The organism is Kribbella sp. DT2 (genome assembly GCF_049844575.1).
Lineage (GTDB): Bacteria > Actinomycetota > Actinomycetes > Propionibacteriales > Kribbellaceae > Kribbella.
Window position 1 is genome coordinate 277,483 of the sequence record NZ_JBNCLH010000009.1, and the last position, 56,766, is coordinate 334,248.

Genomic DNA, 56,766 nt, shown 5'->3' on the forward strand with positions numbered 1-56,766 from the left:
GTACGGGGGTGGTGGCGGTACTCATCGGGACTCCTCAGGTCCTAGGACGCTGGCGACCAGCGTCCGGGCGTACTCCGGGGTGAGCGGCTCGCCGGTGACGAGGAGCCGGTAGTAGAGCGGGCCGACCAGCTGATCGACCAGTACGGCGGGCGCGACGTGGTCGAGCACGAGCCCGGCCTGCTGCGCGTTGGCGACGACGGCGGTGACGGCTTGGTGGCGGCCGGCCCAGAGGGCGCGGACGCTGTCGCCCACCCGCGGGTCGCGGGCCGCCGCCGCGGCCAGGTCCGCGATCAGGCTGGTGGGGGTGGCGGCGAGGTTCGCGGCGATCGCAGTGACCAGGCCGGTCAGGTCGCGGCGCGGATCGTCGCTCGGCTCGAAGGGTACGTCCTCGCGCAGGGTCGTGATCAGCGCGACGACGAGCTCGGCCTTGGACGGCCAACGCCGGTACAGCGTGGTCTTGGCGACGCCGGCCCGCTCGGCGACCCGGTCGATCGACAGGCCTTCGTACCCGCCGTGCCGTAGTTCCTCGGCGGCCGCGGCGAGCACTTTGCCGTCGATCGCGGCGTTCCTGGGGCGGGCCATGGAGTTACGCTACCGCAGTATCGGAATGAAGTCGAACGGCCCGAGGTCTTGCCCCGAAGGTGAGAGTTGCTCATGCTGTTGCGAACTGTTACTGGCCGGTCACTTAACGTCGAAGGGCACCGCGATGCAGATGAGATCAGTACGGGTTCGAGTGGCCGCCGCAGTCGCCGCGGCGGGTCTGGTGGTCGCGGGTTCGGTGACGACGCCGGCGGCCGCGGCGCCACCGGTGGTCTACGTGGCCATGGGCGACTCGTTTGCCGCTGGCTCGCTGGTGCTGCCGGCCAAGGAGGTGCTGACCTGTGCTCGCTCGGCGGTCAACTACGCATCGCTCGTCGCGCAGCAGATCAAGCCCGCGAAGTTCCGCGACGTCACCTGCGGCGGCGCGACGACGACCCACTTCGCGAACCCGCAGTCCGGCATCATCGCCGGTACGGCGGCCCCGCAGTACGACGCCCTGAGTGAGGACACCACGGTCGTCTCGGTCGGGATCGGCGGCAACGACATCGGCCTGGTGGGGCTCGCGGTCTCCTGCGTGAACCTGCTGCCGCAGGGCCTCGGGACCTCGTGCAAGGCGACCAACACCGCGGGGGGCGTGGACAAGCTCGCGCAGAAGATCGACGCGTTCGCGGCGACGTACGGGACGGTGATCGAGCAGATCCGGGCGCGGGCACCGCACGCGAAGATCCTGATGGTCAGCTACCCGACCGGGATCAAGAAGAGTGGCTGCTGGCCGGTCGTCCCGGTGTGGAGCATGGACGCGGATTACCTGCAGTCTGCGCTGACCCGGCTGAACCTGCGGATGGCCGAGCAGGCGAACGCGCACGGAGCGACGTACGTCGACCTGGCGACGCCCAGCGTCGGCCACGACATGTGCAAGGCCGCCGGGACGCGGTGGATCGAGGGCCTGATTCCGAGCCTGACGACGAACGGCCTGGTGCCGCTGCACCCGAACGCGGCCGGGCTGCGCAACGCCGTACCGACGGTCCTGGCGGCGATGGGGACTCCCGCGAAGGTCTGACGGCGTGTCGGGTGGTGCTGGCAGGATCACTTCCGTGGATGGATTCGGAGCGATCGCTGCCAGCGCCGTCCCGCTGACCGGCGGGTACGGCGGGGAGACGTTCGCGGTCAGCGCGGCCGGCGAGGAGGCCGTGCTGAAGCTGTACGCGAAGCGACCTGGTCGGGCGGCGGTCGATGCGGCGTTGCTGCGGCTGGTGCGTGGGTTGCTGCCGGTGCCGCGGGTGCTGGACGCGCAGGTGGATCAGGTGGACGGCAACCCGACGTACGTGCTGACGGAGCGGCTGCCGGGGGTGAACCTGGAGACCTTTCTGGTGGGTGCGGATGATCGCCAGAGGGTTGTCGTGGGGGAGCAGCTGGGGGAGTTGCTGGTCAGGCTGAGCGGGATGCCGTTTCTGGCGTTCGGCGACTTCGTCGGGAGTGGGCTGGCGATCGAGTCGTTCGGTGTGGGTGGGCTGGAGCAGTGGCTGGAGGCGCACGTCGAGGCGCTCGGGCTTTCGCTCGAGCAGGTGGAGAGCCTGCGATCGGTGGTCGACGCGGCCGAGGACCTCGCCGACAGCGGGGTCGAGCGGTTCTGCCTGGTGCACAGCGACTTCAATCCGAAGAACCTGCTGGTCGACCCGGCGACGGCGACGATCACCGGGCTGATCGACTGGGAGTTCGCGCACAGCGGCTCGCCGTACGGGGATCTGGGGAACCTGCTGCGGTTCGGCGGTGATCCCGTGCTGGAGGGCGCCGTGCTGCGCGTCGTACGGGAGCGGGGTCCGGACCTGGGGGACCGGTTGGTCGAGCGGGGACGCGCGGCCGACCTGTGGGCGTTGATCGACCTCGCCGCGCGCTCGGGGCAGAACCCGGTGGCGGCCGCCGCGCACGCGCTGGTCACGCGGATGGCCGACACGGGAGGCCTGGCGGCGGGCCGTCGGGATCCGGGCGCCGTACATTGAGATCAGTACGGCGTCGGGTCACCTCGGCGGGCGGCCGGGTGCGACCGGGTGCCCCGGGTTGTGCTGTCCGCGCCGGTACACGTATTCTGTGAGATGCGCTATGGGCCCGCGCGACCTCGGACGGAGCAGGCTCGTGCTCGCAGCAGTCGGTGGTGAATCTGTCCTCTCAGAGCTTTCCAGCGGTTTGGTGCGATCCAACGGCCCGTGCGCAGCCGTACGACACCATCAGCCCACGGAGCAACCCACCACATGACGGCCAGCATCGAGGCACCTCTCGACCCCGCAGTGCGCACCACCCCGCAGGTAGCGGTCAATGACATCGGGTCGGAGGAAGATTTCCTCGCGGCGATCGATCTGACCATCAAGTACTTCAACGACGGCGACATCGTTGAAGGGACCATCGTCAAGGTCGACCGGGACGAGGTTCTCCTCGACATCGGTTACAAGACCGAAGGCGTCATCCCCTCGCGCGAGCTGTCGATCAAGCACGACGTCGACCCGAACGAGGTCGTCAACGTCGGCGACCACGTCGAGGCCCTGGTTCTCCAGAAGGAGGACAAAGAAGGCCGCCTGATCCTCTCGAAGAAGCGCGCCCAGTACGAGAAGGCCTGGGGCACGATCGAGAAGATCAAGGAAGAGGACGGCGTCGTCACCGGTACCGTCATCGAGGTCGTCAAGGGTGGCCTCATCCTGGACATCGGCCTGCGCGGCTTCCTGCCCGCGTCGCTGGTCGAGATGCGCCGGGTCCGCGACCTCCAGCCGTACGTCGGCCAGGAGATCGAGGCCAAGATCATCGAGCTCGACAAGAACCGCAACAACGTGGTTCTGTCGCGCCGTGCGTGGCTGGAGCAGACGCAGTCCGAGGTGCGGATGAACTTCCTCACCCAGCTGCAGAAGGGCCAGATCCGCAAGGGTGTCGTCTCCTCGATCGTCAACTTCGGTGCGTTCGTGGACCTCGGCGGCGTCGACGGTCTGGTGCACGTCTCGGAGCTGTCCTGGAAGCACATCGACCACCCGACCGAGGTCGTCGAGGTCGGCCAGGAGGTCACGGTCGAGGTGCTGGACGTCGACATGGACCGCGAGCGCGTCTCGCTGTCGCTGAAGGCGACCCAGGAAGACCCGTGGCAGCAGTTCGCCCGGACCCACCAGATGGGCCAGATCGTGCCCGGCAAGGTCACCAAGCTGGTGCCGTTCGGTGCGTTCGTCCGCGTCGAGGAGGGCATCGAGGGTCTGGTGCACATCTCCGAGCTCGCCGAGCGTCACGTCGAGATCCCGGAGCAGGTCGTCCAGGTCAACGACGACGTGATGGTCAAGATCATCGACATCGATCTCGAGCGTCGCCGGATCTCGCTGTCGCTGAAGCAGGCCAACGAGGGTGTCGACCCGGTCTCCGACGACTTCGACCCCACGCTGTACGGCATGGCGGCGACGTACGACGACCAGGGCAACTACGTCTACCCCGACGGCTTCGACCCCGAGACGGGCGAGTGGCTCGAGGGCTTCGACAAGCAGCGTGAGGAGTGGGAGCGGCAGTACGCCGAGGCCCACACGCGCTGGGAGGCCCACAAGAAGCAGATCGAGGACGCCAAGTCGGCGGACGTCGAGGCCGGCGAGGCCTCGACCTACTCCTCGGCTTCCGGTGGCGGCAGCAGCAGCACCGCCGCTCCGAAGGACGACGCTCCCGCCGAGGGCGCGCTCGCTTCCGACGAGGCGCTCCAGGCTCTCCGCGAGAAGCTGACCGGCCAGGGCTGAGCAACTCCCTAGCAGGACCCGAGACCCCCGCACCCCCGTACTGGGTGCGGGGGTCTCGCCTTTACCCTGAGCCGTGCGCGAACTCTGGCGATGGTCCAACCTCACGGTCGCTTTCCTGGTCGAGCTGGTCGCCCTCGGCGTCTTCGCCTGGTGGGGCTGGCGAACCGGCGAGGACACAGGCGGCCGCCTCATCCTCGCGATCGGCCTGCCCCTGGCGACCGCCGTCCTGTGGGGCTTGTTCGCAGCCCCCACCGCCAAGCGCGGTACGCCGGCGGTCCGCGCGGTGGTGAAGATCTCGGTCTTCGCCTCGGCCACGCTCGCCCTCTGGGACCTCGGCCACCCTCTGCTCGCCGTCCTCTTCGCCGTGATCGTCGCGGTCAACCTCCTGGCCATCCACGGGGGCAAGCTGAGCCCTGACCCGCCGCCGGGCTCGCGGGCTTGAGTCTGCGGGCGTACCGGCGTACCGACGAGACAGCGGTGCTGGAGCTGGTCAACGCGGACCGCCTCGTCGGTCAGCCATCGGCGACGCCCTCGATGCTTGCCGAGGCGTTGGCCGGGCGATCGGCGGTGGACAGCAGCTTCTGGGCCGAGCTGGATCCGCCGGTGACCGTGGTGCTCGAGGCCGATGCGCGGGTGGCCGGCGTCGTTTCGTACGCCGTGAGGCCGTCGGACCAGGCCGGCGTGATCCTGTGGCTGCACTGCCAGGAGGACCTGGCCGTGGCGACTGCGCTCGTCGCCCATGCGGTGGATCGCCTTGGCCGGCGGGCAGTTGCCGCCTTCGACTTCGCTTCCGCGTTGAGCCTGGGACTCGAGGCATTGCCTGTCCGGCACCGCCCGGCGACGTGCGAGGCGCTCGTCGCAGCGGGCTTCGTGGGCGAGGACCTTTGGTGCTACATGCATTTGCCGTTGCCCGTGCCTGGTCTGGTTGCTGCCGCTGAGGTCGAGGTCCGGTCTGGCGAGGAGCCGGGAAGGCTGGAACTGGTGCTGCTGCGGGACGGGGACGTGCTGGCGGAGGCGACGATCGGGGAGCCCATCGGTGGGATTGGCGTGCTCTGGTGGATTGCTGTGGGGGAGAGCGTCCGCGGGCAGGGGCTGGGGACGGGGTTGCTCGGAGCGCCCCTGCAGGAGCTGGCTGAGCGGGGTGCCGGTGAGGTGATCCTGTACGTCGATGACGATGCGCCCGGGGAGCGGGATCGGGCGGCGGCTCGGCGGCTCTACGAGCGGGTGGGGTTTCGCGAGGTCGACCGGTTGTGGTCGTTCAGGTGGCCAGGAGGGCCTGGAGGGATTCGGGGTTGAGCTCGGGGGAGCCGGTGAGGCTGTGGGTGGTGAGGACGGTGAGGGACTGCTGCCAGTGGTGGCGGGCCTGAGGTGAAGGGGCTGGCGCCGTTCGGCGGCCGGACGGGCAGGGGACCTGCGGTGCCCCGGCAGTCGGTAGGGTGCAGGCGTGCTGAGAGTCGGATTGACCGGGGGAATCGGATCGGGGAAGAGCTCGGTGTCGCGGCGGCTGGGGGAGCGGGGTGCCGTGGTGATCGACTCCGACGTGCTGGCGCGGGAGGTGGTCGCGCGCGGGACCGACGGGCTCGCCGAGGTGGTCGCGACGTTCGGCGACGGCGTACTGACTGCTGAGGGTGAGCTGGACCGGCCGGCCGTCGGCAAGCTCGTCTTCGGTGACGAGACGGCCCGGCGGAAGCTGGAGGCTGTCATCCATCCCCGCGTCCGGGCCCGGGCGGCCGAGATCGAGCAGACGGCACCGGCCGACGCGGTGGTGGTGCACGACATCCCGCTGCTCGTGGAGACCGGCCAGGCGGACAAGTTCGACGTGGTGCTCGTGGTCGACGTACCGGTGGAGGTGCAGGTCGAGCGACTCACCGGGCAGCGCGGGATGGCCGAGGACGAGGCCCGGTCGCGGATCGCTTCGCAGGCCTCGCGCGAACAGCGGCTGGCGGCCGCGGACGTCGTGATCGACAACGCCGGCAGTCTGGACGACCTGGACCGCCGGGTCGACGCGGTGTGGGCCGAGCTGCAAGGGCACGGTCCGGACACGAAAGTGTGACCCCTGCCCGGGAAATGATGATTCCCGGCCGGCCTGTACGAGAATCACGCCGGTCCCGCACGTCCTAGCTAGGGAGAAAGCGCGTGGAGTGTCCCCGCTGCGGCTCCGAGGTCCCCGACGTCTCGCAGTTCTGCCACCACTGTGGCACCGGACTGCGGTCGGCGGACCCGGGACGCAAGAAGGCGTACGCCGCCAGGCCGGACGAGCCGGTGGCGTCGTTCAAGCTGGTGTCGACGATCATGCCGCAGGGCTCCGGCCGGCAGCCGTACACCTACAAGGTGGCGCTCGGTGCCGCCCTGCTGATCACCGTGGTGACCGCGGCGCTCGGTGCGCTGCCGGTGGCGATCATGGTGGCCGCGTTCGCGATCCCGATCGTCTACATCCTCTACCTGTACGACGTGAACCTGTGGGAGGACGAGCCGGTCCCGGTCGTCGTCGCGGCGTTCCTGCTGACCGGCGTACTGGCGGGTGTGTTCACCTGGCTGTGGTCGGACCGGATCGGTCTGTCGCTGGACACCATCGGCAGCAACGACGCCGGGCCGGTCGGCCGTGACCTGCTGATCCTGCTGCTGCTCGTACCGGTCGTGTCGGTGCTGATCCAGCAGGTCGGACCGCTCTACCTGGCCTCCAGGCCCCGGTACGACGACCTGATGGACGGCTTCACCTTCGGTGTGGTCGCCGGTGTCGGCTTCGCCTGCTTCGAGACGCTGGTGCTGCACTGGGGCTGGATCAGCGGCGGGTTCGCCGGTCCGGGCTCCGGTGCGGGGACGTGGATCTCGATCGTGGTGCTGCAGGGGTTCGTGAAGCCGCTGATCTATGGTTCGGCGGCCGGGCTCGCTGTCGCGGAGTTCTCCGGGCTGGGCGAGAAGTACGACGGGTTCACCCCGCGCTGGGTGATCGGTGTGCTGCAGGCGATCGTGGTGAACGCGCTGTTCCAGGGCGGGGTGTACCTGCTCGGCTTCGTCGGCGGGCAGGGCTCGTGGATCGGAGCGGTCCTCGGCGTGGTCTGGGGCCTGCTGCTGCTCGGGGCGCTGATCGTCCTGGTCCGGACCGTCCTGCACAAGGGACTGCTGGAAGCGGCACTGGAGTCGGCCGCCCGCGGTGGGTCGAACCACGCGTCGGGTGAGCTGGCGTTCTGCACGCGCTGCGAGATGCCGTTGGTGCCGCAGTCGGACTTCTGCTCCGCCTGTGGCAATGCGGTGCGGTCGGTGCCCAAGTCGGAGCGAGGGGTCGTGGCATGAGCAACCAGCAACCGCCGTACCAGGGCCGGCCGCCGCAGCAGCCGCCGTACCAGGGGCCGCCGCCGCAGGGTCAGCCGCCGTATCAGGGGCCTCCGCAGGGACAGCCGCCGTACCAGGGGCAGCCCCCGCAGCAGCCGCCGTACCAGCAGGGGCCTCCGCCTCAGCAACAGCGACCGCCGTACCAGGGGCCGCCGCAGGGTCAGCCGCCTTACCAGGGCCCGCCGCAGGGGCAGCCTCCGTACCAGCAGGGGCAGCCGCCGTACGGGCCTCCGCCGCAGCAGCAGCGACCGCCGTACCAGCAAGGGCCGCCGCAGCAGCCGCCGTACCAGCAGGGACCGCCGCCGCAGTTCCAGCAGCAGCAGTACCCGCCGCAGCAGCAGTGGGGACCGCAGGGGCAGCAGCAGTTCGGCCCGCACGGTGGGCGTGGCCAGGGCAGCAAGAAGTTCCTGGTGCTCGCCGGTGGCGCGCTCGCGGTCGTCGTGGTGATCGGTGTCGTGCTGTCGCTCGTGTTCGGCCGCAACGACGACAACAACGTGCAGCCCGACCCGAACCCGCAGCCGACCGGTCAGCCCAGCGAGAACGCCGACAAGGGCATCGAGGTCGGGGAGGGTGTGTTCGTCGATCCGGCCGCGGGGTACCTTCGCAAGACGCTGGAGGGATTCAAGGGCGTCTACCTGCTCAAGCAGGGGGAGGGCTACTTCATGGTGCAGACCGTCAAGGCGGGCAGCGACACGGCCGACACCGTGCTGCCGGTCCTGATCGCGAGCGAGAAGAAGGCGCGGCCGACCGGGTTCAAGGCCCAAGCGGTGAAGAAGGACACGCCCGGCGCGGACGACAAGTCGCCGGTGAAGCAGATCTCCACCCAGGCGTTCCAGTCCACCGCGACCGGCCAGGGCGGGAGCTTCGGCGTGATCGGGTTCATCGGCGTGATCGAGCGCAACGACGGGATCATGACGGTGGTGCAGGTGTACGGCCGGCAGGACAAGGCCGCGACGCTGCAGCCGGACTCGACGGCCATGCTCAAGTCGGTGGTTGCGAGCCAGTGAGTAACAAGCGCGAGAAGGGCCCGGCCGACAACCCCTGGGTCCGCAAGACCGATCCGGACGACGAGGAGGCAGCGGCTCCCGAGGAGGAGCTGCCGCCGTCCCCGTGGTCGCTGGAGGTTCCGCCACGCCCGTCGCCGTGGACCGACCAGGCGGCACCGGCCGCACCGGCCAACGGCGGCTGGGGCCGGGCGAACCCGGATCAGTCGACCCCGCCGCCCGCCTCTGATGCCGGTACGCCGGCCGCGGGCGGCTGGGGCAAGGCCGACGACTCCGCCGCGCCTGGTGCGACCGAGACCAGCTCTGCCTGGGGCAACAAGGTCGGGTCGCCGTCGCTGCGGCGTCCGGAGCCGGTGAAGAAGAAGCCGCCGGTCCCGCCGTTGCTGCTGCCGATCGCGGGCGGCCTCGCGGTGGTCGCGCTGGTCGCCGTGGCGCTCGTCGTACTGACCGGTGGTGACGACAAGGCCAAGCCGCCGACGCCGCCGGTGACCACGCCGCCGGCCTCGACGTACACGCCGCCGGCGAACGCGATCGCCGTCGACCACGGCGTCTCGATCGTCCCGGTCAACGGCTGGAGCCTGCTCACCACGGAGCCCGAAGGCAAGCAGCTCGTCACCTACGCCCCGAACCGGGAGCCGCTCGCGTTCCTGTGGGTCCGGCAGAAGCTGAACGTGTCCGCCCAGACCTACCTGCTGGGCATCGTCGAGGGCGAGACCGAGAACGAGACCACCCAGCTGGGCGAGGTACGGAACCTGCCGTGCCCGAAGGACGTCTTGGTGGAGTGCGCGGCGATCACCTACACCTCCACGGTCGCCAAGACCGGCAAGGTCCAGGGCTCGGTCGAGGTCTACCGGCGCAAGGACGGTGTCGTGACCGCGCTGGACTTCCGCAGCAACGCGACGTACGCCGCCAAGGCCGAGTCCGAGGCGGCGCCGATGAAGCAGTCGGTCATCGACAGTCTGTGACCACCCCCGTCGACCAGACGACACAGCACCGGACGACACAGCGCGAGAGGCCCTGATGAGTCAGCAGTACGGACCTCCCCAGAACCAGAACCAGCACCAGCCGCCCGCCGGTCAGCCGGGTGGCTGGGGGCCGGGGCCTGGCTACCCGGCGCAGTACCGGCCGGGCGGGCGGAAGAACCGCCGGACCCAGTGGATCGTGATCGGCGGTGTCGTGCTGGCCGTCGTACTGATCGCGACGGGTGCGGTGCTGCTGGTCACCGCGGGCAAGAAGGACAACACGGCCGCGCCGACTACCGGGCAGTCGCTGACGCCGGCGCCGGTCGGCACGCTCTACACGCCGGAGGCGACCGCGCCGACCACCCCGCAGATCACCAAAGGCCCGTACGACAAGGGCGTCGAGATCGGTGGAGGAGTCTGGTTCACGCCGGCCAAGGGCTGGGTCAAGGACCCGGACAAGACCCGCTCCGGCCACAACTACCTCCTGCCCGAGCCGGGCCGCCCGGGCGCGATCGACGGGTACTTCTGGATCCGGCAGACCACGCTGATGGGTGCGCAGCAGTTCGCCGAGCACCTGGTCGACGTCGAGTCGAACAACCTCGAGCACGTAGTGATCGGCAAGGGCGGGTTCCGGACCTGCCCGAACAAGGCGCTCAAGCTCTGCTACGCGACCAACTACTCCGCGGTGGTCCCGGTCAAGGGCAAGAAGTCGGTCGTGTTCTCGGGCTTCGTGCAGACCTTCGAGGACTTCAACGGGCAGACCACGGCGACCGACGCGGCCCTGCAGCGCGAGGTCTGGCCGAAGCGCAGGCAGGAGATCCTGAACATGAACGGGACCCTGGTCCGCTCCTTCTGACCGGCTTTCCCGTACGCCGTACGGATCGCGCTTTCGGAAACTGTCGGCGCGGGGTCGTACGGTGGAGGGCATGAGACAGGTCACCGATCTCCAGCGTATGGTCGCGCCACTCCAGGTGGTGTCCGACTTCGACCCGGCGGGCGACCAGCCGGCCGCGATCGCCGAGCTCGAGCGGCGGATCAACGCCGGCGAGCAGGACGTCGTGCTGCTGGGTGCCACCGGTACCGGTAAGACGGCGACGATGGCGTGGCTGGCGGAGAAGATCCAGCGGCCGATGCTGATCCTGCAGCCGAACAAGACGCTCGCGGCCCAGTTCGCGACCGAGCTGCGCAGCTTCTTCCCGGAGAACGCCGTCGAGTACTTCGTCTCGTACTACGACTACTACCAGCCCGAGGCGTACGTCCCGCAGACCGACACCTACATCGAGAAGGACTCCTCGATCAACGAGGAGGTCGAGCGGCTGCGGCACTCGGCGACCTGGTCGCTGCTGACGCGGCGCGACGTGGTCGTGGTCGCGACGGTGTCGTGCATCTACGGCCTGGGATCGGCCGACGAGTACCTGAACCGGATGATCCACGTGAAGGTCGGCGACGAGATGGATCGCGACGGCCTGCTGCGCAAGCTGGTCGGCGTGCAGTACGCCCGCAACGACCTGGCCGGCACCCGGGGCACCTTCCGGGTCCGCGGCGACACGCTCGAGGTCTTCCCGGTGTACCAGGAGCTCGCGGTCCGGGTCGAGTTCTTCGGCGACGAGATCGAGCGGGTGATGACGCTGCACCCGCTGACCGGCGAGGTGCTCAGCGAGGAGAACGAGCTCTACATCGGCGCCGCGACGCACTACGTCACCGCGCCGGAGAAGATGGAGCGCGCGATCACGTCGATCGAGGCGGAGCTGGCCGAGCGGCTGGCCGAGCTCGAGCGCGGCGGTCAGCTGCTGGAGGCCCAGCGGCTGCGGATGCGCACGACGTACGACATCGAGATGATGCGCCAGATCGGGACCTGCTCCGGCATCGAGAACTACTCCCGCCACACCGACGGCCGCGAGCCCGGGACAGCGCCGCACTGCCTGCTCGACTACTTCCCCGAGGACTTCCTGCTGGTGATCGACGAGTCGCACGTCACCGTGCCGCAGATCGGCGGGATGTACGAGGGCGACATGTCCCGCAAGCGGACCCTGGTCGAGCACGGCTTCCGGCTGCCGTCGGCGATGGACAACCGGCCGCTGCGCTGGGAGGAGTTCCTGGAGCGGATCGGCCAGACTGTCTACCTGTCCGCGACCCCGGGGCAGTACGAGCAGGACAAGTCCGACGGGTTCGTCGAGCAGATCATCCGGCCGACCGGCCTGATCGACCCCGAGGTGATCGTGAAGCCGACCAAGGGCCAGATCGACGACCTGATCCACGAGATCCGGCTCCGGGTCGAGAAGAACGAACGCGTCCTGGTCACCACGCTGACCAAGAAGATGTCCGAGGACCTGACCGACTACCTGCTCGAGATGGGCATCCGGACCAGGTACCTGCACAGCGAGGTCGACACCCTGCGCCGGGTCGAGCTGCTGCGCGAGCTGCGGATGGGCGAGTACGACGTACTCGTCGGCATCAACCTGCTGCGGGAAGGCCTCGACCTGCCGGAGGTGTCGCTGGTCGCGATCCTCGACGCCGACAAGGAAGGCTTCCTGCGGTCCGGCCGGTCGCTGATCCAGACCATCGGCCGTGCGGCGCGGAACGTGTCGGGCGCGGTGTTCATGTACGCCGACAGGATCACGCCGTCGATGGAGATGGCGATCGACGAGACCAACCGGCGGCGCGCCAAGCAGGTCGCGTACAACACCGAGCACGGCGTCGACCCGCAGCCGCTGCGCAAGAAGATCGCCGACATCACCGACATGCTCGCCCGCGAGGACGCCGACACCGCCGAACTGCTCGGCAACGGCCGGACCCAGTCGCGCGGCAAGGCACCGGTGCCCGGCGGCGGCAAGAAGGCCGGCGAGAAGGCGAAGGAACTGGCCGGCGGCCTGCCGTCGTCCGACCTGGCCGACCTGATCCAGCAACTCACCGACCAGATGCACACCGCGGCCGCCGAGCTCCAGTTCGAGGTCGCCGCCCGGTACCGCGACGAGATCTCAGAACTGAAGAAGGAGCTCCGCCAGATGGTCAACGCGGGAGCGAAGTAGGCCGTCGCGGCGCCGAGCAGCAGTCTGCTGATCCCTCCGAGGGCGAAGCCGGCTGCTGCTGCGAGCGTCGGCGTCACCACTCCGGCGGTCAGGTTGGGGACGCTGGGGTTGCGGGGGTCGTCCGCCGGTGAGGACGTGCGAGGGCGGCGCCTGCGCGCGGACCTGCGAGGGCAGCGCCTGCGGCCCGCTAGGCCAACGGTGTCTCGCCCGAGCGGCAGCACATCGCCGTTCATGTACCGGGCGCCCGAAGCGGTGGCTGGTTGCCTTGTGCCTGTGGTGGTGGCTACCTGGGGTGGTTGGGTTGGGCCCGCGCCTGGGTCGTGTGAGCTCCAGGTGCGGGGAGGTCGGTGCGTCGGCCTGACGCCGCGTGCTGACCAGTGGCGACGCAACCTCCGCATCGTGCTCGATGGCCTGCGCGCGGCTTAGCGCCACTGGGTGGTGTCGGGCCAGGTGATTCTGAGGCAGTGGGGGTCTCCGGTGAGGCGGCTCGTGTCCCCTCCTGGCGGCGGGACGGGGGCCTTGCCGACCGCGGTGCCGCCGGCCGCGCTGTAGAACTGCTGGGCGGAGGTGTTCTGCTCCAGCACCCACAGGTACATCGCGTTGCTCGTGGCCTGTTCGGAGACGGCAGTGGCCGCGCGCGTCAGCAGGTCGGTGCCGATGCCGAGGCGGTGCTGGTCGTGGCGGACGTGCAGGTTGTCGACCAGGCTGCCCCACTGCGGATCGTGGTCCAGCATCACGTGGACGAAGCCGACCAGCCGTCCGTCGTACTCCGCAAGCACCGTCGCGGTACCGGCCGGCGCTCCTAGCCGAGCCGCCCAGACGGCAGTGCGTTCGATCGCGATGTCCCCGTCGAGGAACGCGTCGGAGTACGCACCGCGGTAATGCCGGCGCCAGCTGTCCGCGTGCAGCTCCGCGACCGGGGCGGCATCGTCCGGGCCGGCGGAGCGAAACAGCACCGGGCTCATCGAGACAGCTCCGTTTCATCGAAGGTGGAGAGGATTGTGCAAGAGGTCGCTCGCATCGTTCTACCGTTCCCGCTGGTCAGATTGATGGAATGGAGGAGTCGGTTTGACGGAGAGCGCCAAGCGCTCCAGTTTTGGACAAGGTGGACAACTCATGCAGGTCGCACTGGTGACAGGTGGCAGTTCAGGCATCGGACGGGGCGCGGCGCTCCGGATCGCCGCACGGGGGACGGGAGTGATTCTCACCTACGGTGGCAACGAGCGGGGCGCGCTCGACACTGTCTCAGCGATTGAGAAGAACGGCGGCACCGCGGTCGCCCTCCCGCTGGACCTCGCCCGCTCGGAGACCTTCCCGGCGTTCCGGGACGCCGTCGTCCAGGCGCTTCGGGAGACCTGGCAGGTGGAGACCCTTGCCGCGCTGGTCAACAACGCCGGGTTCGCCCAGACCGAGCCGTTCGGCGAGGCCACCGAGGAGGTCTTCGACCGCCTGTACGCCGTACTGCTGAAAGGTCCGTACTTCCTGACCCAGACCCTCCTGCCGTTGCTCGCCGACCACAGCGCCGTCGTCAACGTCAGCAGCAACTCCTCGCTGCAGACGGCCGTCGACGCCGGCTACAGCGGCTACGCGACGATGAAGGGCGGCCTCAACGTGATGACCCGCTTCCTCGCCAAGGAGCTCAGCCCGCGCGGCATCCGCGTCAACGCGATCGCCCCCGGCTCCACCCGCACCCGCCTCGGCGGCGACGCCTTCGACAAGTACCCCGAGGTGATCCCCGTCCTGGAGGCCAAGACCGCCTTCGGCCGCGTCGGCGACCCCGACGACATCGGCCAGGTCATCGCCACCCTGGTGTCCGACGAGACCAGATGGGTCACCGCCCAGATCCTGGAGGCCTCCGGCGGCTACGGCCTCTGACCGGACGATCCGACGCCGGCCAGAGCGACCGCGGCCTTCAGGTCCGACCAGAAGGCCGCGGTCGGGTCGACGCGGGGACCGAGCAGGTACGTCGTGGTGGTCCGCGGCCCACGGACCCGCAGGTGGACCTCGGTGGGACCGGCGTGAGCGACCAGCACCTCCTTGAGCCGGTCGACCGTGCTCGGCGTGACCTGCTGCTGCGTCATCTCCAGCCGGACCGGCCCCGAGCCGGTCGCCACCGTCCAGTCCGGCACGGTCAGCTCGGAGGCGATGAACCGCGGCCGGTCCTCGCGTTTGTCCAGCCGCCCGTCGACCAGGACCACCGCGTCCTCGGCCAGTTGATGCGCCACCCGCTGGTACGTCGCCGGGAAGAACAAGCATTCGATCGAGCCCGCCAGGTCCTCGACGGTAGCGATCGCCCACGGGCTGCCCTGCTTGGTCTGCCGCCGGTCGAGCGCCGAGACGATGCCGCCGATCGTCAGCGTCGCGCCGTCGTGGTGCTCGGCCCGCGTCAGCGCGTCGATGCTCGCGCTGACGCGACCGGCCAGCAGATGTTCCAGCCCGGACAGCGGATGGTCCGACACGTAGAGCCCGAGCATCTGCCGTTCCTCGGCGAGCAGCCGCGACTTGTCCCACTCGTCGGTCCCGAAGTCGACGCCGAGCCCCACCGCGGTCGGCCCACCCTGCTCCTCGGCCGAGCCGAACAGGTCGAACTGCCCCTCGGCCTCCCGCCGTTTGACCAGCACCGCCGTGTCCACCATCGGCTCGTACTGCGCGATCAAACCCTTCCGCGGATGCCCCAGCGCATCGAAGGCCCCGGCCTTGATCAGCGACTCGGTCGTCCGCTTCGTGCACGCGGCCGCTCCGACCTTGGTCAGGTAGTCCGCGAACGAGCTGTACGCGCCACGCGCCTCTCGCCCCCGAACGATCGCCTCGACCGCGCCCTCGCCCACGTTCCGCACCGCCGTCAGCCCGAACAGGATCACGTCCGCCCCCTGCGGCGCGAAGTCCGCGAGCGACCGGTTCACGTCCGGCGGCAGCACTCGGATGCCCATCCGCCGGCACTCGTTCAGGTACACCGCCGACTTGTCCTTGTCGTCGCGCACCGACGTCAGCAGCGCGGCCATGTACTCGGCCGGATGGTTCGCCTTCAGGTACGCCGTCCAGTACGACACCAGCGCGTACGCCGCCGCGTGCGCCTTGTTGAACGCGTACCCCGCGAACGGCACCAGCACGTCCCACACCGCCTGGATCGCCTCGTCGGAGTACCCCCGCTCGCGGCACCCCGCCTGGAACGGGACGAACTCCCGGTCCAGCACCTCTTTCTTCTTCTTGCCCATCGCCCGCCGCAGCAGGTCGGCCTGACCGAGGCTGTAGCCGGCCAGGATCTGCGCCGCGCGCTGCACCTGCTCCTGGTAGACGACCAGCCCGTACGTCAGCGACAGGATCTGGTCCAGCGGCTCGGCCAGCTCCGGATGGATCGGCGTGATCTCCTGCTGCCCGGTCTTGCGCAGCGCGTAGTTGATGTGGGTGTTCATCCCCATCGGCCCCGGCCGGTACAGCGCCGTGACCGCGGTGATGTCCTCGAACTGGTCCGGCTTCATCAGCCGGAACAGCGACCGCATCGCGGCCCCGTCGAACTGGAACACCCCGAGCGTGTCCCCGCGCCCGAGCAGCTCGTACGTCGGCCCGTCGTCCAGCGGCAGGTCGAGCAGTTCGATCCGCACGTCCCGGGCCCGCAGCAGCTTGACCGCGTCGTCCATGATCGTCAGGTTGCGCAGCCCGAGGAAGTCCATCTTGATCAGCCCGAGCGACTCGCAGCTCGGGTAGTCCCACTGGGTGATCGTCACCTGGTCGGAGTGCCGCACCCAGACCGGCGCGTCCTCGACGATCGGCCGGCTGGACATGATCACGCCGGCCGCGTGCACGCCCATCTGCCGGACCAGTCCCTCGACGCCCTTCGCGGTGTCGACCACCGTGCGTACGTCGGCGTCGTGCTCGTACAGCGCGCGGACCTCGCCGGCCTCGGCGTACCGCGGGTTGGCGGGATCGGTGATCCCGGCCAGGTCGATGCCGGCGCCGCCGGCGTCGGGCGGCATCGCCTTGCTGATCCGGTCGCCGGTGGCGTACGGGTACCCGAGCACCCGGGCGGCGTCCTTGATCGCGTTCTTGGCCTTGATCTTGCCGTAGGTGCCGATCATCGCGACCTTGTCGGCGCCGTACTTGTCCGTCACGTAGCGGATCACCTCGGTCCGCCGGCGTTCGTCGAAGTCGACGTCGACGTCCGGCATCGAGACCCGCTCGGGGTTCAGGAACCGCTCGAAGATCAGCCCGTGCTCGACCGGGTCGAGGTCGGTGATGCCGAGCGCGTACGAGACCAGCGAACCGGCCGCCGAGCCGCGGCCCGGGCCGACCGCGATTCCGTTGCCCTTGGCCCACATGATGAAGTCGGCGACCACCAGGAAGTACCCGGGGAAGCCCATCTGCACGATGACGTCCATCTCGTACGCCGCCTGCTGCCGCCGGTCGTCCGGGACCCCGCCGGGGTAGCGGCGGTCGAGCCCACGCCGTACCTCCTCACGGAACCAGCTGACTTCGGTGCAGCCCTCAGGTACCTCGAACCGCGGCATCAGGTCGCGCTTCGCGAACATGCCGGTGGTGTCCACCCGCTCCGCGATCAGTGCGGTGTTCCGGCAGCCATGCAACCAGGTGTCGGAGGAGTCCAGCGCGTACATCTCGGCCGCGGGCTTCAGGTGGTAGCCCGTGCCGTCGAACCGGAAGCGGTCCGGGTCAGCGAGGTTCTTGCCGGTCTGGATGCACAGCAGGGCGTCGTGCGCGCTCGCCTCGGCGGCGTGGGTGTAGTGCGAGTCGTTGGTGACCAGCGGTGGGATGCCGAGCTTGCGGCCGAGCTCGACCAGTTCGTCCCGGACCCGGCGTTCGATGGCGATGCCGTGGTCCATCAGTTCGAGGAAGTAGTTCTCGCGGCCGAAGATGTCCTGGTAGTCACCGGCCGCGCGCAGTGCTTCGTCGTACTGGCCGAGGCGGAGGCGGGTCTGGACCTCGCCGGACGGGCAGCCGGTGGAGGCGACCAGTCCGTCGGACCAGGTGGCCAAGGACTCCTTGTCCATCCGGGGCCACTTCTGCAGCCAGCCCTCGGCGTACGCGTCGGAGGACAGCCGGAAAAGGTTGTGCAGACCGGTCTTGTTCAGCGCCCACAGCGTCTTGTGGGTGTACGAGCCGGAGCCCGCGACGTCGTCCTGCCTCTGGTGCGGCTGTCCCCAGGTGACCCGCTTCTTGGTCCGGCGGGACTCCGGCGCGACGTACGCCTCGATGCCGATGATCGGGGTGACGCCGGCCGCGGTCGCTCGGTGGAAGAAGTCGAAGGCGCCGTGCAGGTTGCCGTGGTCGGTCATCGCCAGGTGGGTCATGCCGTAGCCGGTGCAGGCGTCGAAGAGGTCCTGCAGCCTGGCGGCTCCGTCGAGCAGCGAGTACTGCGTGTGCACGTGCAGGTGGGTGAACGGTTCGGGCAAGAGGACTCCAGTGCACAACGAAGGGTTGTCAGCGGGAGTCATTGAAGGCGCGCAGCCGACCTGCGATCCAACAACCGTCTCGGGAGCATTACTGCTGATGGTTGTTACGCTCTTGCGGTGAATCTGGACGCCGTACGGGCCTTTGTTGCTGTTGCCGAGGAAGGGCAGTTCCAGCACGCGGGGAGCGTGTTGGGTCTGAGTCAGCAGGCGGTGTCCAAGCGGGTGGCGGCTCTGGAGGCGTCGTTGGGGGTGACGTTGTTCCGGCGGGTAGCGGCCGGGGCCTCGTTGACGGCGGACGGACGGACGTTCCTGCCGCACGGTCGGGCGTTGCTGCTTGCGGCCAAGCAGGCGCGTGAGTCCGTGCAGCGTGAGACGCGTCCGTTGCGGGTCGACCTGCTCAACGACCGGATCGCGTCGAGCACGCTGCTGGAGGAGTTCCATCGCGTGCACCCGGGGGTCGCGCTGGAGACGGTCGCCCTCGGGAGTGGGGCGGCCTCGGTTCGGGCGTTGCTCGACGGGGAGATCGACGCGGCGTTCGGCTACCCGCGTGGGCTCGCGGCCGACAGCGGGATCGCGCGGCTGCCGGCCTGCTTGGAGGTCCAGGAGATCGCCGCGGGGGAGCGGCACCCGCTCGGGACGGCGCGCTCGGTCGGGATGAGCGAGCTGGCCGGTGTGATGATTTGGGTGCCCGGCATCGTCGAGGGCAGCGAGTGGGGTGCGTACTACGAGGAGCTGGCCGAGGCGTTCTCGCTCACGATCGACGCGACTGGGCCGAGTTTCGGGCTGGAAGCGCTGCTGGAGACGGTCAGCGACTCCAGGTCGCTCGTCACGTTCGTGGGCGACCGGACCCGGCTGGTCTGGCTCTCGCACCAGCGGCTGCGCCGGGTCCCCGTGGTTGGTCCGGCGCCGGCGTACCCGTGGTCACTGCTGTGGCATCCGGCCAGCAAGCACGAGGGTCTGGCTGCTCTGGTCGCTCACGTGCGGCGCAACCCGCCGCGGATCTCCGACGACGTCTGGCTACCGTCCGACCCGGGCTGGGCCGCATGACGCGGTCGTGGCGAGGACCGGATGACGAGATTCTCGAACCGGTCGACGCGTCGTACACGACCGTGGTCGGCAAGCTTCCCAAGAGCCGTCGGCCGCCTGGGCACAGCAAGAAGTGATCAACCTGATCACGCAGCGAGGTTATTCCCGCGTCGGAGCGTGATCATCCCGACATGTGGGTACCGGGTCGCCGATTTGGAAACTCGGACATCGACCCGCCAGAATGGTGGGAGTTGAAGGGGAGTATTCCTTCGCGGCGGTATCGTCATCACGGTCAGGGAGTTCGTTCCCCATGCCCGGTACCGCCGGCCAGGCCCGAGTTCGAGCCAGGCGGAAGAGACCTTCGGAGTCCACTTTCGCATGCGCTCCGGAGGTTGCCTGTGCACGTCCACGATTACGTCTGGTACATCACGGTCGGGGTTCTGCTGGCCCTGCTCGCGTTCGACGTCTTCATCATCGGCCGTCGGCCGCACGAACCCACCACCCGCGAGTCCGCGACCGCGATCGCGTTCTACGTCGGTCTCGCCATCGTCTTCGGCCTCGGGGTCTGGTTGTTCTCCGGCGGCCGGTACGCCGGGGAGTTCTTCGCCGGCTGGCTGACCGAGTACAGCCTCAGCGTCGACAACCTGTTCATCTTCCTGATCATCATGGCCAGGTTCCAGGTGCCCAGGAAGTACCAGCAGACAGCGCTGCTGGTCGGCATCATCCTGGCGCTGTTCTTCCGCGGCATCTTCATCGCCGTCGGCGCGGCCGCGATCAACCAGTTCTCCTGGGTCTTCTACCTGTTCGGCGCGTTCCTGGTCTACACCGCGGTGCACCTGGCCAAGCAGGGCGAGAACGATGACGACGACTACAAGGAGAACGCGGTCATCCGGTTCGCCCGCAAGCGGCTGAACGCGACCGACGAGTACAACGGCGTCAAGCTGACCGTGGTCAAGAACGGCAAGCGGCTGTTCACCCCGATGGCGATCGTCATCGTCGCGCTCGGTACGACGGACCTGCTGTTCGCGCTCGACTCGATCCCGGCGATCTACGGCCTGACCCAGGAGCCGTTCCTGGTCTTCACCGCCAACGTCTTCGCGCTGATGGGTCTGCGGCAGCTGTACTTCCTGCTCGGTGACCTGCTCAAGCGCCTGATCTACCTGTCGCTCGGCCTGTCGGTCGTGCTCGCGTTCATCGGTGTGAAGCTGGTCCTGCACGCGATGCACGAGAACGAGCTGCCGTTCATCAACGGCGGCGAGCACATCAAGTGGGCGCCGGAGATCCCGATCTCGGTGTCGCTCGGCTTCATCATCGTCACGCTCGGCATCACCACGGTCCTGAGCCTGTGGAAGTCCCGCAAGATCGCCGCCGAGAAGGCGGCCAACGGCGAGACCACCCCGGCCGAGACCGCCGGCGGCGAGCTCGACGAATCCACCCCGCAGGATGACGTCGACCCCCGCACGAAGGCCGAGATCGACAACCTGCAGGAGCCCGAGCCCCACGAAACGGACTCCAAGAAGCCGTAACAGCTATCACAAGAAGAAGCCCTCACCAGCTGGTGAGGGCTTCTTCTTGTGTCAGAGGCGGGCTGCTGCGACCAGGGTTTCTCGGCGTTCGGGGAGGAGGGGCTCGTTCTCCAGGAGTTTGCCGGTTTCCGAGGCGTGAAGCATGCCTTGGGGGGAGACGAAACCTACGTGGTGGACCTGTTTGCCAGGGCGGGCGAAGAAGTACAGGTCGCCGGGCTTGGCCTCGTCGATCGGGACCGGGTCCAGGGCGTCGGCCTGGTCGTGGGCGTCGCGGGGGATGCGCTGGCCGAGCACCCGGCTGACCGCGTGGATCAGGCCCGAGCAGTCCAGCCCGTACGCCGACGTGCCGCCCCAGAGGTACTCGAGGCCGAGGAAGAGTGAGCCCAGGCGCAGCCGGTCCTCGGAGGTGGCGGGGGTGTCGACCGTACGGAGCGCGTCGTCGGCCAGCCAGCCCGTCGAGCCGTCGGGCAGCGCGACCCGGGTGAACCCGTCGACGTGCTCGACCGAGGACAGTACCGTCCCGAAAGACAGGTCGATGATCGCGCCGACTCCTGCGGATCCGGCAGCGCCAGGCCCTGCGGATCGGGCTGCGCCAGGCCCGGCGGATCCGGCCGCGCCAAGCTCGGCGGATCCGGCCGCGGCACTCCCCGGCTCGGCGGTCAGCGTCGTGACCGGGACGGTGACGGCCACCGGAGCGGTCGCCGACTCCGGCAGCTCACCCAGGTGGGCCGACGGGACCCAGCCCGGGTAGCCGAGGTCGTCCTGGGACGACGGCTGCCACGGCGCGACGATCTCGGACCAGCCGTCGCGTTCGGAGCGGACGATCACCGGTTCGCCGTACAGGAGTTGGGTCAGCGTTCGGCCGTGCAGGCCCAATCGCGTCTCGGTGTCCATCGACCGGGCCCACGCGGCGACGTCCGGTACGGCGGCGACCGCGGGTGCGTCGATGTCACGGGGTGCTTCGGGGGAGGTCCAGACGGTGCTGACCGGGACCTTGGCGGCAACTACCTTCATGCGATCAAGCCTGTCACGCCGAGCCCAGGAGTCGAGGGCAGGTGGATGGTGGACCCTTCGTAGGTGATCCCGCCGTCGACCGGCGGCTGCTTCAGCCACCAGGCGGCGTCGAGGTCGTTGACGGCCGTCGTCGGGTACGCCGCGACGAGCGCGGCCGCCGCGCCGACGCCGACGTGGCTCTCCATCATCGACCCGACGATCGCGCCGAGCCCGTGCTCGCGCGCCAGCTCCAGCAGCGTCCGCGCCGGCCCGAGGCCGCCGCACTTGGCGAGCTTCACGTTGACGAGGTCGGCCGCGCCGTACCGGATCACGTTCACCAGGTCCCGTACGCCGTACACGCTCTCGTCGGCCAGGATCGGCGTGCTGACCCGGTCGGTGATCCAGGCCATGCCCTCCAGGTCGGCCGCGGCGACCGGCTGCTCGACCAGTTCGATCGCGCAGCCCGCGTCCTCCAGCGCGCGGATGGCGGTGACGGCGGCGCGGCGGTTCCAGCCCTGGTTCGCGTCCAGCCGGATCCGCGGCGCGGGCCCGACGGCCTCGCGCACCCGGCGGACCCGCTCGAAGTCGGCCGCCGCGTCGCCGGTCCCGACCTTCACCTTCAGTACGTCGAACCCGTCGCGCACCCGGTGCTTCGCCGCCTGGACCAGCGCCTCGGCGTCACCGGCCGACAGCGTGACGTCGGTCCGTACGGTCGTCGCCGTCGAGCCCAGGAACCCCTGCAGCGTGCGCCCGGCCCGCCGGGCCGCGAGATCGTGCAGCGCGACGTCGACCGCCGCCTTCGCGCCGAAGTTGGCCTGTGCCGCCCCCTGCAGACGCCGCAACGCCTCGGTCAGGTCGTCCGGCCCGAGCCCGTCGAGCGCCGTCGCGATCGGGCCTTCGACGCAGGCCTGCGCGCCGGCCAGCGAATCGCCGGTCACCTTCCAGACCTGCGGCGCCTCGCCCCAGCCGGTGTGCTCGCCGTCGCTGATCGAGACCAGCAACGACTCGGCGTGGGTCGCGGTCCGCAGCGCGGTCACGAACGGGGTGTGCAGCGGCGCCGACACCAGGTGCGTGGAGATCTCCATCACTTCACCGCCTCGAGGTTGTGCCGATGCTCCCAGGCCTCCGCCGCGATCGCCGCGATCAGCTGCTGCGCGTCGCGATCGGGCAGGTCGGACGTCGTGCAGACGACCAGGACGAACGGGTCCGCGTCGGCCGGGCGGACGACGCCGCCGTCGTGCCGGATCCGCAGGTCCCAGCCGTTCTTGTGCTCGACGCGAGTGCCTGCGGGCACGCCCGCGGGAATCTCGCCGTTCCACTCGTTCGCCGCGAGCAGGTCACGCAGGTACTGCCCGGACGGCGTCGCGTCGTTGCTCACAGCAACCAGTACGCCGGCCAGCCCGGCCGGGCTCATCATGTTGCTGATGCCGGCCTGCTGGGCGGGGGAGTCGTCGATCCCGCGCTTGATCACACTCTCGTCGGCCGGACGTCCACCACTCACCAACCCGCGCGGGACGGGATCCGTGGCTGTTGCTGAGCGTGGGAGCGTCTGGGCGCCGGAGGTTGATGAGTGGTGCAGGTCCGCCTCGGTCAGCACCGCGTTCGCCGCCTCGGCTCCCACCAACTCCAGCACCAGGTCCGTCGCCAGGTTGCTCGACCGCGTGATCATCTCCGTCGCGAGCCAGCTCAGCGGGACCTCCGAGCCGAGCTTCTCCCAGGTCGCCGGCGCCTCGTCCTCCGCGCGGTTCACCCCGAACCGCCCACCGGCCGCCGACGCGAAGTCGTTGTGCACGGTGACCGGCTGGTCCAGCGCGAGCTCGCCCGCGTCGACCTTGCGCAGCATCGCCATCGCGACCGGCAGTTTCATCGTGCTCGCCGAGTAGTGCGTGCGCTCCGCGGCGTGCGTGAAGACCGCGGCGCCGTCCGTCCGGCCGAGCCAGACGCCGAACGCACCCTGCCCCTCCACCCCGCGCAGCAGGTCAGCAATTCCCATGATCGTTACTTTTCCACATCGCGAACAGATCTGAGGTAGCGGGCTTGCGGATGGACCCGCCTGGCAGACTGCCTACCGTGTCCAGAGCACTCGGCCTCCTCCTCGGCTTCGCCGCCGACCGCGTTCTCGGTGACCCGCGCCGGTTCCACCCGGTCGCCGGCTTCGGCCGAGCCGCCGCCCAGCTCGAGAAGGTCACGTACGCCGACTCGAAAGCAGCCGGTACGGCGTACGCGGCCGTCCTGGTCGGATCGGTCACCGCGGCGGGCGTCGCCGCCGAGCGGCTGACCAAGAACCGGCCGATCGCCCAGACCCTGGTGACGGCCGCCGCGACCTGGGCCGTGCTCGGCGGCCGAAGCCTGGAGCGCGAGGCCGCGGTCATGTCCGGCCTGCTCGAGGCGAAGAACCTCCCGGCAGCGCGCGAACGCCTGAGCCACCTGTGCAGCCGCGACGCGACCGACCTGGACGCGGACGAGCTCGCCCGCGCGACCGTCGAGTCGATCGCGGAGAACACGAGCGACGCGACCGTCGCACCGCTCGTCTGGGGCGGCCTGCTCGGCGTACCGGGTCTGGTCGGTTACCGCGCTGCGAACACCCTCGACGCGATGGTCGGCTACCGCTCGGCCCGCTACCTCAACTTCGGCTGGGCCTCGGCGCGCTTCGACGACCTGGTCAACCTGCTGCCCGCGCGGGTCTGCGCGGCGCTGACCGGGCTGACGTCCGGCCGCCCACGCGAGACCTGGCGGATCTGGCAGCGCGACGCCGGCCGCCACCCGAGCCCGAACGCGGGCCCGGTCGAGGCGTCGTTCGCCGGCGCGCTCGACCTGCGGCTCGGCGGCACCAACACGTACGGCGAGGAGATCGAGGACCGCGGCACGCTCGGCGACGGGCTCCGGCCCGGCGTCACGGACGTTCGGCGGACCGCCGCGCTCGCGAGACGAGTTTCCTACGCCGCTGTGGCCGCCGCCGCAACCACCGCACTCCTGACCGCCCACCGCCGGCGACGGCCATTTGGTGGGTCAACCCACGAGGTGGATCGTTGGCCCACCAGAATCCGGTGGGCCAACGGTGCATTTGATGGGTTAACCCATCAAATGCGGACTGGGATGGGCGGCGGGGCACGGCGTACCGGACGGGGAGCACGATGAATCTGAGCCAGCGCCCGCTGCGGATCGCGTTGATCCGGCACGGCGAGTCGGTCGCGAACCTGGACAAGTCGATCTACGAGACCGTGCCCGACCACTCCGTGCCGCTGACGCCGCACGGGCACGAGCAGGCGGCCGAGGCGGGCAAGTACCTGCGCACGCTGTTCGAGGGCGAGCCGGTCCGCGTCTACGTTTCGCCGTACCTGCGCGCCCTGCAGACGCTCGACGCGCTGGGCATGGACGACCTGATCGGCCTGGCGCGCGAGGAACCGCGACTGCGCGAGCAGGACTGGGCGAACTTCCAGGACACCGAGGACATCGAGCGGCAGGAGGCACTGCGCGACTCGTACGGGCACTTCTTCTACCGGTTCACCCACGGCGAGTCGGGCTCGGACGTGTACGACCGGGTGTCCAGCTTCCTGGAGACGATGCACCGCGACTTCGAGCAGCCGGACGCGCCGCGCAACGTGCTGCTGGTGTCGCACGGGCTGACGATGCGGCTGTTCTGCATGCGGTGGTTCCACTGGTCGGTGAAGTTCTTCGAGACGCTGCGCAACCCGGGCAACGCCGAGGCGCGCGTGCTGCTGCGGCAGCCGAACTTCCGGTACAAGCTGGATCGGCCGTTCGAGCAATGGACGCACTACGAACCGAAGGATGGGGAGCGTTCGGCATGGTTGTAGAGCAGACCCGCAAGACCGCGCTGGAGTTGCTGGACGCGCTGACGCCGGAGCAGCGGGCGAAGGCCACGGCGCCGTTCGACACGCCTGACCATCGCGAGTGGACCTATCTGCCGGGCGACCGGCCAGGGGTGCAGCTGACTGAGCTGACTGCTGAGCAGGAGCAGCACGTGCACCGCCTGCTCGAGCTGGCCTGCAGTGAGCGCGGTGCAGCTGACGCACTGGGGCCGATGGCCGCCGAGATCGTCCTGCGTGACCTGCCGGACGTCGGAGCGACCGGTGGCTGGCAGGGCACGGTCGTGGGGGAGCGCTACTTCCTGCGCATCCTCGGTGACCCGTCCGGCAGGGACCCGTGGGCCTGGCGCCTCAACGGCCACCACCTGGCGCTGCACGTGACAGTGGTCGGTGACCAGGTCTCCTTCGTCCCCAACTTCATCGGCTCCAACCCGGCCGAGGTCCGCCAGGGCCCGTACGCCGGCCGCCGGTTCCTGGCCGCCGAGCAGGACCTGGGCTTCCAGCTGCTCCACGCCCTCGACTCCGGTCAGCGCGAGGTAGCTGTCTTCTCTACCGAGGCTCCGGATGACATCCTCACCCGCCGCGACCCGGTGGCCGACAGTTCGCTGCTGCACCGAGGCATCGCGTACGGCGACCTGCAGGACTCCCAGCGGGACCTGTTCACCCGTCTGCTCGACCAGTACGTCGGCCGAGCCTCCCAGCCGATCGCCGAGCAGGCCTGGGCCAACCTGCGCGACCAGGGCCTCGACCAGCTCACCTTCGCCTGGGCCGGAGCGCTCCAGCCGGGCGCTGGTCACTACTACTCGATCACCGGCCCGACCTTCCTGGCCGAGTACGACAACACCCAGTCCGACGCCAACCACATCCACTCCGTCTGGCGAGACGTCGACAACGACTGGGGCCAGGACCTGCTCGCAGCGCACTACGCCGCTCACCGCTGAGGGCGCAGGCCGGTCGGCTAGAGTCTCGGTGTCATCGACGGTCGTGAGCAGGAACCCGGTGTGAGTCCGGGGCGGTCCCGCCACTGTGACCACGTTCGCGTGGGAGCCAGGAACTGCTGCCGTCGAACTGCCCACCCGGGGCGTGGACACCCCGAGGAAGGACCGGACGCGCATGCCCGCGAACCTGTTGCTGCTCTCCACCGCCGACACCGACCTGCTGGCCGCCTCGCAGGCCCAGACCGGCTGGAAGGTCGCCAACCCGGCCCGTGTCGACGTCGCCGACCTGTCCGCCCTGCTGGACGGGGTGGAGATCGTCGTGGTGCGTCTGCTCGGCGGCCGTCGTGCCTGGGAGGAGGGGCTCGACGCCGTCGTCGCCTCCGGCCTGCCGGTGGTGGTGCTCAGCGGTGAGGCCGCACCGGACGCCGAGCTGATGTCGCTGTCGACCGTCCCGGCCGGCGCGGTGACCGAGGCACTGGCGTACCTGCGCGAGGGCGGCTCGGAAAACCTGGGCAACCTGGCCGGCTTCCTCCGTGACACGCTCCTGCTCACCGGCGACGCGTTCGACCCGCCGCACAGCCTCCCGGCGTACGGCGTACGAGCTGGTCGTTCCACTGAGCTGGACGGCCGCCCGGTGGTCGGCATCGTCTACTACCGCGCGCACGAGATCTCCGGCAACACCGCCTTCGTCGACGCGCTCGCTGACGCCGTGGACGCGGCCGGTGCGCAGCCGCTGCCTGTCTACTGCGGCACGCTGCGCGGTCTGGACCCGTCCAGCCCCGACAACGCCCAGCTGTTCGACCTGCTCCGCAGCTGCGACGTGCTGGTCACCACACTGCTTGCAGCCGGCGGGACGGTCGCGGCCAACGCGAGTGCAGGTGGAGACGACTCCTGGGACGCGGGTGCCCTCGCGTCGCTCGACATCCCGCTGATCCAGGGTCTCGCACTCACCTCGACCCGCGAGCAGTGGCTGGAGAGCGACGCCGCGATCAGCCCGCTGGACGCCGCGACCCAGGTCGCAATCCCGGAGTTCGACGGCCGGATCATCACGATCCCCTTCTCCTTCAAGGCGTACGACGCCGAGGGCGTCGCGAGCTACCAGCCCGATCTGGAGCGCTGCACGCGGCTGGCCGGGATCGCCGTCGCGCACGCCCGGCTGCGGCACCTCCCGGCGGCCGAGAAGAAGCTCGCGCTGGTGCTGTCGTCGTACCCGACCAAGCACGCCCGGATCGGCAACGCGGTCGGCCTGGACACCCCGGCGTCCGCGGTCGTCCTGCTCGGGCAGCTCAAGGACGCCGGCTACGACCTGGGCCCGGACCTCGACCTGGACGAGCTGCAGGGCGCCGAGGGCGCCGACGGCCTGATCCACCGGCTGATCGCGGCCGGCGGCCACGACGTCGACTGGCTGACCGACGAGCAGCTGACCGGTGCGGTCGCGAAGATCTCGCTGTCGACGTACCAGCAGTGGTTCGGCCGGGTGCCGGAGACGCTGCAGGCCGCGATGACCGAGGCGTGGGGCGAGGCGCCCGGCTCCCTGTACGTCGACACGACAGGTGCCGAGCCGGCGATCGCACTGGCCGCTCTGCGCTTCGGCAACGTCGTACTGATGATCCAGCCGCCCCGCGGGTTCGGTGAGAACCCGGTGGCGATCTACCACGACCCGGACATGGCTCCGTCGCACCACTACCTGGCGGCGTACCGCTGGCTGGAGGCGCCGGTCTCCGAGGGCGGCTTCGGAGCGCACGCCGTCGTGCACCTGGGCAAGCACGGGACGCTGGAGTGGCTGCCGGGCAAGGGGATCGGCATGGCCGCGGACTGCGCGCCGGACGCCGTACTGGGCAACCTGCCGCTGGTGTACCCGTTCATCGTCAACGACCCGGGTGAGGGCACGCAGGCCAAGCGGCGTGGGCACGCCGTCGTCGTGGACCACCTGGTGCCGCCGATGGCGCGTGCGGAGACGTACGGCGACATGGCCAAGCTGGAGTACCTGCTGGACGAGTACGCCACGGTCTCGGCGCTGGACCCGGAGAAGGTGCCGACGCTGCGCGCCCAGATCTGGACGCTGATCCAGGCCGCGCAGCTGCACCACGACCTGCACACCAGCGAGAAGCCGGAGGACGAGGAGTTCGACGAGTTCGTCCTCCACCTCGACGGCTACCTGTGCGAGATCAAGGACGTACAGATCCGCGACGGGCTGCACATCCTGGGTGGCGGGCCGGTCGGTGAGGCACGGGTCAACCTGGTGCTCGGGATCCTGCGGGCCGCGCAAATGTGGGGTGGTACGTCCGGCGCCGTACCGGGTCTGCGTGCGGCGCTCGGTGCGACGTACGACGTGGACGAGGCCGCACTGCTCGCCGACCCGGGGCGTGCGATGCCTGCTGAGCTGGCTGCGCTGTCGGAGCTGACTGACCTGCCTGCTGTGAGCGCGGCCGACGGTGTGGACCTGCTGGAGGCTGTGGCGCGCAAGCTCGTGCTGGGGCTGGAAACACTCAGCTGGGACGCCGCGAAGGTGCCGGTGGTCGTCGGTGAGGTGCTGGGTCGCCAGTCGGCTGGTGTGGAGGCTTCGCTGCGGTTTGCCTGCGAGGAGGTCGTGCCGCGGCTCGGGCGGACCGGTGACGAGCTGACGAACGTACTGCGGGCGCTCGACGGGCGCTTCGTCGAGGCCGGGCCGTCGGGCTCGCCGACGCGCGGTCTGGTCAACGTGCTGCCGACCGGGCGGAACTTCTACGCCGTCGACCCGAAGGCGATCCCGAGCCGGAACGCGTGGGACGTCGGTGTCGCGCTGGCCGACTCGCTGCTCGCCCGGCACAAGGCCGAGACCGGGGAGTGGCCGCGGTCGGTCGGACTGACCGTCTGGGGTACGTCGGCGATGCGGACCCAGGGCGACGACCTGGCCGAGGTGCTGTGGCTACTCGGCTGCCGCCCGGTCTGGGACGAGGCTTCGAGGCGGGTCTCCGGTTTTGAGGTCGTGCCGGTTGCCGAGCTCGGGCGGCCGCGGGTGGACGTGACGATCCGGATCTCCGGGTTCTTCCGGGACGCGTTCCCGCACGTGGTCGCATGGCTGGACGAGGCGGTCCGGACCGTTGCCGCGCTGGATGAAGATGCCGCCGACAACTACCTGCGGGCGCACGTACTGGATGATGTTGCTGCGGGCAACGACATGCGGTCGTCGACGGCGCGCGTCTTCGGCTCCAAGCCCGGCTCGTACGGCGCCGGCCTGCTCCCGCTGGTCGACGCGCGCAACTGGCGCACCGACGCGGAGCTGGCCGAGGTGTACGCGGTGTGGGGCGGTTACGCGTACGGCAAGGGCCTCGACGGCGCCGAGGCGCGGCCGTCGATGGAGCGCGCCTACGCGCGGATCCAGGTCGCGGCCAAGAACGCCGACACCCGCGAGCACGACATCATGGACTCCGACGACTACTTCCAGTACCACGGCGGCATGGTCGCGATGGTCCGCCACCTGACCGGGTCGAACCCGAAGGCCTACATCGGCGACTCCGCCGTACCGGCGCAGGTGAAGACGCGCACGCTCGAAGAGGAGACGAAGCGGATCTTCCGCGCCCGCGTCGTCAACCCGCGCTGGATGGCCGCGATGCAACGCCATGGCTACAAGGGCGCCTTCGAGATGGCCGCGACGGTCGACTACCTCTTCGGGTACGACGCCACCGCCGGCGTCGTCGACGACTGGATGTACGAGACGCTGACCGCCGAGTACGTCGCCAACCCCGAGGTCGCCGAGTTCTTCCGCAAGTCCAACCCGTGGGCCCGGCACGGCATCGCCGAACGGCTGCTGGAAGCCGCCCAGCGCGGCCTGTGGTCCGAGCCGACGGAGGAGGCGCTCGAGACACTGCGCACCGCCGTACTGGAAACCGAAGGAGACATCGAGGACCGCGGCTGAGGCGCGCCCGCTCGGGTTCACGCCGGCCACTCGCTCGGGTTCACGCCGGCCACTCGCTCGGGTTCACGCCGGCCACTCGGTCGGGTTGGCGCTGGCCCCGGTCGGGTTGGCGCTGGCCCCGTTCGGGTTGGCGCTGGCCCCGTTCGGGTTGGCGCCGGCCCCGTTCGGGTTGGCGCCGGCCCCGTTCGGGTTCACGCCGGCCCCGTTCGGGTTCACGCCGGCCCCGTTCGGGTTCACGCCGGCCCCGCTCGGGTTCACGCCGGCCCCGCTCGGGCTTACGCCGACCTGCCGATCGGGCTTACGCCGACCACCCGATCGGGCTAGGCCAGGACCCACAACTTCTTTCCGGCCGCAGCGGTCTCGACCATCTGCGGCCTCATCGGCCGCATGGGCACCTCCGGTCGGGGCTGTGATTGGGTAGGGGCATGCGAGTCCTGATCACCAACGACGACGGTTACCGAGCGCTGGGAATCAGGGCGCTGGGAAAGGCGATTGCCGCCGCCGGGCACGAGGTGCTGGCGGTGGCCCCGCTGGATGACCAGAGCGGCGTCGGGTCGGCGCGGGCGGGGATGGTCGACCGCCCGATCCGCACCGACGAGGAAACTGTTGACGGCGTGACGTACATCGGCGTCGACGGGACGCCGGCGCTGGCGGTGACGCTCGCGCTGGTGGGTGCGTTCGGGCCGGTGCCGGATGTCGTGGCGTCGGGGATCAACCACGGGCACAACATCGGCGTACCGATCCTGCACTCGGGGACTGTTGCGGCCGCGCTGACCGCAGCCGGGCAGGGCCTGTCGGCGATCGCGATCAGCACCGACTCCGAGGACCCGAAGCATCTCGACACGGCCGGGACGATCGCCGTACGGGCGCTCGACTGGCTGGCGTCCGAGCCCGTCGGCACGGTCGTCACGGTGAACGTCCCCGATCGCCCGCTGGACGAGCTCGAGGGTGTACGCCGGGCGCGGCTGGCGCCGATCGAGCGCTCCCGGATCGCGGGCGCGAAGGCGCCGACCGGTGAGCCGATGATCGTGCTCGAGGCCCCCGCGGCGGGTGCGGCCGAGGACACCGACGAGTACCTGCTCGCGGCCGGGTACGTGACGGTCACGCCGATCGTCGGCATCCGCGAGGTCGACTCGTCGGCGGCCGCGGACTACTTGTCGGCGCAGCTCGGTTAGGTGCGGTCGGCCTTCCAGTACGTGGCGCGCCACCAGTACAGGATCGTGCCGTCGGCGATCCAGCCCGGCGTACTGTCAGCAGGCTCCTCGAAGACGTCCTGCCCGAGGTCGATCGGTCGCCAGCCGCGTTCCAGTGGCTCGTCGTCCTGCGGAGGGCGGACGTACTTGCGCGCGTGCTCGTCGCAAGCGCCGTACGCCAGGTAGTTGCGCTGCGCCTCGACGAGCGGCACCCGGTTGGCGCCGAGCACGGTGTCCGGCGTCCGGAGCTGCACCTGGTCGTCCTCCCAGAAGCACACCGGACAGATCTGGTAGCTGCCCACGGTCTCGTCCATCGTCAGGTGCCCGCAGCAGACGCACGGATAGCGTTCCTTCACCGCTCCAGTATCCCGTGAGGTTTCTCTCCGGGCGGCAACCGCCCGGCGGGGATGTGGAATGATCGCCGCGACGGCAGGAGAGGAACACCGGTGACGGCCAGCAGGCCGGAGTCCGAGGCGGTCCCGCCACTGTGACCGGACGTGATCCGGAAGCCAGGACATCTCGCGCCGTCCGCCAGGGAGCGCTCTCCGCGTTCTCCGGTGACCGATGCCAGCGCGGGCGTGGACACCCGCAGGACGAAGGGACCCACCGCCGATGCGGCCTGCTCCGACCGGTTTTCCGTTCACCGCCGTGGTGGGGATGGACGACCTCCAGCTCGCCCTGATCCTGGCCGCGGTCTCCCCGGCGATCGGCGGCGTGCTGATCCGCGGCGAGAAGGGCACCGCCAAGTCCACCGCGGTCCGCGCGCTCACCGAGATCCTGCCCGCCGTCGAGGTCGTCCCCGGGTGCCGGTTCTCGTGCGACCCGGGTGATCCGGATCCGACCTGCCCCGATGGCCCGCACGCGGGCGCGGGGGCCACCCGGCCTGGCGCTGCCGCCGAGTTCCCCACCGGGGGCGCGGATCGGGCGAACGCCGCCGCTGTCTCCAACGGGGACAAGGGCCGGGCGAGCGCCGCCGCTGTCCCCAGCGGGGACAAGGATCGGGCGAGTGCCGCCGCTGTCCCCGGCGGGGACAAGGATCGGGCGAGCGCCGCTGCTGTCCCCGGCGGGGACAAGGATCGGGCGAGCGCCGCCGCTCATCTCCCGGCGGGGTCCGCCGCGGCGACCCCGGGTGCGCCCCTCGGCCACCTTCCCGGATCCACCTCGGGATCCGCGCCGGCCTCCGTGTCCCGCCCGGCTCGCCTCGTCGAGCTGCCGGTCGGCGCGACCGAGGACCGGGTGCTCGGCTCCCTGCACCTCGAGCGCGCGCTCTCCGAGGGTGTCACGGCGTACGAGCCTGGTCTGCTCGCGGCCGCGCATCGCGGGCTCCTGTACGTCGACGAGGTCAACCTCCTGCACGACCACCTGGTCGACGTCCTGCTGGATGCCGCCGCGATGGGCCGCGCGACCGTCGAACGCGACGGCGTCTCGGTGACCCACCCGGCGCGCTTCGTCCTGGTCGGCACGATGAACCCGGAGGAAGGCGAGCTCCGCCCCCAGCTGCTCGACCGTTTCGGACTGACCGTCGACGTCGTCGCCAGCCGCGACCCCGCCGTACGGGTGGAGGTCATGCGCGCGCGACTGACCTACGAGGCCGACCCCGCCGGATTCGTCAGCCGGTACGACGGACCGCAGCGCGAGCTCGCCGAGCGCATCGTCAAGGCGCAGAGCCTGCTCCGGGACGTGATCCTCACCGACTCCGCGCTGCGGCAGATCGCGGAGATCTGCGCCGCGTTCGACGTCGACGGGATGCGCGCCGACCTGGTGACCGCCCGTACGGCGGTCGCCCACGCGGCCTGGTCGGGGCGGACCGTCGTCGAGGTCGAGGACGTGCGCGCGGCGGCGAAGCTCGCGCTCCCGCACCGGACGCGGCGCAACCCGTTCGACGCGCCGGGGCTGGACGAGGACCGGCTGGACCAGGTGATCAACGACAGCACGCCGCCGCGGGACCCGGACGACGATCCCGACGGGGGACCGGACGGCGGTTCCGACGGACCGGACAACGGATCTGACAACGGCCCGGACAACGGTCCCGACGGTGGATCCGACCGCGGTCCGGACTCCCGGTCGTCGGCCGACGACTCGTCCGGCCCGGACGATTCCTCGGCCCCGGACGACCCGGCCCAGCGCCCCGACGGCGCCGACCGCGCCGAGGACCAGGCCCCCGGCAAGCCCAGCGAGAACACGGAGAGCGCTCTCTCCGGCGCAGCTCCGACGGGCGACGTGGCCGCCAGTTCCACGCCGTACAAGGCTCGTCTGCTCAGCGTCCAGTCGGCTGGTACCGGCGTCGCCGGGCGCCGGTCGCGCGCGATCACCGACGTCGGCCGCGTGGTCGGCGACCGCGCCCGGATCGGCCGCGAGTCCGGCCGCCCGCACCTGCTCGCGACCCTCCGCGCCGCCGCTCCGCACCAGCACGCGCGCGGCCGCTCGGGCCCAGGCCTCGCCGTCCGCGCGACCGACGTACGGCTCGGTGTGCGTGAAGGCCGCGAGGGCAACCTGGTGATGTTCTGCGTCGACGCCTCCGGCTCGATGGGCACCAAGCGCCGGATGACCGAGGTCAAGACCGCGATCGTCTCGCTGCTGCTCGACGCGTACCAGCGCCGCGACAAGGTCGGCCTGGTCACGTTCGCGCGCGCCGAGGCGACCGTCGCGCTCCCGCCGACCGGCAGCGTCGAGACAGCGGTACGTCGGCTCGAGTCGCTCCCGACCGGTGGCCGTACGCCGCTCGCCGAGGGCCTGCTCCAGACCGCCGAGGTGCTCCGGATCGCGGCGATCCGCGATCCGCGCCGCCGCCCGCTGCTGGTGCTCGTCACCGACGGCCGCGCGACCCACGGAGAGAGCGCTTTCGCCCGCGCTCAGCAGGCCGCCGGCTGGATCGCGCACCAGGGCATCCCGGCCGTGGTCGTCGACTGCGAACCGCGCCGCGGCGTCCGCCTCGGTCTGGCCGCGGAGCTGGCGACCACGCTGCGCGCCGAGTACCTCGACCTGGGGGAAGTTGCCGCAGGCAACCTCGTCCGCGCCGTCACCGACCGGAGGGCAGCCTGATGCCGCAGGGACAGCCGAGCGTCGTACCGAAGGACGGACTGACCACCCGGCAGCGCCGGAACCGGCCGCTGCTGATGGTGCACACCGGTGAGATGAAGGGCAAGTCGACCGCGGCGTTCGGGATGGCGCTGCGCGGCTGGAACCAGGGCTGGAACCTCGGCGTCTTCCAGTTCGTCAAGAGCGCGAAGTGGAAGGTCGGCGAGGAGAGCGCGTTCCGCGCGCTCGGGAAGTTGCACGAGGCAACGGGTGAGGGCGGCCCGGTGGAGTGGCACAAGATGGGCGAGGGCTGGAGCTGGTCGCGCAAGTCCGGCACCGACGAGGACCACGCCGCCGACGCGCTCGAGGGCTGGCGCGAGATCCAGCGCCGGATCGCGGCCGAGACGCACGACCTCTACGTGCTCGACGAGTTCACGTACCCGATGAAGTGGGGCTGGATCGACGTCGACGAGGTGGTCGACACGCTCGTCAACCGCCCCGGTCACCAGTACGTCGTGATCACCGGCCGCAACGCCGACCAGCGGCTGCTCGACGCCGCCGACCTGGTCACCGAGATGACCAAGGTGAAGCACCCGATGGACGCGGGCCAGAAGGGCCAGAAGGGAATCGAGTGGTGATCCCACGGATCGTCGTCGCCGCGCCCGCGTCGGGTGCCGGCAAGACGACGGTCGCCGTCGGTCTGATGGCGGCGCTGCGCCGGGCCGGGCACACGGTCGCCGGATTCAAGGTCGGCCCGGACTACATCGACCCCGGTTTCCATGCCGTCGCGACCGGCCGCCCGGGCCGCAACCTGGACGCGATGCTGTCGGGCGAGGAGCGGGTCGCGCCATTGTTCGCGCACGGCGCGGCCGGTGCTGACATCGCCGTCGTCGAAGGCGTGATGGGCCTGTACGACGGCGCGCTCGGCACCGAGGGGTTCTCCTCCACCGCCCACGTCGCGAAGTTGCTGCAGGCACCGGTCGTGCTGGTCGTCGACGCGTCCGCGGCCGGCCGGAGCGTCGGTGCGGTGGTGCAGGGATTCGTTGCCTACGACACCGGTGTGCGGATCGTCGGCGTGATCCTGAACAAGGTCGGCACGGACCGGCACGAGGCCGAAGCGCGGGCCGGCGTCGCGCCGACCGGCGTACCGGTGCTGGGGGTGCTGCGGCGGGACACGCGGCTGACGGTGCCGAGCCGGCACCTGGGGCTGGTGCCTGCTGACGAGCAGCGGTCGCAGGCGGTGGCCGCTGTGGATGCTGCGGCTGAGCTGGTCCGGGCTGGTGTGGATCTGGAGGCGTTCGTTGCTGCGGCCTTGGCTGCTGCCCCGCTGGAGACTGTGGCGTGGGACCCGGCCGCGGAGGTGACCCCGGCGGCGGAGGGACGACCAGTAGTTGCTGTGGCCGGGGGACCGGTGTTCTCCTTCCGCTACACCGAGACCGCTGAGCTGCTGACCGCCGCCGGTGCCGACGTGGCGACCTTCGACCCGTTGCACGACTCGCTGCCGGACGGGACTGCCGCGCTGTACCTGGGCGGCGGCTTCCCGGAGATGCACGCCGAGGCACTGTCGAGCAACGAAGCCTTGCGTACCCAGGTGGCGTCGGCTGTCGCCGGTGGACTGCCGGTGATCGCCGAGTGCGCCGGACTGCTCTACCTGTGCCGCGAGCTGGACGGCCACGCCATGACCGGCGTACTGCCTGCCACCGCTCGCATGACCGGCAAGCTGACGCTGGGCTACCGGACGGCGATCGCTGCCAGTACGACGGCCTTCTTCGACGAGGGACGACGCGTCCGGGGCCATGAGTTCCACCGGACCGCGGTGACGCTCGACGCCGACGCTGATCCGGCCTGGTACCTGCCCGACGGCGTCGAGGGGGTCACCCGGCCGTCGGTGCACGCGTCGTACCTGCACCTGCACTGGACGGCGACCCCGGACGTCCCCGCTCGGCTCGTCGCGGCCGCACGGGTCCACGTGGGGTTGGAGAAGTGACGCTGGTCCTGGGCATCGGACTGCGCGCCGGTACGTCGTACCGGGAACTGCGGGATCTCGTGGAGCGTGCGCTGACCGGTGTGGTGGGCGTGGTCGGGACGGTCGTGACTGTTGAGGGCCGGGAGGACGAGCCGGGCCTGCAGCGGCTCGTGGCCTCGCTGGGGGCGCAGCTGCTCGTCGCGTCTTCTGTAGACCTGGCCCGGCAGGAGGTGCCTTCCCCCAGCGAACAGGTGGGAGTGCTGGCCGGTACGGCGAGTGTGGCGGAGGCTGCGGTCGTGCTGACCGGTGCGGAGCTCGTCGTACCGAAGCTGAAGTCGGCGGGGGCGACTGTGGCGGTCGGCCTGCTGGACGCTGCTCCGGGCTACTCGCGTGCTGATCGCTCGGTGGTGCATCGGGTCATCGCGGAGCGTCGCGACGTACGCCGTGGGTTCCTGGACAAGCCGGTCGACGACGAGCTGCTGACCAGAGTGCTGGAGGCGGCTCACCGAGCGCCGAGTGTCGGGCTGAGTCAGCCATGGGACTTCCTGCTGATTCGGGACGTCGCGACCCGGCGGAAGGTCCATGACCTGGCTGCGGCCCAGCGAGACGCCTTTGCCGCGTCGCTGCCGGCGGACCGGCGGGCCGCGTTCGACGGGCTGAAGATCGAGGCGATCCTGGACACCCCGCTGAACATCGCCGTCACCTGTGACCCGGCACGCGGCGGACGCCACGTCCTGGGCCGGCATGCCGACCCGCGGACCGTCTGGTTCTCGGCTGCGATCGCTGTGCAGAACCTGTGGCTGGCTGCGCGGGCTGAGGGGCTGGGCGTCGGTTGGGTGTCGTTCTTCGACCCGGCTGAGGTCGGGGCGGTGCTGGGGCTGCCTGCTCATGTGGAGCTGCTGGGGTACCTGTGCGTCGGGCATGTGGAGGAGTTCGCTGCCGCGCCTGAGCTGATGCGGTCCGGGTGGGCTGCGCGGCGGCCGCTGGCTTGGGCGGTGCACCAGGAGCAATGGGGACACCGTGGGCTGCCGGGCTCGGAGGCGAGTACTACGGCCGCGCTTCAGGATGCTGCTGCTTCGTCTACTCGGATCGGTGGCGGCTCGCAGGTCGTGCAGGTGCTGGTGGTGGACGGTGGGGATGCTGCTGAGCACCTGGGTGCGGCGGACGTTCTCGTCGTACAGGTGGGAGCTGAGAAGCCTGCTGCGGACTTCGGCGTGCTGTGGCGGCCGGCGCGGACTGCTGACGAGGCGGTCGAGCTCGGTGTCGAGGTGGCGCGCGACCTGGTGCTGCAGGGCGTGGGGGAGCTCCTGCTGTCTTGTGTCGGTGGGTCGGACGTAGCCGAAAGGCTTACCCAGGGCATCCGATGGGGTGGACTTGCCTGTGGAGCGCTCGTCAAACGTGTGGATGAGCCCGCGGCGGTGACAGACTCACCCGCATGACGGTCCCACCGAACGGCTCAGCGCCGATGCACGTATCCGCCTTCTCGATGAAGCAGCGGATCACGATGATGGCGAACAAGTACGAACTGATCGCGACCAACCCCGACGGCACCGACGGGCCGTTGCTCGCCTTCGCGCAGCAGAAGCGGATGGCGTTCAAGGAAGAGGTCACCTTCTACACCGACGACCGCAAGGCGCAGGCGGTGTTCTCGTTCAAGGCGCGCAAGCGGCTCGACCTGGGGTCCGGGTACGACGTGTTCGACCCCTCCGGGCAGGCGATCGGGTGGTTCAAGAAGGAGTTCGGCAAGAGCCTGCTGCGGTCGAGCTGGCAGCTCACCGGGCCGGGGTTCGAGTCCGACGGCACCGAGCGGAACGCGAAGGTCGCGATCATCCGGCGGGTCTGGGAGTTCGTCCCGTTCGTCGGCGAGATCCCGCTGCCGTTCATCTTTCACTTCGACTTCACCGACCGCAGCAGCGGGCAGCCGCTGCTGTCGGTCGAGCGCAAGGTCTCGGTCCGCGACCGGTACCGGGTCACCGTGCACGACTCGCGGGTCGATTTCCGGGTCGCCGCGGCGATGACGGTCGCGCTGGACGCGCTGCAGAGCCGCTGATCTTTCGTGGTGGGTTCTCCGGTCGTGTACCGGGGGACTCACTCTTTTGGGTGAACTGACCCTGAGAGCCCTTGGTTCCTGCCGGTGCCGGTGCGAGTCTTGAAGACATGGCAGCAACGAGGCGCAGTCGACGGTGGTTGGTTCCGGTCACGGCAGTCGCGGTGGTCGCGGGCGTGGGTGCGCTCGGGCCCGTGGTCGCGGACGCGTCTCCAGACCTGCCCGGGATCACCGCGCAGGACCTGCTCGCCAAGGTGCAGACCGCCAAGGTCGACGGCCTGAGCGGCACGGTCCGCTCGGCGACCGACCTCGGCCTGCCCGCGCTGCCCGGCGTCGACGGCGCGAACCAGCTGCCCGACCTGCTCACCGGTGAGCACACCGCGCGCGTTGCTTTCGCCGGCCCGGACAAGGCCCGGGTGTCGGTGCTGGACGACATGGCCGAGCGGGTGCTGACCTCCGACGGCAAGACCGCCTGGGCCTACGACTCCGCCAAGCGCGAAGCCGTGAAGTTCACCCTGCCGGCCCGGCCGGCGGCTCCCGAGGTCGCGCCGGAGAAGCAGGCGTACGACCCGCAGGAGGTGGCGAAGAAGTTCCTCGCCGCGATCGACCCGAGCACGGCGGTCGACGTCACCGGCACGGAGTCGGTCGCCGGCCGCGACGCCTACAAGCTGCGCCTGGTCCCGAAGACCGACAAGACCACCGTCGGCTCGGTCACCCTGGCGGTCGACGCGAAGACCTGGGTCCCGCTGCAGGTGACCGTCCTGCCGCGCACCGGCAAGGACCCGGCCGTCCAGGTCGGCTTCGAGTCGGTCTCGTTCGACGTACCGGCCGCGAGCACCTTCGCGTTCACCCCGCCGAAGGGCGTCAAGGTGACCGAGAAGACCGCCCCGGCGATCACGCCCAAGAAGCACGACACCCCGAAGGCGCTGCCGAAGGCCGACCCGAAGAAGAAGCCCGCGGCGTCCGACCGCCCGACGGTCGTCGGTGAGGGCTGGGAGTCCGTCGCCGTCCTCCGCGGCGTCAAGCTGCCCGCCGGCAACGGCCCGCTGAACCAGCTGCTGGCCAACGCCCGCACGGTCCAGGGCCCGTGGGGCTCCGGCAAGATCCTCACCAGCAAGATGGTCAGTGCCCTGGTCACCGACGACGGCCGGGTCCTGGTCGGCTTCGTCACCGCCGACACCCTGGCCGCAGCCGCTCCGCTGGCGCCTCGCTGACCACCATGCCCAGCACTCCCGACTCCCTGGACGGTCGCCCGTCAACCGACGCAGACCCGTCCACCTTCGCCGAGGCAACGTCCGCTCCAGCCGCTGCGGCGAAGGATCCTGAAGCAGAGCCGACTTCGGACGACCCCGCAAGACCTGCCGATCGATCCGGTTCGCGCCTTGACGAGTCGGCTCCTGAGACCAAACCGGTGACAGGTTCTGGACCTGAGGTCGCGGCGGCCGAGGCTGCTTGGGTTCCGGTCGGGGGCGGTGAGGCGCCGATTGTTACCCGGGGGCTGACCAAGCGTTTTCGTGGTGGGCAGGTGGCGGTCGCGGGGATCGATCTGGAGGTTCCCGCGGGCAGCATCTTCGGATTCCTGGGGCCCAACGGCTCCGGCAAGACAACGACGATCCGGATGCTGCTCGGGCTGATCGCGCCGACCTCGGGCACGGTGGAGTTGCTCGGGCAGCCGATGCCCAAGGCTCAGCTGGCTGTGTTGCCTCGCGTCGGAACGTTGGTCGAAGGCCCTGCGTTCTACCCCTTCTGGACCGGCCAGGCCAACCTGCTGCGCTTCGATGCGGCCGACCGTACGGCAGACCCCCGGACCCGCAAGCAACGGGCCGGCGAGGCACTGGAACGCGTCGGACTCTCGAACGCGGCCAAGAAGAAGGTCCGGGCGTACTCCCTCGGCATGCGCCAACGCCTCGCGATCGCGGTCGCACTGATGCAGCGCCGGGAGCTGCTCGTCCTCGACGAACCGACCAACGGCCTCGACCCGCAGGGAACCCGCGAGGTGCGTTCCCTGATCCGCGAACTGGCAGCCGACGGTACGACGATCTTCACGTCGACCCACCTGCTCGCCGAGGTCGAGCAACTGTGCACCCACGCGGCCGTGATGAGCCGCGGCCACCTGCTGCGACAGTCCACGATGGCCGAACTACGCTCCGAGCTCCGCCCACGCCTGGTGGTCCGAACGCCGGACCTCGACCAGGCCGAGCAGACCCTCACCGCGCTCGGCGTCAGCGACCTTCGCCGGCCCACCGAACACCCAGCCGACCAACGCGACGGCGTACCGGCTGTTGAAGGAGACCCAGGCGACCTCCCCATCGACAAGCTCGCCGCGGCGTTGGTAGCAGCCGACGTACGCCTGCACGGCTTCGGCCTGGAACGCCCCAGCCTCGAGGAGTCCTTCGTGGCCCTGACCGGGGAGGGCTTCGATGTCGCCGAATGAGGTAGAGGCTGCCGGTCCAGGATCTGTCGGCGACTCGAGGCTGGAGGGAGCGGCGCAACGCGGCGCTAACGGCCAGCCAAGGCAGCCAATGATGACTGGAGCTCAGCGTCGGCTCGGTCAGGTGATGCCGGCTGGAGTTCAGCGTCCGGTCGGTCAGGTGATGCCGGCTGGAGCCGAGCGTCCGGTCGGTCAGATCTCGCAGATCGGCGGATGCCGCGCATGAGTCAGACTTCGGAGACCGGAGTTGGGCGTCCGCGAGTTGAGGCGCCGCAGGGCGGGGCCGGGCATCCGCTGAGCCACGCGCCTCGGGCCGGCGCTGGGCGGCCGGGGGCCGGGCGGCATATGTTGGCGTTGTTCGGGGCCGAGCTGCATCTGGTGTTCGGGCGGGCTCGGACGTGGGTGCTGCTCGCCGTGCTCGGCGTCGTACCGATGCTGGTAGGCGTGGCGATCCGGGTGTCGGGGTCGTCGGGTGACGCCGAGGGCTTCATCGGGCAGGTGGCCGGGAACGGTTTCTTCCTGATCGTGGCGAGTCTGGCGTTGTCGCTGCCGTTCTTCCTGCCAACTGCGGTGACCGTGATCTCGGGTGAGTCGCTGGCAGGTGAGTCGAGCCTCGGCACGCTGCGAAGCCTGCTGACCGCGCCGGCCGGACGATCACGCCTGCTCGCGGCGAAGATGGTCGCGCTCGCGGTGTTCTGCCTCGCCGCGACGCTGACGGTCTGGCTCGGTGGATTGATCGCCGGCTTCGTCCTGTTCCCGGTCGGCGACGTAGTCCTGCTCTCGGGATCAACCGTCTCACTCGCCGACGGCCTGCTACGCGCCCTCGGCATCGCGGTCCTGATCGCAGCATCCCTGCTCGGCCTCGCAGGTATCGGCCTGTTCGTGAGCTCGCTGACCTCAACCCCACTCGCGGCCATGGCAGCGACGTTCGGCGCGTTCATCGTCTTCGGCATCCTCGGCGCGATCCCCCAGATCGACGAGATCCACCCCTGGCTGCTGATGTACGGCTGGACATCCTTCGCCGACCTCCTCCGCGACCCGCCGTACTGGGACGCCATAGTCCGCAACCTCCTCATGCAAGCGGCGTACCTAGCCGTCTTCTACGCCGCCGCCTGGGCCCGCCTAACCAGCCGCGACATCAACGGCTGACCCCGCCCGCCCGACCACACCGGCGCCTCCGCCCGACCGCTTGTGCGGGCGACGGCATCCACCCCGAGTCCAACGACTGCATCCACCAGGCACGACGACCGCAGCTGCCGGGCCCGGTGACGGGTTTTCACCCCGGGTCCGGTGACGGCATTCGCCCACGTATGGGCGCATCCGCCCGGTACGACGGCCGTAGCTGGCCGGCATGGCGATGGCATCCGCCCGGGATCCGGCGATGGCGTCCGCCCGGATCCGGCGATGGCGTCCGCCCGGATCCGGCGATGGCGTCCGCCCGGATCCGGCGATGGCGTCCGCCCGAGGCCGGCGACGGGTCTACCCGGGTACGACGGTCGCGTCCGCCCGGTTCGGCGATCGGCAGCCGCCGGGGTACGACGACCGCGTCCGGCGCGGGTCCGGCGCCGGTATCCGCCCGTCCGACAACCGCAGCTTGCCCGGGTCCGACGTTGGCGTTCGCCCGGGGTCCGGCGAGGGCGTCCGCCTCGGGGCCGACGACTGCATCAGCCAGGTACGACGACCGCAGCTGCTCGGGTCAGGCGACGGTACCCACCCGGTACAACGGTCCCGGCCGTCCATCAGCCCGGTTCGACGGACGGCATCCGGCGGGTCGGCGGTGGCATCCGACCGTCCGGCGACCGCAGCTTGCGCGGGTCCGACGCTGGCGTCCGCCCGGAGCCCGGCGACGGCATCCACCTGGTACGACTACCCCGTCCGTCCGTGCTCCCGGTTCGGCGGACGGCAGCCGCGGGGTCTAGCGGCGGCATTCGCCCGGTGCGGCGGCTTCAGCTATCCGGGGCCGGCCAAGGCATCCGCCGGGTTCGACGATGGCATCCGCCCCGAGGCCGGCGATGGCACGGCGACTGCAGCGTGCTGCGGCCGCCTATGACATTGGCCCGCCGGCGACGGCGTCCTCCGGTACGACGACGCATCCGCCCGATCCGGCGACCGCGTCCGCCGGTACGACGCCCGGATTCGCCCGACCGGCGACGGCGTCCGCCAAGTGCGACGGCCGCATCCGTCCGCTCCGACGATGGCATCCGCTGGGTGTGTCGACTGCGCCGTCGGTCCGGCGATGGCATCCGCCCGAGGGCGGCGACGGTATCCGCAGCGTACGACGGCCGCGTCCGGCGTGTTCGGCGGACGGCAGCCGCCGGGTCTGGCGACGGCGTACGGTCCGGTCCGGCGACTGCATTCGACCGTACGACGACCGCAGCTTGCCCGGGTCGGGCGCTGGCATTCGCGCCTACGGCGGTGTCCGCCCCGGTCCGCCGATGGCGTCCGTCCGTACGACGCCGACATCCGTCCGGTCCGGTGACGGTGTTCGCCCGGCAGGTCGGCGCATCCTCTCCGGGGTCGGCGCATCCTCCCCGGCGGGCGGAGTGGGGCCGGGACCTGGGCGGCCGGGGTCGGCGATGGCATCTGCCGGGATCGGCGACTGCAGTGGTCGGTCCGATGACCGCAGTTGTCTGGGAGCTGACAGCAGCAGGGCAGGAACTGGTGAACCGGTTGCGCTCAGATCACGTCCGGCGGTCGCATTCGTTCGGTCCGACTTCGCGGCGGCCGGGGGTAGGCAGGGGTTTGTTGATCGGCCGGGGCGCGGTGGTTGTTCCGGGAGCGACTTGGGCTGGTTCCGGCAGACAGGGCCAGGGTGGGTCATTGGATCTGTCAGGCGGCCGGCTGTCGGTGTTTCCGCTCGACGTCAGCTCGCAAGTGACGTCGACGAAATGCTTGCCCTTCGGCAGAGGTGACGTACGGCGGTGCGCTCGTCGGGCTGACGTGACGCGCCGGCGGGCGACTACGGGATGGCCTCGATGCGTTCCAGGTGTTCTTCGCCCCATTCGCCGAGCGGGGCGAGGGCCTTGTTGAGGGATTCGCCGAACGTGGTCAGCGAGTACTCCACCTTGGGTGGGACCTGCTGGTAGACCTCGCGGTGCACCAGGCCGCTGGTCTCCATCTCCCGGAGTTGGAGGATCAGCATCCTCTCGCTGATGCCGGGCACCGACCTTCTCAGCTCGCCGAAGCGCAGCGGCCCGTCGCCGAGTGAGAACAGGATCAGTCCCTTCCACTTCCCGCCCATGACGGCGATGGCGGCGTCGAACCCGCAGGTGTAGGACCGCTTGGCCATCTGCATTCTCCTACTGACAAAAGTGTGGGTACGGACAAAAAATTCGGTACTTGCTGAATTGTGCGTGCGAATCGAGGATGGAGCAACGGGCCGCGCCGGATGCGCGCTGATCCCGATCTCGTCGAGTGGAGCAGCCAACTCAAGGGCCCGCTCGGCCATCCGACTGCTGACTGGAGCAACGCATGACCATGGACAACCCCACCCCCGTGGCCGTCATTGGGCTGGGATCGATGGGCCGGGCGCTGGCCGAAGCGTTGCTCGCCGCCGGGCACCCGACGACGGTGTGGAACCGCACACCGGCCAAGGCTGAACCGCTGGTGGACAAGGGAGCCGTCCACGCCGAGACGGTCAGGGCCGCGGTCGAGTCGAGCCCGTTGATCATCACGTGCCTGACCACCTTCGACGACACCCGCTCAGCGCTGGAGCCGGCCGCGGCCGTACTGGCGGGACGCGCGCTGGTCACGTTGAACAGCGGTTCTCCCGCCGGTGCCCGCGCGATGGCTGACTGGGCGACCGGCCACGACGCCCGGTTCCTGGCCGGAGCGGTCAAGAACGTGCCTTCGGCCGTGGGACTGGCGGACACGCTGTTGTACTACGGCGGCGACAGGTCGGTCTTCGACGAGTACGAGACCACGTTGAAGGTGCTGGGCGGCGACACCGTCCACCTCGGGGCCGAGCCCGACCTCGCCGCCCTGTACGAGATGGCGGTGGGCGCCATGTTGCTGCCGGCACTGGTCGGGTTCTTCCAGGGCGCCGCGGTGGTCCAGTCTCGTGGACTGGAGGTGAGCAGCATGGTGCGGTACGCCGGGAAGTGGCTGGACATGATCAAGTCCGTGCTGCCGGTCTATGCCCAGGAGATCGACCGCGGCGACTACACCGATGCCGCCTCTTCGGTGAACCTCTTCCTCGCGGGCGCGGCCCACGACGAGGACCTGGCCGAGGAGGCGAACGTCGACACGGCGTGGCTCGCTCCTCTGCAGGAACTGGTGCAGCGGGCGGCAGAGGCGGGCCACGGCGACCACAGCATCTCGGCCCTGACCGAAGTCCTCCGCAAACCGGTACGGATGGCGGAGTTCGAACCGACGAGTTGACGGGGGAGAATGAGCCCGTGCGTGCTGACTTGGTGTCTGTCCTGCGTTGCCCGGTATGTGCAGACGGGCTGGAGCTGCGGGACCGTACGGCGCGGTGCGGGCAGGGGCATGCGTACGACCTGGCCAAGCAGGGGTATCTCAATTTGTTGCCGTCGGCATCAACTGGGATCGACGGGGACAGCGCGGAGATGGTTGACGCGCGGGCGGACTTCCTGAGCAGGGGCTGGTACGCGCCGATTCGCGAGGCGTTGGTGGAGAGCCTGCCGCAGGTGGAGCGGCCGTTGGTGGTCGAGGTGGGCGCCGGTACGGCGTACTACCTCGCGGGTGTGGTCGACGCCGGCTGGCGGGGGATTGCGGTCGACGTTTCGCGGTACGCGGCTCGGCGGGCGGCGAAGGTTGATGCGGGGATCGGGTCCCTGGTCGCGGATGCCTGGCGGGAGTTGCCGGTGCGCTCCGGGGTGGCCGACGTGGTGCTGGATGTGTTCGCGCCGCGGAACGCGGCGGAGATGGCTCGGGTGCTCGCGCCGGGTGGGACTTTGCTGGTGGTGACGCCGAACCAGCGGCATCTGGGGGAACTGATCGACGTACTGGGGATGGTCAGCGTCGACGGGGACAAGGAGCGGCGGCTGGTCGAGTCGCTGGCGGGGTTCGAGCGGGTCGAGCGGCGGGTGGTGGAGACGGCGATGCGGCTCGATCACGAGGCGATCGAGCAGTTGGTGGGGATGACGCCCAGCGCACGGCATGTGGACCGGCAGGCGCGGGCGGAGCGGATCGGCGTACTGGCTGATCCGATGGAGGTGACCTTGTCGGTCACCGTGTCGTCCTGGCGGACCGTCCGACCGCCCCGGGTGCCGGCTCGAGCTCGGCACTCGGGATGAGGACGGCGAAGGTCAGGCAGCGGTCGTGGTGAGGGTGCGGGCGACCTCGGTGGCGTGCTCGCCGGCGGTGGTGTGGGCGTCCTGCTCGGAGACCTTGGACAGGTCGATGAGCTCCTCCATGCCGGGGGTGACCGGGGCGAGGGTGAGCTCGGCGGCCGCGGTGCGGATCTGCATGTTGAAGACCTCGCCGAAGATGCGGTTCAGGTACGGCGTCGCGTGGTCCCAGCCTTCCTTCGGGGTGCCGGGGCCGTAGCCGCCGCCGCGGGCCAGGGTGAAGATGATCGGCCGGCCGGCGACCGCCGTACCGGCCAGCAGGTCCTGGTCGGTGAGCAGCAGGTCCATGTAGGTCTTCACGTTCGCGGCGATGCCGTAGTTGTAGAGCGGTACGGCGATCAGTACCGCGTCGGCGGCCTTGAACTCGGCGATCACGTCGGTGGCGAGCGCCTTCGCCTCGGACGGGTCCACGAAGTCGGCGCCGGCCGGGGCCTGCCAGCCGAACTTCTCGGTGATCAGCGCGGGCCAGACACCGGCCGGGATCGGGTGCACGCCAAGGTCACGGCGTACGACGACGCCGTCGGGGTGCTCGGACTTCCAGGCCGCCTCGGCGCTGTCGGCGAGCGCTCGGCTGACGGAGCCGTCGAGCCGGAGGCTGGCGTCGATGCGAAGCAGGGTGGTCATGTCGTTCCTTCCGGAGGGGGACAGCTCAAAGGTGAGCTGTCACGAAGATAGTCTGTTAAGCAGAACATATTCAAGTCAGATCGTATTCCAGGTGGCGTACACGACGTACGATGGTTTCGTGACCAGTTCATCGCCCGAGGCGAGCACGACCCAGGGGGCCCGCGGCACGTCCGTCGAGGCCGACCTCGGGTGGGCGCTCGGCGTGGTGTTCCGCCGGTACGTGAAGCAGAGCGGGCTGGCGCTCGAGGGCGTCCCGGGTGGCCCGCGCGGTTACCAGGTGCTCGCGACGGCGAATGCCGAGGGTCCGAAGCGGCAGCTCGACCTGGCCGCGCAGCTGGAGATCGACCGCACGGTGATGACGTACCTGCTGGACGACCTCGAGAAGGCCGGCGTGGTGCAGCGGCAGCCGGACCCGGCCGATCGGCGCGCCCGGCTGATCGTCGCCACGCCGAAGGGCGTCGAGCTGCTCTGCGACCTGGAGCGCCGCCTGCGCGCGACCGAGGACGAGGTGATGGGCGGCCTGGACGACGGCGAGCGGCTGATCTTCCGCATGCTGCTCCAACGGGTGGCCCGCCAGGCCAACGCGGTCGACCCGGTCCACAACGCCTGCACGCTGGCCGAGGACGGCCTCGCCGACAGCTGAAGGAACGCCGGGCGCTGAAGGCACAGGCGGTCCGCGCCGCGGTCCTGCTTGTTGGTCGGTGTGCTCAGCTGGTGGCTGGCCGCCGTAGTTCCGCCGGGAGGCGTAGCTAGAACGTCCCGCCGCTGCCGGCGGCGACAGGGTCGAGGGGGCGGGTGTCTTCCGGCGCCGCCCGGTGCGCCTGCTTTCCCGCGGCCCCGGTGCTTGGTCAGTGCAGAGGGACGAAGCCTGACTCGTAGGCGAGGATGACGGCTTGGGTGCGGTCACGGGCGCCGACCTTGGCGAGCAGGTTGGCGACGTGGGTCTTGATGGTCTGCACGCCGAGCACGAGTTCGGTGGCGATCTCCGCGTTCGACAGGCCCTTGGCCATCAGGCGGAGGACCTCCTGCTCGCGATCCGTCAGGTCGAACCGGCCCAGGCCCTCCGGCTTGCGCTGCTGGTCGACGTGGGCCAGCGCCAGGCTCCGGATCGCCTCCGGGAACAGCAGCGACTCGCTGCCCGCGACCGTGCGGATCGCCGCGATGATGTCGTCCGGGGGAGTCCGCTTGAGCAGGAAGCCCGACGCGCCGGCCCGGAGCGCGTCGTACACGTAGTCGTCGTTCTCGAACGTGGTGACGACCAGGACCCGTGGCGCCGGGTCGAGCGCGTCGAGCAGGAGCCGGGTGGCCTGGATGCCGTCGAGGGCGGGCATCCGGACGTCCATCAGTACGACGTCCGCGCCCGTACGGCGTACCAGGGGCAGGACCTCGGACCCGTCGCCCGCCTCGCCGACCACGGTCAGGTCGGGCTCCGCGTCGATGATCGCGCGCAGCCCGCTGCGGATCAGCGGTTCGTCGTCCACCACGACCACCGAGATGTCCACACTCATCCTTTCGTCGTCACCGCCACCGGGAGGGTGACCGCGAGCCGCCAGCGGCCGCTGTCGAGGCCGGCCTCGACCGTCCCGCGCAGTACGGCGACCCTTTCACGGATCCCGGCCAGGCCCCGGCCCCCACGGGTGGACGCGACGTCCACGGCGGGGGAGGCGTCGACCGGGTTGGTCAGTTCGAGCAGCAGCCCGGAGGAGTCCAGGCTGATCGACAGGTCCACCTTGACCTCGCCGGCCGGGCGGCCCGCGTGCCGGATGGCGTTGGTGAGGCCCTCCTGGACGATCCGGTACGCCTCGCGGGAGACCGCGGCCGGGAGCGTCGCCAGGTCGCCCGAGCGGTGCACCTCGACGGTGATCCCGCCCGCGCGAGTCGCCTCGACGAGGCGGGCGACGTCGCCGAGTGTCGCTTGGGGCGCGGTCGCGGAGCCGGGGCGGCGGTCGTCGCGGAGCAGGCCGAGCACGTGGTCGAGGTCGGCCAGGGCGGCGCGGGCCGAGGTCTCCATCGCCGCGAGCGCGGTTTCGGCGAAGGCGGGATCAGTGGCCAGCACCCGGCGCGCGGCGGCCGCCTGGATGGTGACCAGGCTGAGCGCGTGGCCGACGCTGTCGTGCAGCTCGCGGGCCAGGCGGTTGCGCTCGGCAAGGGTTGCCGTACGGCGTTCGAGCAGCTCGATCCGCTCGGCGGGGGTCGGGCCGAGGACGCGGGGGGCGGTGTAGGCCAGCAGGGCGCCGATGAGGGCCGAGAGCACCATGAGTCCGGCGAGGCCGACGATGGTGGCCAGCGGCATCCAGAGGTCGGTCCAGCGGCCGGTGACGTGGTAGTCGATGCCCGGGATCAGCTCGTGGGCGCCGGGACTGCGGAAAGGGGCTGCGAGCAACACGGCGCCGAAGCCGACGACCGCCGTACTGAGGATGCCGACGAAGCCGCCGGTGATCAGGTGCAGGCAGAACCACAGCGTCGTACGGCGGCGTTGTGGCCAGTTGCGCGACGGGCCGAGCGGGCGCTCCTCGAAGCGGACGCCGAGCAGGGACTCGACCGCGATGCCTTCCACCTCGCGGACCGCGGGGAGGACGCCCAGCAGCACTGGTGGGGCGACCACGACGACGGCGACCACGATCACGGTCACCACTTGGGGCAGGGCCAGCTCTTTGACCAGCTCGACGAGGGCGCTGTCGACGAGCACGAACGCGAGCACGAGGGCGGCGCCCAGCAGCAGGTAGACCCACCGCAGGTAGGTCGAGCCTCGGAACAGGACGTTCGCCACACGACCATCCTGTCAGGGGAGCGGCCCGCAGCCCTCCCTCCGCCGGGTGAACGAGTTCCCCCGGGAGAGGGAAATAGAAGGTGAGCTTCAGGCTGGGGCAGGCGGCCGGACTCAGTTGGCTGTGGCTGAGGTCGGCGGCGGCCGGAAATACAGCTGGAGGGAGTGCTGAGAGGTTGCTGGAGCTGATGCATGACCTGGGTCACAGCCAGTAGCGGGTTTACGCAAATTTGTCGCGGAAGGCACACATTGGTTCCGGTCGGACGTCGCGATCTGCTGTCCGGGCGGGTACGGTCTGTGGTCGGGGCGGGATGCCCGTCCGGACGGACAGGCATGGGGAAACGGCTCCAGGACGGGCGGCACAAGGGTTCTGAGGGGACCCGCCACGGTGGACGTAAAGTCCCTGTGAAGAGTCCCCGGGGGCCGATTGACCGCTCTTCCATATTTGATGTTTGATCAAATATCGGAGAGGAGAAATCCAGCATGAGGTTCAGACGTTCGGCCGTCGCTGGGGTGGCGGTCCTCGCACTGGCTCTGGTGAGCGCGTGCAACGACAGCGAGACCGGTCAGAACGGGGAAGCATCGCTGGAGAAGGTCAGTTACCTGACCTCCTTCGGGACCTTCGGCCGTGAGGCCTACGCCTATGTCGCCCTCGAGAAGGGGTACTTCAAGGACGCCGGGTTCGACGTCACCATCACTCCGGGCAGCGGCACGGTCGACGTGCTCAAACTGGTCGCCGGCGGTCAGGCGGACTACGGTATCGGTGACTTCACCGCCACCGTGATCACGCTGGGGAACCAGAAGCTGCCCGTCACGACGGTCGGCATGATCCAGCAGAAGTCGATGGCCGCGATCGTCGCCCTGGAGGGCGGCAGCATCAACCGGCCGGAGGATCTGCCGAACAAGCAGATCGGCGACCAGCCGGGCTCCACCAACCAGGTGATGTTCCCGGTCTACGCCAAGGCGGCCAAGATCAACCCCGAGCTGACCAAGTTCGTCGCCAACCCGCCGCCCGCGCTGCCGCAGTTGCTGGCCAGCGGCAAGGTGGACGGCATCGGCCAGTTCGTGGTGGGTGTGCCGCTGGTCGAGAAGGCCGACCCGAAGAAGCGCAAGGCCGTCGTACTGCCGTACGGCAACCTGCTTCCGGACCTGTACGGCAACACGATCATCACCCGGGACGACCTGGCCAAGGATCACCCGGACCAGGTGAAGAAGTTCACCACCGCGTTGCTCAAGGGTCTGCAGGACGCGATCGACGACCCGGCCGGTGCGGCCAAGACACTGGCCAAGTACGTGCCGAACACCAACGTCGAGGTCGCCACCGCCGAGCTGCAGCTGATGAAGCCGTACGTGAAGCCGGACGACTTCAGCGGTGCGCTCGGTGAGGTCGACCCGAACCGGGTGCAGAAGGTCATCAACCTGCTCGAGGAGGCCGAAGCGGTCAAGCCGAAGGGTGCGATGAAGCCGGCCGACGTGGTCAACGACGCCCTGGCTCCGAAGGGCTGACCATGATCGAGCTGGACGGAGTGGGTCAGGTCTTCGAGGGACGCTCGGGCCAGGTCCAGGCGCTCGACGGCATCGACCTGCACGTCCGGCAGAACGAGTTCGTCACGCTGATCGGCCGGTCGGGGTGTGGCAAGTCCACGCTCCTCCGGCTGATCGCGGGGCTGCTCCCGCCGACGTACGGCGCGGTCACGGTGGCGGGCGAGCCCGTCGCCGGGCCGCGGCGGGACGTCTCGTTCATGTTCCAGCGGCCGGCCCTGCTGCCGTGGCGCTCGGTGCTGTCGAACGTGATGCTCCCGGTGGAGATCTCCGGTGACAACACCGGCCGCAAGGAGTACAAGAACCGTGCTCACGAGCTGCTCGAGCTGGTCGGCCTGTCCGGCTTCGAGAAGCGGCTGCCGCACGAGCTGTCCGGCGGCATGCAGCAGCGCGTGTCGCTGTGCCGGTCGCTGATCCGCCGGCCGCAGGTGATGCTGATGGACGAGCCGTTCTCGGCGCTCGACGCGCTGACCCGGACCGAGATGTCGGATGAGCTGCAGCGGATCCAGATGGAACTGGCCACCACGATCGTGTTCGTCACGCACTCGATCGAGGAGGCCGTGCTGCTGGCCGACCGGGTCGTCGTGCTGACGCCCCGCCCGGGCCGGCTGCGCGAGGTGGTCGAGATCGACATCCCGCGGCCGCGTAGCCTGGGCACCAACGCGCACCTGACCGAGGTGGCGCAGATCAGCGGCCGCCTGCACGGCCTGCTGGCCGAGAAGACGCACCCGGTGGACGCCCCCGAGGCGACGCGATGAGCGGTCGCTCCTCCTGGCTCACCACCTCCCGCACCAGCGCGATCCTGCTGCCGATCGTCGGTGTGGTCGTCACGATCGCGCTCTGGTGGCTGGTGATCGTTGCCTTCGACATCCAGCAGTTCCTGCTCCCCAGCCCGTACGACGTACTGCAGCGCTTCCTCGACCAGCCGGGCTACCTGCTCCAGCAGACCTGGATCTCGCTGATCGAGTCGCTGACCGGTTTCGGTCTGGCGATCGTGATCGGGATCCCGATCGCGCTGCTGATCGTCCGTTCGGCGATCCTGGAGCGCCTGGTCTACCCGCTGCTGCTGGCGGTGAACGCGATCCCGAAGATCGCGATCGCGCCGCTGCTGGTGATCTGGATGGGTTTCGGCCAGGTCCCCAAGATGGCGATGGCGCTGCTGGTCTGCTTCTTCCCGATCGTGATCTCGACCGCGCAGGGGATGAAGTCGACCCCGGCCGAGCTGGTCGAGCTGCTCCGGTCGCTGAACGCGAGCCGGACCCAGGAGTTCTTCAAGCTCCGGCTGACCTACGCGCTGCCGCAGATCTTCACCGGGCTCAAGGTGGCGATCTCGCTGGCCGTGATCGGCGCGGTGATCGGTGAGTTCGCGAACTCCACCGAGGGTCTGGGCTACGTGATCTGGAACTCCGGCTCGTCGGCCGACACCCCGCTGGCGTTCGCCGCGATCGGGCTGCTGTCGATCATGAGCATCATCTTGTTCTACGTCCTGGTCCTGCTGGAGCACCTGCTGCTGCCCTGGGCCGAGGAGACCCGGTGACGACCCAGGCGTCGGACGCCGACCGGCGGGTGCTGGTCCGGCCGGCCTGGCTGGAGGCGACCGTCTCCGCGGTGTTCACCGCGCTCGGCTTCGAGCCCGCCGACGCGGCCCAGATCGCGCACTCGCTGGTCGAGGCCGACCTGCGCGGGGTCAGCTCGCACGGCATCATGCTCGTCCCGATGTACGTCGAACGCCTGAACGCCGGGGGCGTCACCCGGGAACGCGAGCTGGACGTCCTGCACGACGCCGGCGCCGCGATCGTGGCGGACGCGCGCGGCGGGATGGGTCAGCTGTCCAGCCCGCAGGCGATGGGGCTCGCGGTCGAGCGGGCCGGCCGGTACGGCATCGGCCTGGTGTCGGTCCGCAACGCGCACCACTTCGGCGCGGCCAGCCGCTGGGCGGTCCAGGCCGCGGACGCGGGCTGTCTCGGGATCGCGATGTCGAACACGACGCCGCTGATGCCCGCGCCCGGCGGCGCCGAGCGGATCGTCGGCAACAACCCGCTGGCGATCGCCGTACCGACGCGGGCCGGCGCGGAGATCGTGCTGGACATGGCGCTGTCGGCAGTTGCCCTGGGCAAGATCCGGCTGGCGGCGTCGGCCGGGCGGTCGATCCCGGACTCCTGGGCGACCGATCCGTCCGGCCTACCGACGACGGACCCCGAGGCCGCCGTCCTGGGCATGCTGCTGCCGGCCGCGGGCCACAAGGGCTTCGGGCTGGCACTGATGATCGACGTCCTGACCGGCGTCCTGAGTGGTGGCGGCTGGGGGGATCAGGTTCGCCCGTTGTACCGCGAACCCGACCGGCCGAACGACTGCGCGCACCTGTTCCTCGCGATCGACCCGGAGCTGCTGGGTGGGATCGAGGGGTTCCGGCAGCGGTCGTCGGCGCTGGCGGAGCGGGTTCGCGGCAGCGCGACCGCTCCGGGCGTCGAGAGGTTGTACCTGCCGGGCGAGATCGAGGCGGATCGTGCCCGGCAGCAGCGGCGGACCGGGGTCCTGATCGAGCGGTCGGGGCTGGACGGTCTGCTGGCGGTGGCCCGCGCGGTGGGCGCCGTGGTTCCGACCGGAGGGGTGCAGAACTGATGCCGAAGACCCAACTGACCAGCGCCGCGCTGCGCAGCCCGAACGGGGTGTTCTCGCAGGCGACCACGATCGAGGCGACCGGACGACTGGTGTTCGTCTCCGGGATGACCGCCCGCCGGCCCGACGGCAGCATCGCCGGGGTGGGCGACGTGAGCGAGCAGACCCGTCAGGTCTGCGAGAACGTGCAGGCCGCGGTCCGCGAGGCCGGCGGCACGCTGGACGACGTCTGCCGGGTGGACGTGTACGTGCGCAACATGGAGGACTTCGCCAAGATCCACGAGGTCCGGGCGCGCTACTTCCACGCGCCGCTGCCCGCCTCGACGATGGTCGAGGTCAGCAAGCTGGCCCACCCCGACTACCTGATCGAGATCTCCGCGATCGCCGTGATCGCATGACGTCGAGGACAGGTGGTGATCGTATGCGTAGCGTCGAGTGGGTGTTCTGAGATGCGGTTCGTGACAGTGACGTACGCCGGTGCCGAGCGGCCCGGCGTACTGGACGACGACGAGGTAGTCCTGCTCCCGTACGACGACCTGGTGGCCGTGATCGAGGCCGGTGCCGACGCGGTGCTGACCGGTGAGCGGATCCCCTTCCGGGAGCAGGACCTGCGGGCACCGTTGCGGCGGTTCCGCCGGGACGTGCTCTGCACCGGCTGGAACTACTGGGACCACTTCGAGGAGAGCCGCGGCAAGCGCGAGGGCCAAGACGTCGACAGGCCCGAGCACCCGACGTTCTTCACCAAGGGCCCGGACGTGGTGGTCGGCCCGTACGACCCGATCGCCTACGACCCGGCCCTGTCGGCGAAGTGGGACTACGAGGCCGAGCTGGCGCTGGTGATCGGCCGGACCGGCCGCAGCATCAAGGTCGAGGACGCGCTCGACCACGTGTGGGGCTACACGCTGGCCAACGACGTGTCCCAGCGGGACCTGCAGCGGGCGCACGGTGGCCAGTGGCTCAAGGGCAAGAGCATCGACGCCACCATGCCGCTCGGCCCGTGGATCGTGACGCCGGACGAGCTGGGCGACCCGCAGGACGTGCGGCTGACCTGCCTGCTCAACGGTGAGGTCATGCAGGACGCCTCGACCAAGCAGATGGCCTACGACATCGCCACGCTGATCAGTGAGCTGTCCTTCGGGATGACACTGCGGCCGGGCGACCTCCTGCTCACCGGTACGCCGTCCGGCATCGGCAACGCGCGGGAGCCGCAGGTGTTCCTCAAGGAGGGCGACGAGGTCGTCACCCGTGCTGACAAGATCGGCGAGCTGCGCAACACGCTGGTCTACCAGGAGCTGTCGTGACCAGCCGGCTGGAGCTCCTGCCCGGTGGTGGGCGCGGCGGCCGCCGTACGCTCGCTGAGACCGCGGCGGCCGAGCTGCACCAGCTGATCCTGTCCGGTGAGCTGCCCAGCGGTACGCCGTTGCGCCTGGTCGAGCTGGCGAACCGGCTGGAGATGAGCCAGATGCCGGTCCGCGAGGGGCTGCGCCGGCTGGAGGCGCTCGGGCTGGTCGACATCATCCCGCACCGGGGTGCCTGGGTCCGGGAGCTGTCGCTGGAGGACCTGCACGACACCCATGAGACCAGACTGGCGCTGGAGAGTCTCGCCGTACGGGCTGCTGCGGAGCACTTCGCGGTGGCCGACGAGCAGAAGGCCATCGCCGCGCTGGAGGAGCACCTGCGGCTGTCCCGGGCCGACGACTCGATCGGTGCCCGGCAGGCGCACGCCGACTTCCACTTCGCCCTCTACCGGGCCGGCGGTTCGCAGTGGCTGGCCCGGGCGATCGAGCCGGTCTGGCAGAACAGCGAGCGGTACCGGTTCGGCAGCAGGCAGACGCCGTTCCAGATCGAGCAGAACCGGCAGGAGCACCAGGCCATCCTGGACGCGTGCGTCGCCCGCGACCCGGACGCCGCCGAGGGGGCCCTGCGCAACCACCTGGCCGGCGCGGTGCAGCGGATCACCGAGACGATGACCTCGAAGCAGAAGGGGACGTCGCCATGAAGATCAGCTTCGACGCGACCGGCGAGGTCGTGGTCGTCACAGGTGGTGCGCACGGCATCGGTGCCGCGCTGGCCTCGGCCGTCGTGGCCCACGGCGGTACGGCGGTGGTGCTGGACATCAGCCCGCCCACCGACCAGCGGGTCGAGTACGTCGAGGTCGACGTGTCCGACCGGGCCGCGGTGTTCGCGGCGATCGGTGGTGTGGTCGAGCGGCACGGCCGGATCGACGGCCTGGTCGCTGGCGCGGCCGTGCAGCCGCGGTCCGCCGTACTGGACACCGATCCGGCCGAGTGGACCCGGACGCTGCAGGTGAACCTGGACGGCGTGGTCTGGGTCTGCCAGGCCGTCGTACCGCACATGGTGGAGCGGTCGGCCGGCTCGGTCGTCGTGTTCACCTCCGGCCTGGCCACCACCGGCTTCCCGCACGCGGCGGCGTACTCGGCGAGCAAGGCGGCCCTCACCGCCTTCGCCCGGACCCTGGCCGCCGAGGTGGCCGAGCACCGGGTCCGGGTGAACATCGTCGCGCCCGGCGTGATCGACACCGACCAGTTCCGGGCCGCCAACGCCGGAGCCGACTTCGACCACTGGCGGGAGACCACCGGCATCGGTGACCCCGCCGACGTGGTCGGCCCGCTGCTGTTCCTGCTGTCCGACGCGGCCGCGATGACCGGGTCAGTGCTGACCCGGGAGCGCGCCTTCGCCCGGTTGACCGACCTCACGGAGTGACGAGTGACATCGACTGACCAGCAACTGCCCGTCGCCGTGGTCGGCGCCGGACCGATCGGCCTGACCACAGCACTCGGCCTGGCGCACTACGGCGTGCCGTACGTGCTGCTGGAGGAGGACGCGACGCTGTCGTCCGACACCAAGGCCGGTACGACGCTGAGCCGGACCCTGGAGATCTGGAACCGGTACGGCGCGGTGGAGGGCATCCTCGCCTCGGCGGTCCGGATCGACGAGATCGGTGACATCGACCGGGCCACCAACACCCCGCGGGCCTCGGTGCAGCTGGCCGA

The 56,766-nt window shown here is 70.2% G+C and carries 52 protein-coding genes and 1 riboswitch (2 of these 53 cut by a window edge); of the genes, 39 read left to right on the top strand and 13 right to left on the bottom strand.

Going from position 1 to position 56,766, the window contains the following annotated elements; genetic code table 11:
* Positions 1–25, bottom strand: partial view of an SRPBCC family protein gene (locus ACLQ2O_RS33500; protein ID WP_425839821.1) — the beginning only. 515 nt of this gene lie to the left of the window's left edge; the window shows 25 of its 540 coding nt (coding positions 1–25); it begins with the start codon at positions 23–25; its stop codon lies off the left edge, out of view.
* Positions 22–582: a TetR/AcrR family transcriptional regulator gene (locus ACLQ2O_RS33505; RefSeq protein ID WP_425839824.1), complete on the bottom strand. Its 561-nt coding sequence runs from the start codon at positions 580–582 to the stop codon at positions 22–24. The genes ACLQ2O_RS33500 and ACLQ2O_RS33505 overlap by 4 nt, the downstream gene beginning before the upstream one ends.
* A gap of 130 nt (positions 583–712) precedes the next feature.
* Here ACLQ2O_RS33505 and ACLQ2O_RS33510 point away from each other — a divergent pair, with 130 nt between their 5' ends.
* The 11 genes from ACLQ2O_RS33510 (at position 713) to uvrB (ending at position 12,620) form a co-directional block, all read left to right on the top strand.
* The gene (locus ACLQ2O_RS33510) at positions 713–1,600 is read left to right on the top strand and encodes an SGNH/GDSL hydrolase family protein (protein WP_425839827.1); all 888 of its coding nucleotides are present in this window, start codon (positions 713–715) and stop codon (positions 1,598–1,600) included.
* Between the two features lie 34 nt (positions 1,601–1,634).
* A complete protein-coding gene (locus tag ACLQ2O_RS33515; protein ID WP_425839830.1) occupies positions 1,635–2,540 on the top strand; it encodes a phosphotransferase family protein in 906 nt (301 codons plus the stop codon).
* A 249-nt stretch (positions 2,541–2,789) separates the two neighbouring features.
* Positions 2,790–4,292 carry a 30S ribosomal protein S1 gene (gene rpsA / locus ACLQ2O_RS33520; RefSeq protein WP_425839832.1) on the top strand — a complete coding sequence of 501 codons (1,503 nt, stop codon included), beginning with the start codon at positions 2,790–2,792 and terminating at the stop codon, positions 4,290–4,292.
* A 73-nt stretch (positions 4,293–4,365) separates the two neighbouring features.
* Positions 4,366–4,734: a YrdB family protein gene (locus tag ACLQ2O_RS33525; RefSeq protein WP_425839835.1), complete on the top strand. Its 369-nt coding sequence runs from the start codon at positions 4,366–4,368 to the stop codon at positions 4,732–4,734.
* 35 nt (positions 4,735–4,769) lie between these two features.
* Positions 4,770–5,588 carry a GNAT family N-acetyltransferase gene (locus ACLQ2O_RS33530; RefSeq protein ID WP_425839838.1) on the top strand — a complete coding sequence of 273 codons (819 nt, stop codon included), beginning with the start codon at positions 4,770–4,772 and terminating at the stop codon, positions 5,586–5,588.
* Positions 5,589–5,736: 148 nt separating this feature from the next.
* Positions 5,737–6,345 (top strand): dephospho-CoA kinase, encoded by a 609-nt coding sequence (coaE, locus tag ACLQ2O_RS33535; RefSeq protein ID WP_425839841.1) that lies wholly within the window; start codon positions 5,737–5,739, stop codon positions 6,343–6,345.
* A gap of 83 nt (positions 6,346–6,428) precedes the next feature.
* Entirely contained in the window at positions 6,429–7,586 is a 1,158-nt protein-coding gene (locus ACLQ2O_RS33540; protein ID WP_425839844.1) for a PrsW family intramembrane metalloprotease, read from the top strand.
* Positions 7,583–8,632, top strand: a complete 1,050-nt coding sequence (locus ACLQ2O_RS33545) for a hypothetical protein (RefSeq protein ID WP_425839847.1) — start codon at positions 7,583–7,585, stop codon at positions 8,630–8,632. Before ACLQ2O_RS33540 ends, ACLQ2O_RS33545 begins: the two co-directional genes overlap by 4 nt.
* Positions 8,629–9,594 carry a hypothetical protein gene (locus tag ACLQ2O_RS33550; RefSeq protein WP_425839850.1) on the top strand — a complete coding sequence of 322 codons (966 nt, stop codon included), beginning with the start codon at positions 8,629–8,631 and terminating at the stop codon, positions 9,592–9,594. The genes ACLQ2O_RS33545 and ACLQ2O_RS33550 overlap by 4 nt, the downstream gene beginning before the upstream one ends.
* Positions 9,595–9,649: 55 nt before the next feature.
* Positions 9,650–10,447, top strand: coding sequence for a hypothetical protein (locus tag ACLQ2O_RS33555; RefSeq protein ID WP_425839853.1), 798 nt, complete (start codon positions 9,650–9,652; stop codon positions 10,445–10,447).
* 70 nt (positions 10,448–10,517) lie between these two features.
* Positions 10,518–12,620, top strand: coding sequence for an excinuclease ABC subunit UvrB (uvrB, locus tag ACLQ2O_RS33560; RefSeq protein ID WP_425839856.1), 2,103 nt, complete (start codon positions 10,518–10,520; stop codon positions 12,618–12,620).
* A 422-nt stretch (positions 12,621–13,042) separates the two neighbouring features.
* On the opposite strand, the gene ACLQ2O_RS33565 is transcribed toward uvrB, so the two are convergent.
* Positions 13,043–13,585, bottom strand: a complete 543-nt coding sequence (locus ACLQ2O_RS33565) for a GNAT family N-acetyltransferase (RefSeq protein WP_425839859.1) — start codon at positions 13,583–13,585, stop codon at positions 13,043–13,045.
* 151 nt (positions 13,586–13,736) lie between these two features.
* Here ACLQ2O_RS33565 and ACLQ2O_RS33570 point away from each other — a divergent pair, with 151 nt between their 5' ends.
* Positions 13,737–14,495 carry an SDR family NAD(P)-dependent oxidoreductase gene (locus ACLQ2O_RS33570; RefSeq protein ID WP_425839861.1) on the top strand — a complete coding sequence of 253 codons (759 nt, stop codon included), beginning with the start codon at positions 13,737–13,739 and terminating at the stop codon, positions 14,493–14,495.
* On the opposite strand, the gene dnaE is transcribed toward ACLQ2O_RS33570, so the two are convergent.
* Positions 14,483–18,025 carry a DNA polymerase III subunit alpha gene (gene dnaE / locus ACLQ2O_RS33575; RefSeq protein WP_425839864.1) on the bottom strand — a complete coding sequence of 1,181 codons (3,543 nt, stop codon included), beginning with the start codon at positions 18,023–18,025 and terminating at the stop codon, positions 14,483–14,485. The genes ACLQ2O_RS33570 and dnaE overlap by 13 nt on opposite strands.
* Positions 18,026–18,142: 117 nt before the next feature.
* Here dnaE and ACLQ2O_RS33580 point away from each other — a divergent pair, with 117 nt between their 5' ends.
* Both ACLQ2O_RS33580 and ACLQ2O_RS33585 read left to right on the top strand, forming a co-directional pair.
* Positions 18,143–19,072 carry a LysR family transcriptional regulator gene (locus tag ACLQ2O_RS33580; protein WP_425839867.1) on the top strand — a complete coding sequence of 310 codons (930 nt, stop codon included), beginning with the start codon at positions 18,143–18,145 and terminating at the stop codon, positions 19,070–19,072.
* A gap of 377 nt (positions 19,073–19,449) precedes the next feature.
* Entirely contained in the window at positions 19,450–20,577 is a 1,128-nt protein-coding gene (locus tag ACLQ2O_RS33585) for a TerC family protein (RefSeq protein WP_425839870.1), read from the top strand.
* A gap of 51 nt (positions 20,578–20,628) precedes the next feature.
* Here the strand turns inward: ACLQ2O_RS33585 and ACLQ2O_RS33590 are convergent, their stop codons facing one another.
* From ACLQ2O_RS33590 to ACLQ2O_RS33600, 3 genes are read right to left on the bottom strand one after another with little or no spacing between them, the layout of a single operon-like run.
* Positions 20,629–21,591, bottom strand: coding sequence for an NlpC/P60 family protein (locus ACLQ2O_RS33590; RefSeq protein ID WP_425839873.1), 963 nt, complete (start codon positions 21,589–21,591; stop codon positions 20,629–20,631).
* Complete coding sequence (locus ACLQ2O_RS33595; RefSeq protein ID WP_425839876.1) at positions 21,588–22,655, bottom strand: mandelate racemase/muconate lactonizing enzyme family protein; 1,068 nt, start codon at positions 22,653–22,655, stop codon at positions 21,588–21,590. Before ACLQ2O_RS33595 ends, ACLQ2O_RS33590 begins: the two co-directional genes overlap by 4 nt.
* Positions 22,655–23,563: a serine hydrolase gene (locus ACLQ2O_RS33600; RefSeq protein WP_425839879.1), complete on the bottom strand. Its 909-nt coding sequence runs from the start codon at positions 23,561–23,563 to the stop codon at positions 22,655–22,657. The genes ACLQ2O_RS33595 and ACLQ2O_RS33600 overlap by 1 nt, the downstream gene beginning before the upstream one ends.
* Positions 23,564–23,640: 77 nt before the next feature.
* Between ACLQ2O_RS33600 and ACLQ2O_RS33605 the strand changes: the two genes are divergently transcribed.
* From ACLQ2O_RS33605 to cobN, 4 genes are all read left to right on the top strand, one after another.
* Positions 23,641–24,708 (top strand): cobalamin biosynthesis protein, encoded by a 1,068-nt coding sequence (locus tag ACLQ2O_RS33605; RefSeq protein WP_425839882.1) that lies wholly within the window; start codon positions 23,641–23,643, stop codon positions 24,706–24,708.
* Positions 24,705–25,385, top strand: coding sequence for a phosphoglycerate mutase family protein (locus ACLQ2O_RS33610; RefSeq protein WP_425839885.1), 681 nt, complete (start codon positions 24,705–24,707; stop codon positions 25,383–25,385). The genes ACLQ2O_RS33605 and ACLQ2O_RS33610 overlap by 4 nt, the downstream gene beginning before the upstream one ends.
* Positions 25,376–26,338: a DUF3500 domain-containing protein gene (locus ACLQ2O_RS33615; RefSeq protein ID WP_425839888.1), complete on the top strand. Its 963-nt coding sequence runs from the start codon at positions 25,376–25,378 to the stop codon at positions 26,336–26,338. Before ACLQ2O_RS33610 ends, ACLQ2O_RS33615 begins: the two co-directional genes overlap by 10 nt.
* A gap of 21 nt (positions 26,339–26,359) precedes the next feature.
* A riboswitch (cobalamin riboswitch) is annotated at positions 26,360–26,476 on the top strand.
* A 34-nt stretch (positions 26,477–26,510) separates the two neighbouring features.
* Positions 26,511–30,233 carry a cobaltochelatase subunit CobN gene (gene cobN / locus ACLQ2O_RS33620; protein ID WP_425839891.1) on the top strand — a complete coding sequence of 1,241 codons (3,723 nt, stop codon included), beginning with the start codon at positions 26,511–26,513 and terminating at the stop codon, positions 30,231–30,233.
* Between the two features lie 63 nt (positions 30,234–30,296).
* On the opposite strand, the gene ACLQ2O_RS33625 is transcribed toward cobN, so the two are convergent.
* Positions 30,297–30,491 (bottom strand): hypothetical protein, encoded by a 195-nt coding sequence (locus tag ACLQ2O_RS33625; RefSeq protein WP_425839894.1) that lies wholly within the window; start codon positions 30,489–30,491, stop codon positions 30,297–30,299.
* A 167-nt stretch (positions 30,492–30,658) separates the two neighbouring features.
* Between ACLQ2O_RS33625 and surE the strand changes: the two genes are divergently transcribed.
* Positions 30,659–31,408: a 5'/3'-nucleotidase SurE gene (gene surE / locus ACLQ2O_RS33630; protein WP_425839897.1), complete on the top strand. Its 750-nt coding sequence runs from the start codon at positions 30,659–30,661 to the stop codon at positions 31,406–31,408.
* Here surE and ACLQ2O_RS33635 read toward each other — a convergent pair.
* Positions 31,405–31,782 carry a CPCC family cysteine-rich protein gene (locus ACLQ2O_RS33635; protein WP_425839900.1) on the bottom strand — a complete coding sequence of 126 codons (378 nt, stop codon included), beginning with the start codon at positions 31,780–31,782 and terminating at the stop codon, positions 31,405–31,407. The two genes, surE and ACLQ2O_RS33635, sit on opposite strands and share 4 nt — an antisense overlap.
* A gap of 256 nt (positions 31,783–32,038) precedes the next feature.
* On the opposite strand from ACLQ2O_RS33635, the gene ACLQ2O_RS33640 reads away from it, so the two are divergent.
* From ACLQ2O_RS33640 to ACLQ2O_RS33675, 8 genes are all read left to right on the top strand, one after another.
* Positions 32,039–34,468, top strand: coding sequence for a VWA domain-containing protein (locus tag ACLQ2O_RS33640; RefSeq protein WP_425839903.1), 2,430 nt, complete (start codon positions 32,039–32,041; stop codon positions 34,466–34,468).
* Positions 34,468–35,082: a cob(I)yrinic acid a,c-diamide adenosyltransferase gene (gene cobO / locus ACLQ2O_RS33645; RefSeq protein WP_425839906.1), complete on the top strand. Its 615-nt coding sequence runs from the start codon at positions 34,468–34,470 to the stop codon at positions 35,080–35,082. The genes ACLQ2O_RS33640 and cobO overlap by 1 nt, the downstream gene beginning before the upstream one ends.
* Positions 35,079–36,431, top strand: a complete 1,353-nt coding sequence (locus ACLQ2O_RS33650; RefSeq protein ID WP_425839909.1) for a cobyrinate a,c-diamide synthase — start codon at positions 35,079–35,081, stop codon at positions 36,429–36,431. Before cobO ends, ACLQ2O_RS33650 begins: the two co-directional genes overlap by 4 nt.
* Complete coding sequence (bluB, locus tag ACLQ2O_RS33655) at positions 36,428–37,849, top strand: 5,6-dimethylbenzimidazole synthase (protein ID WP_425839913.1); 1,422 nt, start codon at positions 36,428–36,430, stop codon at positions 37,847–37,849. The genes ACLQ2O_RS33650 and bluB overlap by 4 nt, the downstream gene beginning before the upstream one ends.
* A complete protein-coding gene (locus tag ACLQ2O_RS33660; protein ID WP_425839916.1) occupies positions 37,846–38,460 on the top strand; it encodes a hypothetical protein in 615 nt (204 codons plus the stop codon). The genes bluB and ACLQ2O_RS33660 overlap by 4 nt, the downstream gene beginning before the upstream one ends.
* Positions 38,461–38,567: 107 nt before the next feature.
* Positions 38,568–39,671 (top strand): LolA family protein, encoded by a 1,104-nt coding sequence (locus ACLQ2O_RS33665; RefSeq protein WP_425839919.1) that lies wholly within the window; start codon positions 38,568–38,570, stop codon positions 39,669–39,671.
* 197 nt (positions 39,672–39,868) lie between these two features.
* Positions 39,869–40,891, top strand: coding sequence for an ABC transporter ATP-binding protein (locus ACLQ2O_RS33670; RefSeq protein WP_425839922.1), 1,023 nt, complete (start codon positions 39,869–39,871; stop codon positions 40,889–40,891).
* Positions 40,892–41,110: 219 nt separating this feature from the next.
* A complete protein-coding gene (locus tag ACLQ2O_RS33675; RefSeq protein ID WP_425839925.1) occupies positions 41,111–42,037 on the top strand; it encodes an ABC transporter permease in 927 nt (308 codons plus the stop codon).
* 1,810 nt (positions 42,038–43,847) lie between these two features.
* Here ACLQ2O_RS33675 and ACLQ2O_RS33680 read toward each other — a convergent pair.
* Entirely contained in the window at positions 43,848–44,177 is a 330-nt protein-coding gene (locus tag ACLQ2O_RS33680) for a winged helix-turn-helix transcriptional regulator (protein WP_425839928.1), read from the bottom strand.
* Positions 44,178–44,359: 182 nt separating this feature from the next.
* Here ACLQ2O_RS33680 and ACLQ2O_RS33685 point away from each other — a divergent pair, with 182 nt between their 5' ends.
* Positions 44,360–45,268: an NAD(P)-dependent oxidoreductase gene (locus ACLQ2O_RS33685; protein WP_425839931.1), complete on the top strand. Its 909-nt coding sequence runs from the start codon at positions 44,360–44,362 to the stop codon at positions 45,266–45,268.
* A gap of 17 nt (positions 45,269–45,285) precedes the next feature.
* Positions 45,286–46,146 carry a putative RNA methyltransferase gene (locus ACLQ2O_RS33690; protein ID WP_425839934.1) on the top strand — a complete coding sequence of 287 codons (861 nt, stop codon included), beginning with the start codon at positions 45,286–45,288 and terminating at the stop codon, positions 46,144–46,146.
* Positions 46,147–46,158: 12 nt separating this feature from the next.
* Here ACLQ2O_RS33690 and ACLQ2O_RS33695 read toward each other — a convergent pair whose 3' ends face one another.
* Positions 46,159–46,824 carry an FMN-dependent NADH-azoreductase gene (locus tag ACLQ2O_RS33695; protein WP_425839937.1) on the bottom strand — a complete coding sequence of 222 codons (666 nt, stop codon included), beginning with the start codon at positions 46,822–46,824 and terminating at the stop codon, positions 46,159–46,161.
* A gap of 118 nt (positions 46,825–46,942) precedes the next feature.
* On the opposite strand from ACLQ2O_RS33695, the gene ACLQ2O_RS33700 reads away from it, so the two are divergent.
* A complete protein-coding gene (locus ACLQ2O_RS33700; protein ID WP_425839940.1) occupies positions 46,943–47,467 on the top strand; it encodes a MarR family winged helix-turn-helix transcriptional regulator in 525 nt (174 codons plus the stop codon).
* Between the two features lie 205 nt (positions 47,468–47,672).
* On the opposite strand, the gene ACLQ2O_RS33705 is transcribed toward ACLQ2O_RS33700, so the two are convergent.
* On the bottom strand, positions 47,673–48,332 hold the full coding sequence (locus ACLQ2O_RS33705) for a response regulator (protein ID WP_425839943.1): 660 nt from the start codon (positions 48,330–48,332) through the stop codon (positions 47,673–47,675).
* A complete protein-coding gene (locus ACLQ2O_RS33710; RefSeq protein ID WP_425839946.1) occupies positions 48,329–49,594 on the bottom strand; it encodes a sensor histidine kinase in 1,266 nt (421 codons plus the stop codon). The genes ACLQ2O_RS33705 and ACLQ2O_RS33710 overlap by 4 nt, the downstream gene beginning before the upstream one ends.
* A 480-nt stretch (positions 49,595–50,074) precedes the next feature.
* On the opposite strand from ACLQ2O_RS33710, the gene ACLQ2O_RS33715 reads away from it, so the two are divergent.
* The 9 genes in view from ACLQ2O_RS33715 to ACLQ2O_RS33755 are tightly spaced (at most 51 nt apart) and all read left to right on the top strand, a layout consistent with a single transcriptional unit that may run on beyond the window.
* On the top strand, positions 50,075–51,097 hold the full coding sequence (locus ACLQ2O_RS33715) for an ABC transporter substrate-binding protein (protein WP_425839949.1): 1,023 nt from the start codon (positions 50,075–50,077) through the stop codon (positions 51,095–51,097).
* A 2-nt stretch (positions 51,098–51,099) separates the two neighbouring features.
* Positions 51,100–51,891: an ABC transporter ATP-binding protein gene (locus ACLQ2O_RS33720; RefSeq protein WP_425839952.1), complete on the top strand. Its 792-nt coding sequence runs from the start codon at positions 51,100–51,102 to the stop codon at positions 51,889–51,891.
* Positions 51,888–52,670 carry an ABC transporter permease gene (locus ACLQ2O_RS33725; RefSeq protein ID WP_425839955.1) on the top strand — a complete coding sequence of 261 codons (783 nt, stop codon included), beginning with the start codon at positions 51,888–51,890 and terminating at the stop codon, positions 52,668–52,670. Before ACLQ2O_RS33720 ends, ACLQ2O_RS33725 begins: the two co-directional genes overlap by 4 nt.
* On the top strand, positions 52,667–53,755 hold the full coding sequence (locus tag ACLQ2O_RS33730) for an Ldh family oxidoreductase (protein ID WP_425839958.1): 1,089 nt from the start codon (positions 52,667–52,669) through the stop codon (positions 53,753–53,755). The genes ACLQ2O_RS33725 and ACLQ2O_RS33730 overlap by 4 nt, the downstream gene beginning before the upstream one ends.
* Positions 53,755–54,150 carry a RidA family protein gene (locus ACLQ2O_RS33735; protein WP_425839961.1) on the top strand — a complete coding sequence of 132 codons (396 nt, stop codon included), beginning with the start codon at positions 53,755–53,757 and terminating at the stop codon, positions 54,148–54,150. The genes ACLQ2O_RS33730 and ACLQ2O_RS33735 overlap by 1 nt, the downstream gene beginning before the upstream one ends.
* Before the next feature lie 51 nt (positions 54,151–54,201).
* A complete protein-coding gene (locus ACLQ2O_RS33740; protein WP_425839964.1) occupies positions 54,202–55,053 on the top strand; it encodes a fumarylacetoacetate hydrolase family protein in 852 nt (283 codons plus the stop codon).
* Positions 55,050–55,751 carry a GntR family transcriptional regulator gene (locus ACLQ2O_RS33745; RefSeq protein ID WP_425839967.1) on the top strand — a complete coding sequence of 234 codons (702 nt, stop codon included), beginning with the start codon at positions 55,050–55,052 and terminating at the stop codon, positions 55,749–55,751. Before ACLQ2O_RS33740 ends, ACLQ2O_RS33745 begins: the two co-directional genes overlap by 4 nt.
* A complete protein-coding gene (locus tag ACLQ2O_RS33750; RefSeq protein ID WP_425839970.1) occupies positions 55,748–56,476 on the top strand; it encodes an SDR family NAD(P)-dependent oxidoreductase in 729 nt (242 codons plus the stop codon). Before ACLQ2O_RS33745 ends, ACLQ2O_RS33750 begins: the two co-directional genes overlap by 4 nt.
* A 3-nt stretch (positions 56,477–56,479) precedes the next feature.
* Positions 56,480–56,766, top strand: the 5' end (the start) of a protein-coding gene (locus ACLQ2O_RS33755) for an FAD-dependent monooxygenase (protein WP_425839973.1). The gene runs 1,294 nt beyond the window's last position; the window shows 287 of its 1,581 coding nt (coding positions 1–287); the start codon lies at positions 56,480–56,482; its stop codon lies beyond the right edge, outside the window.

Coding starts and splice junctions, on each gene's coding strand:
- ACLQ2O_RS33665 (WP_425839919.1), top strand. CDS start 38,568: ATGGCAGCAACGAGGCGCAGTCGACGGTGGTTGGTTCCGGTCACGGCA.
- ACLQ2O_RS33610 (WP_425839885.1), top strand. CDS start 24,705: ATGAATCTGAGCCAGCGCCCGCTGCGGATCGCGTTGATCCGGCACGGC.
- ACLQ2O_RS33720 (WP_425839952.1), top strand. CDS start 51,100: ATGATCGAGCTGGACGGAGTGGGTCAGGTCTTCGAGGGACGCTCGGGC.
- ACLQ2O_RS33565 (WP_425839859.1), bottom strand. CDS start 13,585: ATGAGCCCGGTGCTGTTTCGCTCCGCCGGCCCGGACGATGCCGCCCCG.
- ACLQ2O_RS33555 (WP_425839853.1), top strand. CDS start 9,650: ATGAGTCAGCAGTACGGACCTCCCCAGAACCAGAACCAGCACCAGCCG.
- ACLQ2O_RS33725 (WP_425839955.1), top strand. CDS start 51,888: ATGAGCGGTCGCTCCTCCTGGCTCACCACCTCCCGCACCAGCGCGATC.
- cobN (WP_425839891.1), top strand. CDS start 26,511: ATGCCCGCGAACCTGTTGCTGCTCTCCACCGCCGACACCGACCTGCTG.
- rpsA (WP_425839832.1), top strand. CDS start 2,790: ATGACGGCCAGCATCGAGGCACCTCTCGACCCCGCAGTGCGCACCACC.
- ACLQ2O_RS33640 (WP_425839903.1), top strand. CDS start 32,039: ATGCGGCCTGCTCCGACCGGTTTTCCGTTCACCGCCGTGGTGGGGATG.
- ACLQ2O_RS33675 (WP_425839925.1), top strand. CDS start 41,111: ATGAGTCAGACTTCGGAGACCGGAGTTGGGCGTCCGCGAGTTGAGGCG.
- ACLQ2O_RS33740 (WP_425839964.1), top strand. CDS start 54,202: ATGCGGTTCGTGACAGTGACGTACGCCGGTGCCGAGCGGCCCGGCGTA.
- ACLQ2O_RS33735 (WP_425839961.1), top strand. CDS start 53,755: ATGCCGAAGACCCAACTGACCAGCGCCGCGCTGCGCAGCCCGAACGGG.
- ACLQ2O_RS33510 (WP_425839827.1), top strand. CDS start 713: ATGAGATCAGTACGGGTTCGAGTGGCCGCCGCAGTCGCCGCGGCGGGT.
- ACLQ2O_RS33600 (WP_425839879.1), bottom strand. CDS start 23,563: ATGGGAATTGCTGACCTGCTGCGCGGGGTGGAGGGGCAGGGTGCGTTC.
- ACLQ2O_RS33750 (WP_425839970.1), top strand. CDS start 55,748: ATGAAGATCAGCTTCGACGCGACCGGCGAGGTCGTGGTCGTCACAGGT.
- ACLQ2O_RS33680 (WP_425839928.1), bottom strand. CDS start 44,177: ATGGCCAAGCGGTCCTACACCTGCGGGTTCGACGCCGCCATCGCCGTC.
- ACLQ2O_RS33685 (WP_425839931.1), top strand. CDS start 44,360: ATGACCATGGACAACCCCACCCCCGTGGCCGTCATTGGGCTGGGATCG.
- ACLQ2O_RS33705 (WP_425839943.1), bottom strand. CDS start 48,332: ATGAGTGTGGACATCTCGGTGGTCGTGGTGGACGACGAACCGCTGATC.
- ACLQ2O_RS33545 (WP_425839847.1), top strand. CDS start 7,583: ATGAGCAACCAGCAACCGCCGTACCAGGGCCGGCCGCCGCAGCAGCCG.
- ACLQ2O_RS33715 (WP_425839949.1), top strand. CDS start 50,075: ATGAGGTTCAGACGTTCGGCCGTCGCTGGGGTGGCGGTCCTCGCACTG.
- ACLQ2O_RS33505 (WP_425839824.1), bottom strand. CDS start 582: ATGGCCCGCCCCAGGAACGCCGCGATCGACGGCAAAGTGCTCGCCGCG.
- ACLQ2O_RS33595 (WP_425839876.1), bottom strand. CDS start 22,655: ATGGAGATCTCCACGCACCTGGTGTCGGCGCCGCTGCACACCCCGTTC.
- ACLQ2O_RS33570 (WP_425839861.1), top strand. CDS start 13,737: ATGCAGGTCGCACTGGTGACAGGTGGCAGTTCAGGCATCGGACGGGGC.
- surE (WP_425839897.1), top strand. CDS start 30,659: ATGCGAGTCCTGATCACCAACGACGACGGTTACCGAGCGCTGGGAATC.
- uvrB (WP_425839856.1), top strand. CDS start 10,518: ATGAGACAGGTCACCGATCTCCAGCGTATGGTCGCGCCACTCCAGGTG.
- cobO (WP_425839906.1), top strand. CDS start 34,468: ATGCCGCAGGGACAGCCGAGCGTCGTACCGAAGGACGGACTGACCACC.
- ACLQ2O_RS33660 (WP_425839916.1), top strand. CDS start 37,846: ATGACGGTCCCACCGAACGGCTCAGCGCCGATGCACGTATCCGCCTTC.
- ACLQ2O_RS33615 (WP_425839888.1), top strand. CDS start 25,376: ATGGTTGTAGAGCAGACCCGCAAGACCGCGCTGGAGTTGCTGGACGCG.
- ACLQ2O_RS33695 (WP_425839937.1), bottom strand. CDS start 46,824: ATGACCACCCTGCTTCGCATCGACGCCAGCCTCCGGCTCGACGGCTCC.
- ACLQ2O_RS33590 (WP_425839873.1), bottom strand. CDS start 21,591: ATGAAGGTAGTTGCCGCCAAGGTCCCGGTCAGCACCGTCTGGACCTCC.